This window comes from Mesorhizobium sp. Root102, from assembly GCF_001425625.1.
Classification (GTDB): Bacteria; Pseudomonadota; Alphaproteobacteria; order Rhizobiales; family Rhizobiaceae; genus Mesorhizobium.
In genome coordinates this window covers 624,977-682,647 of record NZ_LMCP01000001.1, presented here as the reverse complement: position 1 = coordinate 682,647, position 57,671 = coordinate 624,977, and the positions used below count along the sequence as shown (strand labels likewise).

Below are 57,671 nucleotides of genomic sequence, written 5' to 3'. Positions count from 1 at the left end.
CAGCTCTCCGGCGGCCAGCGGCAGCGCGTGGCGCTGGCGCGCGCCATGGCCATCGAACCCAAGGTGCTGCTGCTCGACGAGCCGTTCGGCGCGCTTGACGCGCAGGTGCGCCGGGAATTGCGCCGCTGGCTGCGCGAAATCCATGACGCCACCGGCCACACCACCGTCTTCGTCACCCACGACCAGGAAGAGGCGCTGGAGCTTGCTGACCGCGTCGTTGTCATGAGCCAGGGCCGCATCGAGCAGGTCGGCACCGCCGACGACATCTACGACACGCCGAACTCGCCCTTCGTCTACGGTTTCATCGGTGAATCGAGCTCACTTTCCGTCAAGGTCGAGAATGGCGAGATCTGGCTCGCCGACCGTCCGATCGGGCTTGCCGCGCCTAACGAGCCCGCGGGCGATGCGACGCTCTACTTCCGCCCGCACCATGTCGAATTGCTGGACGGCTGCAGCGGCTGCATCGCCGGCACGGTCGCCGCCAGCCGCCGCGTCGCCGGCACGCGCCGGGTCGAGCTTGAGATCGGCGGCGAGCGCCAGCGGGTCGAAATCGAACTGCCGGTCGACCACCCCGCGGCCCAGAAAAGCCGGGTGGCGTTCCGCCCCGGACGCTGGAAGCTGTTTCCGGCGTNAGCGCCAGCGGGTCGAAATCGAACTGCCGGTCGACCACCCCGCGGCCCAGAAAAGCCGGGTGGCGTTCCGCCCCGGACGCTGGAAGCTGTTTCCGGCGTCGTCGATTGCAATCCAGAATCGCATGTTTGCGCTTGCGAACTGCAAGAAACGGGTTTCGGAAAAGCCTGAGCGGCTAAAGCCCACCACGCGCGCCGCCTGAATTGGGCCTATTATCTTGCGTCGGCTTCAAGGCCGACGCTTCTTCGTATCTGGAGCCGGGGCCAGCATCGTGAAAGCACGCCCAATTTCATGATCGCCTTCAGCCACGATAGTTGCCGAGATCAGTACGTGTTCTTTTTGCAGCAGGACTGAATGGGTCATTGTCCCAGCGGCCATCATTGTCGTCGAATAGCCCACGATGGACCAGCCTGAGGAAAGAAGGCGACTAAGCTTGTCGTCCTGTTGTTGTTCTCCAGCCATACGGTTTCTCCCGCGAGACCGAGAAGTTTGGAGGTGTGCAGACGCTGGCACTCTCTCGCTCTCGGTCCGGGGCCGATCCCACGTTATAATCGGGTCACCATTATGTTGATTCAGCCGACAGCACGGGCATCGGGGGGAGAAGCCATTTGGAAGATTCTCCTGTCCCCTTATTGAGGCTTGTAGATCTGGTCGAATATACCACCGTCGCCGAAATGATAAGGCTGGGCTTTCTTCCAGCCACCGAACTGCGGATCGTCGATGGTCACAAGCTTGATCGGTGGCAGCTTGGCGAGGTCTTCGGCCGGCACCAGATCGGGCTTGGCCGGACGATAATGGTTCCTGGCGATGATCGTCTGCGCTTCCTTGGAATAGAGCCAGCCCAGATAGGCTTCGGCGACCTTGCGTGTGCCCTTGGCGTCGACATTGGCGTCGACCACYGCCACCGGCGGCTCGGCCAGGATCGATGTCGGCGGGTAGACGATGTCGAAATTGTCGGCACCGAACTCGTCGAGCGCCAGATAGGCCTCGTTTTCCCAGCCAATCAGCACATCGCCGAGGCCCTTTTGCGCGAAGGTCACGGTCGAGCCGCGCGCGCCGGTGTCGAGCACCGGGGCATTGGCGTAGAGCTTGCCGACGAATTCCTTGGTCTTGGCCTCGTCGCCGCCATCGTTGGCGTTGGCGTAGGCCCAGGCGGCGAGATAGTTCCAGCGTGCACCGCCGGAGGTCTTCGGGTTCGGCGTGATCACCTGGACGCCGTCCTTGACGAGGTCGCTCCAGTCATGAATCCCCTTGGGATTACCCTTGCGGACGAGGAAGATGATGGTCGAGGTGTAAGGTGCTGAATTGTTTTCGAATTTGGTGCGCCAGTCGGGATTGATCTTTTTCGATTTCGAGACAATGGCATTGATGTCGCCTTCGAGCGCCAGCGTCACCACATCGGCATCGAGGCCATCGATCACGGCGCGGGCCTGGGCGCCCGATCCGCCATGCGACTGCTGAACGGTGACCGTCTCGCCGGTCTCGGCCCTCCAATGGGCGACGAAAGCCTCGTCATAGGCCTTGTAGAGCTCGCGTGTTGGATCGTAGGACACGTTGAGGATGGTGGTGTCGGCAAACGCGAAACCGAGCGTGCCGAACTGGACAGATGTGGCGACCAGTGCGCCGAGCAGTTTCCTGAAATGAGGTTTGGTCATTTCTGCCTCCGTTGAACCCGCGCTAATCTACCGAATTGATAGAAATTAGATGCATTCAATGTTGCGTATCGTAGGACACGTTGAGAATGGTGGTGTGGCAAACGCGAAACCGAGCGTGCCGAACTGGACAGATGTGGCGACCAGTGCGCCGAGCAGTTTCCTGAAATGAGGTTTGGTCATTTCTGCCTCCGTTGAACTCGCGCTAAATCTACCGAATTGATAGAAATTAGATGCATTCATCCGAAAGGGCAGACGTGCCGCGTCAGGTAGTCCAAAGAAGAGTCTTGGCCTGAGACCTGCCAAAAGTGCTGCCGCACGCGACGTTGGGTGTCCGCTGGCGTGTGATGGAAGCAGCCCGGTGTCACAGGATATGAATACCGCCCATCGCCGTCAAAGGCCCGTCGCTCGGGCCGCAGGCTTTTGTCGGGAAGAACTGCGCCACTACAATCGTTGGCAGGGTTGATGGGAAACGGGGCTGGAGAAATGTCTTACAATGACGCGGACCTGTGCGCTCGGGCGCGCGCACGGGGCATCACGATCTACCAGCGTTCAAAGACGGTGTGGATTGCGGCAGGAAGCTATAGGGGGCAAGATTTTGAAGTGAAGGGGCGGTCTCCAGCAATGGCGCTCGCATACTGGATGGAAGCCGCCCGGTATAGAGGGCCAGGCATATAGGCAGAACCGGGCTCGGAAGCGCGCCGCACGGCAGCGGATCCGTCGATAGGCCGCGGCGCATTTGTCGATACGCATCGGTTGGACCGAAGTTGTACCGAAAGCTCAAGAACTGATCCGCACCATTTCCCGTTGGCGGATTGCGACTGTCGGGCAAAATAATGGTACGAGGTGTGTGACCAGTCCCGGATGAACACTGCCACGGTTATCCAGGATCAAGCGTCCCTTTCCGGTTCGAACCGTAAGCACCGCGCCGCCTCGGCTTTCTCGGTATGACGCCTGACGCGTCATCGATAATCGGCGGTCAAGCGTGGACGATACGGCAGCCTGCCATCTATTAGCTGATCGTGGTGGAGCTTTTGCAGAGGTACTGTTAGAGTTCCTGGTATGATGGGCGACATCGGCGCGGCGCAACTGCCAGGAAGATTCTTCCAGCAAAGCGGCGAAATATTCAGGAGCGGGTAGTCGCCCGTGCTGGGGCAAAAGGGACTGGGGCTCGAACATGGCTGAACGGAACTACACCCGTCAGCTGGCGACAATCATGTCTATCGATGCCGTGGGATTCTCGCGGCTGATGGGTCTTGACGATGAATCGGCTGTCGCTGCCTTCGAGGAACGGCGCGACATCATCGCCGAGAGTTGCAGCAGGTTCGGCGGCCGTACTTTCGGCGATGCCGGCGACAGCATCATGGCCGAATTCGGCAGTCCGATCGAGGCGCTGCGCGCGGCGTTCGATTTTCAGGGCCGCATTGTCGCGCTCAATTCATCGATCGACCACGCCATGCGCATGCCCTTTCGCGCCGGCATCAACACCGGTGACGTCATCGTCCGGGACGGCCGGCTCTACGGTGACGACGTCAACATCGCTGCCAGAATCCAGGAGTTCGCGCCGCACGATGGTCTCGCCGTCTCGGAAACGACCTGGCACCATGTGAAGGACCAGACGGCGGCCGAGTTCACCGATCTTGGCGAATTCAGGCTGAAGAACATCGCGCTGCCGGCGCGCGTTCTGATCGCGGGGCGCATTGGCAGCGGGTCGTCGCCCGCAACGTTGGTCTCGGCCATACCTCCCGTCAATGGTCAGCAGAAGCTGTCGTCCAAAGGTCCGCCCGCGATCGCCGTGCTACCGTTCCAGGCCGATGGAAGCGAGGCCGACGTCGGCTACATGGCCGACGGCATTGCCGAAGACATCATCTACGGTCTTTCCAACAGCAGATGGCTCTCGGTGATCGCCAAGAGCTCAAGCTTTCAGTTTCGCGATGACACCTTGGGAACGCGGGTGATCGGCAATGCACTTGGTGCGCGCTATATCGTCAGCGGCACACTGATGCGCAATGGCGGGCAGATCCGTCTGAGCACCTCGCTTGCCGACGTCTCAAATGGGCGACTGGTGTGGTCGCAGCGCTTCGATCGCAACCTCGTCGACATCTTCAGTCTGCGCGACCAGATCGGTGCCGAGATCGTTTCGATCCTCGACAAGGAGGTCGACCGCGCCGAACAAGCCCGGACCTTCCAAGTGCCGTGGGAAAGTCTGGAAACGTGGCAATTGGTGCGGCGCGGACGCTGGCATATGAACCGGCGCACCCGCGGCGACACGGAAATCGCGCTGGAGTTCTTCGAAAAGGCCTACCGGGACGATCCAAATTCGAGCGCGGTGCTGAACGAACTGGCATGGTGGTATTTCTGGCGGGCCTGGCTGCGGTTCGGTGACAGCGACGATCTGGACAAGGTCCAGCAATATGCGCGCAAGGCCTTGCTGATGGACAGCCTGGATGCTCGCCCGCACGCTCATCTCGGCGTTACCGACATCATGAGGGGACGGCCCGGATCGGCGGTCGACCATCTCGAGGAAGCGCTTCATATCAATCCAAGTTTCGCCTTTGCGCGCTCGGCGATGGGCAGTGCGCGCCTGCTGCTCGGCGAAGCCGCTGGTGCGATACCGTTCTTTGTCGATACTGAGCGACTGAGCCCCTTCGACCTCTATCGGTTCCACAATCTGGGGGAATTGGCCGCCGCCTACAGCTTCGTCGAGGATTGGCCATCCGCGATCTCCACTGCGGACCGATCGCTCGATCTGTCGCCCGGCTATTTCTATTCCCGGTTCCTGAAGATCGGCGCCTTGACGAGAAGCGGGCGCAAGGAAGAGGCCAAGCGGGAGCTGGCCATATTCATGACCAGACATCCGGATTTTTCGGAGCAAAGGGTGCGCTGGATACCGTTCGCCGACAAGGCGGCAAACGAATTTCTCATCGCCAATTTCGACCTGGCCAAATGACCCGCAGCGAGCGGTGCGTAATCGAGGTGGCGGAACACCGACAACTGTGAAAACATTCACATACGCGAGACGGCTGCAAACCTAGGCCTTGGGTAGCCGGCATCGCAATGACGTGGACAGCCGGGGGGCCAGACCGCGCATGATCAGGATAAAGTATTTCGATGCCATCCGGGCAGGACAGAAAAGCCAGCGTCCGCTGTCTGAAATGCCGCCATTCGACCTGGGACGCCTCCGCTCCAAGGGCGTCGCGTCGCGCATAGCTGCCTTTCTCTTCAATGATCCGCGCTGGGCGCTGGCGCTGCTACGCCGGTTCTGGCCCAATCTCGCCATAGGCAACTTCCTGCTCGTGACCAGGAACGCCGACGTTCGCGACATATTGGAGCGCGGGGATGAATTCGAGACGCCATACGGGCCGGAGATGACCGAACTGGCGCGCGGATCGAACTTCATTCTCGGCATGCAGGACGGCGCCGACTACCGGCGCATGAAATCGTCGGTGCTGAGCGCTTTCCCCCCGGCAGAAATCGAGGCCTTGGTCAGGCCGATCGCCGCGCGGCATTCACAAGAAATAATGACACGCGCCAGCCCCGGCTTCGACGCGGTCGCGGATCTTATGAAGATCGTTCCGGTGCGCATCTGCCGCGATTATTTCGGCCTTGAGATCGACGACGAATCCGAGTTTGCCGATTGGGCCATGGCGTTGAGCGCGCTGTTCTTTTCGGATCCAACGGCGAGCCCGGTCACGCGCCAGCTTGCGGTGGTGGCCGGCGATCGGCTGATCAAAGTCATCGACCGCTCGATCGACGCGATCCGGGAGAGGGGGGCCAAGGATGAGCAGCCGCTGGCGAGGCTGGTCCGCCTGCTGGATCAGGATCGCCTGTCGCAGCCCGACATTCATTCGATCATGCTTGGCATGATCGCCGGCTTTGTTCCAACCAATGTGCTCGCCGGCAGCAACTGCCTCGACGTGATCCTGTCCCGCGGTGATGCGCGGCAGGCTATCGATGCAGCCTTGGCCAGCAATGACACCGGCGGACTGGACAAAGCCATTCTGGAAGCCATGCGCTTCAAGCCGATCTGGATTGGCCCCTGGCGCTACACCGCGCGCGACGCAACCATCGCCAGGGGCACGCGCCGCGAGCGTCTGGTGAAGGCCGGAACGGTGGTCATGCCGGCAACGCTGTCGGCGATGTTCGACCCTGAGGCGGTGCAAAGGCCCAATCACTTCGACACGTCGCGCCCGCATCGCGATTACCTGGTCTTCGGCTACGGCATTCATCAATGCATTGGCGCCGAAATCGCCAGAATCCAGATTGGCGAGAGTCTTCGCGCCCTGTTTCAGAAGGACAATGTCCGACGTGCGCGCGGCAAAGCCGGCAGGATGACGCGTGTCGGCGCGTACCCGGACGGCCTCAAGGTAGATTTCGAGCGGCCCGCTCTTTGCCGCACGGTCACCCATTCTATGGTCACGGTGGTGTGCCCGATCACCCGGCCCGCGTCACTGGACGCCATCCGTGACAAGGTCGCCGGATTTGGCAACCCTGCCAGCGACGAGATCCGTGCCGCGCTCAATACCGCCGGAACCATCCATTTCGCGAGCCTGGCTGTTGTCCCAACTGGTGAGGCGAATAATGCCTCCGGTGATGAGCAAGGGGCGCTTGTTCTCGAAATCTCCGGTGACGGCAGCGCAGAGGACGTCATCAACGCCATTTCGCATGCCATCGGAGATAGGCTGCGGCCCATCTTCAAGGACGTGTGCGATCTTCGTGACGACCACACGCTGGACAATTTCCTGCGCAAGCACAATGTCGAGATATCACCGTCCTTCGGCAGCAACGCGGGACTGGTCTTTTCCGGTACGCCGGGCCACTCGGTGCAGCGCATCCTCGCAGAAGCCGAGCTTGCCGACGCAGTTCGGCCCGTGGTCGAGCAGCCGCGCGCCACCAATGGCGGGGCGGCCGGCGTGCTTGACGAAGCCCGCCGGCATGTCCGGTCCCTGGGAAAATTCGACTGGGCATTCGAGCCTGCCGAAAGCCTGCTCGAACGGCCGCCTGGAAAATGGTGGCAAGCCATAACGACGACGCTGCTGGCGCCGGCCGCGCTAGCTACTGTTGCCGTAGTGGTGCTTGCCTGCTGGCGGATGACCTACGTTCTGGTGTTCGGCGATCCGCCCGGTGTCACCTTTGGCAGCATTGTCATAGCCGGCACGGCGCTTCTGCTGACCGTGCTTGGAATTCTGGCGCTGGCCGCCCTGATCCTCGGCCTGTGCTTTCTCGTCTTGCGGCGCCTCGAAGACATTGATCGCCCGCACAGCACGCCGGTCGACCTCGGCGCTCTCGACAAGATTCTGGTCCACGAAGACCAGCCTGGACAAGCCCAAAACCATCTGACGGCGATCTCGACGATGAAGGTTGGAACGTTGCGCAGGCTGGCGCTTAGGCTGTCGTTCTACCTGATCTCGATCTCGGCACAAAAGGTCTTCAAGCCGGGTTTCCTTGCCACCATCAACACCATCCACTTCGCCCGCTGGGTGCTGTTGCCCGGCACCAACAGGCTGATGTTCTTCTCCAACTATGGTGGCAGCTGGGAAAGCTATCTCGAGGATTTCATCGCCAAGGCCGCTGCCGGTCTGACAGGCGTGTGGAGCAACACCGAAGGTTATCCGCGCACACGCTGGCTCTTCCTCGATGGCGCGCGCGACGGCGACCGTTTCAAGCGCTGGGCCCGCCGGCAGCAGGTACCGACCCTGTTCTGGTATTCGGCCTACCCTGGCCTCAACACGACGCGCATCCGCGCCAATTCCAGGATCAGGCGCGGCATCGCCGCTGCAACGAGCAGTGAGGCCCGTGACTGGCTGAGCCTGTTCGGCTCCCTGCCGCGCCCGCAAACAAGGAAGGCAGAGGCCGGCGGCCCCGCTGCGTCCGCCCCCTTGCCCATCGAACAATTGGAAACGGGCGAGATACAGTCCTTGTTCTTCGGCCCGTTCGGATCGCTGGGTCATGCCCATATGCTGGCGATTGCCGTGCCCGAGAATCTTTCCAGGGCCAGGCGCAAGGCCTGGCTTGAGTTCATCGTCGAGAAGACCAGCTTCGGCGACGGCGTGCCGCCGGCGCGGGCGATGACTGTTGCGTTCGGTCCCGATGGTCTTCGCCGTCTCGGACTGGATGGCGGCGTCGACGACAAGCCGCTGGACACATTCCCTGTCGCCTTTCGCCACGGCATGGGCAATCCCGAGCGCAGCCGCATTCTGGACGATGTCGGCGAAAGCGTGCCCGACAAGTGGCAGTGGGGTTCGCCGCAAAAGCCCGTTGACGTGGTGGTGGTTTGCTATGCCGAAAGTTCGGAGAAGCTGAAGACGGAGATCGGTGCCGCAAAGAGAAAGATGACGGCCGCAGGCATGAACCTCGTTTCGGACCTGCCGCTCGTGGTAAAGCGCGACGGCAAACGCGCGATCGAGCATTTTGGCTTCGTCGACGGTGTCTCACAACCGATCGTCAGGGGAACCGCCCGCGCCAAAATCAGTGCGGCACCCATGCATCTTGTCGCGCCGGGTGAGTTTCTGTTCGGCTATCGCGACGAGCACGGTTTCTATCCGGCGTCCCCCTCTGTCGAGGCGTCGCAAGATCGGACGGGCATCCTGTCGGCGGTTCGCCGCAACCGGCAGATACCCGGCCTGCCGCCGCCGCGGCGCGACTTCGGCCGCAACGGCACCTTCCTCGTCATGCGCCAGTTCGAGCAGCACGTCGACACCTTCAACGACTATTGCAAGGCTGCGGCTATTCAGGCGGCCAGCGAAACCGACAACCCGGCGATTACCCCGCGCTGGGTCGCCGCCAAGATGCTCGGCCGCTGGCCCGACGGCACCTCGCTGGTGCGCAATCCGGACGGCCGCCCGGGTCGCAGTGCCGATAATGATTTTGCCTTTGGCGTCGAGGATCCCCAGGGGCACCGCTGCCCGCTTGGCGCTCATGTCCGGCGGTCTAATCCCCGCGATTCGCTGGGCGAGGACCGTGAAACACAGATCAGGATCGGCAAGCGCCATCGGATCATCCGGGTGGGCCGCAGCTACGAGAAGCAGGACAAGAAGGGCGGCAAGGTCGAAAAGGGGCTGCTCTTCATGTGCCTCAACGCCGATATCGAGCGGCAGTACGAATTCATCCAGCAGACCTGGGTGTCGTCGACTTCATTCCAGGGGCTTGTTGCCGAAAAAGACCCCACGATTGGGTCGCGCGACAATGCCGGCAGGTTCACTATACCATCCTGGGAAAAGGTCACGGTGCTGAAAGGCGTCCCTCAATTCGTTACCACCCGGGGAGGCGGATATTTCTTCATGCCGAGCCGGTCGGCACTACGCTTTCTGATTTCGCGTCTCTGAGTCTTAGGCGCCTCAACTGCTGGCGCCGTCAGTCGTCGTCCTGCGATTCGGCGATATGGCGAAGTGCGCCGGCGTCGACTATGCGCAGGCCGCCGCGCTTGATGGCGATGATCTGCCGGCTGCGCCAGTCGTTGAGCGTCTTGTTGACCGACTCGCGCGTGGCGCCGAGGAACTCACCCAGTTCAGACTGCGAGATCGGTATCCAGCCTGCGCCGTCGGCCAGGACGCTGCCTAGAAAGACCAGTCGTTTTGCCAGCCTCGCTTCGATGCCGAAAAAGGCCTGATCTCCGAGCTCACCGCTGACCCAACGCAGCCGCGCGCACAAAAGTTCGATCATGGCGCGCGCCAGGGATAGGTTTTTCTCAATTCGATCAAACAGTTGTGTTCGGCTGAGCGAAACCAGCTCGCATGCAGTAAGACAGATCGCGGTGGCCGTGCGTGGGTGTCCGTCAAGTGCTCCGATCTCTCCGACCAAGCTGCGCGACAGCTCAATATTGGCCACCAGCTTCTGGCCGCCAGGCGAATAGATCGAGATCTCCACCGTGCCGCTCATCACACCATAGATGCGGTCGGCGGCATCTTCCTGGACGAACAAATGCTGGCCGGCGGCGTAGCGCTCGAGTTTGCAACCAGTGAAAAGGAGGTCAAACTGTCGAGGATCGATCCGCGCCAGCCGTGGCAGATCATGTCTGGTGTTCGCGCTGGCGGTTGGCATGACGGCTTTTCCGATGTTGTCGTGACAGGATGACTGTACGGCAACAGCGGGATCGATCAAAGCTAATGTGATTTTGAGCGCTGCCGCTTGTCAAAAGAGAGGGGTGGCCGGAAAAACCGATCCCACCATTCGGTCTCGGCGGAAAAGCAGAACGGGCAAAGCTGTCGTGGGTGCCAGTGCGCCCGGCCACAACTGCTGCAATGCTTGATCAGGAAGCGGCCTTCGCGCGCGGCCTGCCAGAAGGGCAGCGTGTCAGGTGCCGTTCTATGTCATCGCCGACGTTCGGCAGTTTCGAGGGCTTGAACTGATACTGGGACACGGCAGGGAGATTACGCGCATTTCGTCGATGATCAGGGAGGCGGCGATCGAGCAATTGCCAGTCGCCCATCCCGAGTATCCCGGCGTCGGCATCGCGGTCTTGCAGCTTTCCGGGCCAACGGAGGATCCGAACGCCGACTGGAAAAAGTGGTGACCATGTCCTCGGGTACGTTCTCCTGGACAATCCGGCCACATGGACCGGGTCGATCAATCGTTGCCCCTGCGGCACTGGCACCTACTCCAAGATGGCCGTCCTGCATGCAAAAGGCGAATTGCCGCTCAATCAGGATTTCCGCCATCAGGGAATCGTTGGCACCATATATACAGGCCGCCTCATCGGAGAGGCGCATATCGGAGACAGGCCCGCCGTTGTTCCCACCCTCTCAGGGACCAGTTGGATCTTTGGGCTGAATACGATCGTGTTGGACAACGATGGTCCTTTCCCAGAAGGTTTCACCGTGGGCGACATCTGGGCCTGAATTTCGGATTTTCGCTGCTCGTTTCGCCGCGAAAGCTTGCAATCGACAAGGAACAACAATGCGTACGAAAGCCTCTATTCGTGTCGTCGGCTGTCATGCCGAAGGTGAAGTCGGTGATGTCATCGTCGGAGGCGTCCTGCCGCCGGCGGGCCACACGATGATGGAAAAGATGATCACGATGGAACGTGATCACGATCATATTAGGCGGATGCTGATCTGCGAGCCACGCGGCAGCGTTGCGCGGCACGTCAATCTGCTGGTTCCATCGACGCGCGAGGATTGCGTCGCCGGCGCCATCATCATGGAGCCGACGGAATATCCTCCGATGTCCGGTTCCAACACGATCTGCGTTGCCACCGTGCTGCTCGAGACCGGCATGGTGCCGATGCAGGAGCCCGAGACACGCTTCAAGCTCGACATGCCGGGTGGCGTCATCGAGGTGCGCGCCGAATGCCGCGACGGCAGATGCCTGTCGATCACCTTCCGCAACGCGCCCGCGTTTGTCGATCGCCTGGATGCCAATATAGACGTCGAAGGGCTCGGCACGCTTACGGTCGATATCGCCTATGGCGGCATGTTCTATGCGATCGTCGACGCCAAGGCGCTCGGCTTTTCGGTCGTTCCCGACGAGGCTCGCGAACTGGCTGTGGTCGGCGAGAAGGTCCGCCGGGCGGCGCGCGAACAGCTCGATGTCGTCCATCCGGAATTCGACCATGTGCGCGGCGTTTCGATCGTGCAGTTCGCCATGCCATTCCAGGGCCCCGGCAACGTCACCCGCAACACCTGCATCGTCTCGCCGGGCCGCTCGGACCGCAGCCCTACCGGAACCGGCACATCGGCTCGCATGGCTGTGTTAAAAGCACGCGGCTTGATGGAAGTGGGCGACGTGTTGATCCATGAATCGATCATCGGCTCGCGCTTCACCGGCAGGATCGTGGAGCTGACGGAAATCGGCGATCGCAAGGCAATCGTTCCGGAGATTACCGGCCGGGCCTGGATCACAGGCGAGCATAGCTACTATCTCGATCCAACCGATCCATACCCGCAAGGCTATGTGCTGTCGGATACCTGGGGCACCTCCACCTCGGTGAAGCAGTAGGTGCGTCGACGGCAGGGCTGTGCGGCGTTCAAAATACCAAGGATTCCGGATTGACCGAGGCAGACGCGCGCCAAAAAGCTCGAGGCATTCCAGACTTGTCCGCGGGCCCCTCGCTCACGCCTGTCGCCTCTCATCCGCCAGACCTCGAAGTCGGGCATTTCCATGGTGAAGACAGGTGTATTCAGCGCACCCGTCGGCGGATTGAAGCCTGGCGGGTGCGTCGGATCCGGACAGCTGCGCCGGTACAGTATGACTCTCATTGCGGATGGTTCGGCTCTGGGGTAATTTAGACCTCGATCGGATGAGAAAGTGCCCGCTGTCGCGACGGCTTTCACTCTGTTCCTGTCTCGGCAGATTGTGAACTCTTTAACAGACCTTGATACCGCAAGCTGTGCTTGTGGTTGTCAGGTAGTTGACGGTTAAGGCAGTTGCCATGTTCCGACTTTGCGGATTGATCGCAGTGTTCCTCGTAGCGGCTTTTACGAGCTTCGATGCGTCGGCCGATCGAAGGGTCGCCTTGGTGATCGGCAATTCCGACTACCGGCAATTCCCGGCACTGAAGAACCCGGTCAAGGATGCGGAGGACGTCTCCAAAACGTTTCGACTGGCTGGGTTCGAGGTCTTCGTTGCAAGCAATCTCACCAAGCTGCAGTTCGAAGAGCAGTTCCGCAACTATCTTTCCGCCATCGACGGTGCCGACCTGGCCGTCGTCTACTATTCCGGTCACGGTTTCCAGATCGGCGGCGAAAATTTCCTGATTCCGGTCGATGCCTCGTTGAAGCAGGCGGCGGACATCGAGGTCCAGGCCATCAAGCTCAACGATGTGCTGGAGCAGATGCGTTCGAAATCGAAGATCCAGGTGATCGTCCTCGATGCCTGCCGCAACAATCCGTTCCCGCGCAAGAATTACTGGCTGAGAGACCAGCTTATCACCGCCGGCAATGCCGGGCTCGCGCAGGTCAGAAGCTCGCTGAACACCCTCATTGCCTTTGCGACCGAGCCTGGGGCGGCGGCCTATGACGGCAACGGCGACCTCAGCCCGTTTTCGGCGGCGTTTTCCCGTCGCGCGCTGGCCCCGAACCAGGAGATCCGCACGGTCATGGCGGCGGTGCGTCGGGATGTGGTGGAGGCAACAAACGGCCTGCAGGTTCCCTGGGAGAACTCGTCGCTGATCGACGAAGTCGTGCTGATGCGCCGCAGCAACCGCCCCTCGTTGCCGCCGGTGCTGGAGAAGGTCGTATTGTCGGGAGTGGGCCCAGTCGATCTCGGCCTGCCGGAACCGGTGGATGTCGACGGCGGAACGATCACCGTGAGCATCGAGAGAGCGCCTGCTCTCGGGCACCTGATGCTGGACGGGAAGCCTGTCGAGATTGGCGAACCGATCCAGGGCAAGGACCTGCCGCGTTTGCAGATGGATGTGCCCAAGGGGATCGCCGCGCAGGACGAGGTGGATATGCTGGCCTACGCCACGCATGACAATTGGGGCGGCCAAACCCAGGGCATCCTGGTGTTTCGTGTCAAGAGCGGCGAAGGCGCCCATGGCGAACAGATCATGGCTTCGCTCGAGGCCGAGCAGAAGCAACAGGTTCTGGAGCGCGGTATTCACATCACCGGCGCAGCCGAGGCGATCGAAAACCGCGACATCCGTGTTCCCATTGGGGTGGGACCGGTTGCGCTGAACCTGGATTTCCCGACTGACGATCCTGCGGTCAGCCTGAAGGTCTCGGGATATCCGGCGACGGGAACCCTCTCGTTGCCGGATCGAACCCTGTCGCCGGAATCGAGCCTGATGGCCGGCGAGGTCGACCGGTTGCGCTACGAACCCCAGATCGGAGTCGCCGCGCCGGTCGAGGTCGGCTTCGAAATCCGTGCGGACAGCAGTTCGTCCAAGCCCGCCACGATGAAACTGTCGCCAAGCGTCGATCCTTGCGACCAGGCTGCTGGCGAACCTCTCGATCTGCAAGGCGTGGTTCCCGGCCTGCTGCCCAATGAAATCGGCGCTGAGGCCGTGAAGGCCTGCGAGGCAGCGGTGAAGGCCTATCCCGATGTCCCGCGCTTCCGCTACGAACTGGGTCGCGCGCTGCTCGCAGCCGGCAAGGTCGAGGAAGCGAAGACAGCCATCGAGGAGGCCGCCAAGAAGGGACATGTGCGTGCGGTGTTCGAACTCGGCTACTTCTATTCAACTGGCACCGGAATGGTCATCGACCTCACGCAGGCCAACGCCCTTTACAAGGCTGCAGCAGACAAGGGCGATCCCTATGGGATGACGGCATGGGGCCGCGCCTTGTTCAATGGCTATGGCATCAAGCCCGATACCGCTAAGGGCCTGGATCTGCTGCTCAAGGCAGCGGCGATGGGGCACACCTATGCCATGAACGATCTTGCCGCGATTTTCACGGAAGGGCGCAACGGCGCGCCAGCCGACTCGGCCCGCGCCGTAGCCTTCCTCAAGGCCGGCGTGCAGCGGCAGGACATGTATTCGATGAACCTGCTCGGCCGCAATTATCTCAGCGGCCAGGGCGTGCAGAAAGACCCGAAGCAGGCGCAGGCGCTTTTCCAGAAGGCCATCGAGCTCGGCCAGCCCTACGCTCCGGCCAGTCTTGGGCGAATGTATCGAGATGGCGTTGGCGTGGAGCGGAACCTCGCAGAAGCACAAAGACTGTTTGAGCTGGGGACCGCCCGGGGCGATCAGTCCGGTGCCTATGATCGCGCCGCTCTCGAAATGGACAAGGGCGACAAGGCCGACCAGGCCGTCGCCGTGCGTTTCCTTGCATTCGCCGTCGCACTAGATCTTCGCAAGGAACTGCCAGGCGCGCCGACGAGCCTGGCACAATTCGGCGTGAAGGCGAAAACGGCGGCGTTGAAAGAGTTGCGGCAGGAGCTCAAGTCGAAGGTCCTCACGTCTGGTTCGCTGGACACTCAACTGGTCAAAGCTGCCAGGCAGGTGTGGGAAGAAGCCAATCCGCGTCGGGACTTGTTCTGATCAAATGTGGGAGGCAATGGTGGGCACGGCATTGAAACAAGCATTCATTGGAACAGTTCTGTCCGGCGTCCTGGCAGGGCTCATGGGCTGCACGTCCTTGGTGCCCCAGCTTGAACCGAAACCGCTTGTGGCGAAGCCCCAGCCCAAGGTTGTTCGGACGGTGCCGCCGCCGAAGGTCGTCAGACAGAAGAAGGTAGCCGTCAAGAAAGTGGTCAAGCCGGTTGAAGTGGTCCAGCCGGCCGAGGGAGCTCCCGAAAAGCCGCCTGTCATTCCAGCTCTTGGCGGCGGTGGCGGAGGCACAGGCGGCAGTAGCGGGGGTTCAGCCGGAGGCAACAGCGGCTGGTGATGACGTTGAGGCGGGCCGGGCACTGTTCGGCAAGCGGCGTTTCCACCGGAGACAGTGAGATCCAAACCCCAACAACGGCTAACCCCGAAGGCAGCCTTCGCGTCCCTATACCTGCCTTTGTGCGCCATCCCGCAACTTGAGCACGAGCGACATTTTCACGCCTTCGCGACGAGTGGCGTGCCTGCTCGCCAACCAGTCGCAAGTGCTCTATGCTCCCGCCAGGTGTCGTGTCGATACGGTTGTGCTGGGCAGGGGCGTTCCATGTACGAAGTCGTCGCATTCTGGTGGAAGACAACGTCGAAGGGCGCTGCTGCAAGGGCTCTAGGCCTGATCGTCGCGCTTTCCGGCTTGCTGCTGCTCGGATCGCAAGCCGCCAACGCCGCGCCGAACTGGACGCTTGATCCCACAGCTTCGGTGATCACCTATCAGTCGGTGAAGAAGAACACGATCGTCGAGACAAACAAGATCAGGAACATCACCGGCACGCTCAGCTCGGCGGGTGATGCCAAGGTCACCTTCGACCTCAATTCGGTCGATACCGGCGTCGACCTGCGCAATGTCCGCATGCGCTTCCTGTTCTTTGAGACATTCAAGTACCCGACGGCCGAGCTGACGGCCAAGGTGGACCCCGCCGCATTCGCCGATCTCGCGACAAAGCGCAGGGTGAAGTCGACGCTGCCTTTCCGTCTCAATCTGCACGGCGTCGACAAGGACCTCGAGGCCAGCATCGTCGTCACCATGATCAGCGACACCATGGTGTCGGTCGCTTCGGAGGCTCCGGTCGCTGTCCATGTGGAGGATTTTGGCTTGCTGCCGAACGTCGACAAACTCCAGCAGGCGGCCAATGTGACCAACATCGTGCCCACCGCCTCGGTGTCGTTCGATTTCGTCTTCACCGCCGACGGCAGCAAGCCAGCCGCCACCCAAACCGCCGCGGCGAGTTCCGCCGATGTAGGGCCTGTCGCCACCGACGCCGCCAAGGCGAACTTCAGCGATGAGGAATGCCTGAACAGGTTTGCCGTGCTCTCACGCACCGGCGCCATCTACTTCCGGCCGGCCAGCGCGCGGCTCGATGCGAAGAGCCGCCCGTTGCTGACGGAGGTCGAAGGTGTCGTCGGTAAATGCCCAAGCCTGAAGGTCGAGGTCTCCGGCTATACCGATTCCGATGGATCGCCGGAGGCGAACAAGCAGCTGTCGGAGCGGCGGGCCCAGGCGGTTGCCGACGCGCTGATTGCCGCGGGTATTCCGCGCAACCAGATCAGTGCCGCCGGCTATGGCGAGGAGCGGCCGGTTGCCGCCAACGATACGCCCAAGAACAAGGCGCTCAACCGGCGGATCGAGTTTTCCGCCACCAAGCTCTGAGGTTCCGGTGGGGTGCGATCTGATTGCCCGTTGCGGTGGCCTCTTTCGCGCTGCTGGGTTTGCGGTGCTCGCCTTGCTTTTGACGTTGACGGCCGCCAGTGCCGAGCGCCGCGTCGCGCTGGTTCTCGGCAACTCCCAGTACCAGCACGCGGCGCCGCTCGCCAATCCGGTGCGCGACGCCCGAGCCATGGCCGAACGCTTGAAGAAGCTCGACTTCGAGGTGGTTTCCGGCTTCGACCTGACCAAGCCGCAGACGCAGGCGACGATCGCCCAGTTCGCAAAACAGGTGCGCGGTGCCGACATCGCGCTGTTCTTCTACGCCGGCCACGGCTTGCAGGTTTCGGGCAAGAACTATCTGCTTCCGGTCGACGCGGCGCTTGAGGACGAGACCTCCCTCGACTTCGAGGCCGTGTCGGTTGATTTCGTTTTGCGCCAGATGTCGCGCGAGACCAGCATCAGGCTGGTGTTTCTCGACGCTTGCCGCGACAATCCACTCGCCGAGGTGCTGGCCAAGACCGCGGGTGTCAACGGCGCAGGCAGCGGCCTTGCCGAGATCCCGATAGAGAATGGTGGCGCCGGCACGCTCGTCGCTTTTGCCGCCAGTCCCAATCAACTCGCCTATGACGGGTCGGGCGAACATTCGCCTTTCACCTCGGCGCTCCTCACGCGTATCGGCGAATCCAACGTCTCCATCACCGAGGCCATGAACAAGGTCACCAGCGACGTCTTCAAGGCAACCGCCGGCAAGCAGCGTCCCTGGATCAACGTTTCGCTGACCACGGAGGTCGTTCTGCACAAGGTCGATCTCAACGCGCCATTGATCGTGGGCGAGACCAGCGCACCTCAGATCGAAGGCGGTTCAGACGCGCGCAACACCGGGGTTGCAAGCGCATCGGGCCAAAGTGACGATCAGCTTGCGCTCGATGTGCTGCGCCAGAAGATCCCCAGGCTGGCCTCGGACGCTCCGATTTTTTTCGACCATCCGATCGATTTCGGCGATCCGGCAATCGACGGCAAGAGCATCGCCCAGCTGATCAAGGGCAAGCCCCTGTTCAGCCCTGTGGAGGGATTGGACAAGTCGGTGTGGGAGGGCAAGCACTGCGACGGCTGCCATGAATGGGATGAGGCACGGCTGTGCGAACAGGCGAAAAATTTCGCGGCCAACGATGTCTCTGTTTTGCGCCTGCAACATCCGCTTGGAACCCGCTTCAAGGTGGCGCTAGCCAAATGGGCTCAAGGTGGCTGCAAGTAAGGCAGGACGATAATGGCATACGCACGGTTTCTGTCGGGGTGGATGCTCTAGTAAGTATCCGCCGATTGGCGCGGCGCCTCGATCTCGGCCATCTGGATGCCCATTTCGACAAACGCGGAAAGAACGGCAAAGCGGTCCGCGAGTGCGACGCGCGCCAGCCCGGCCAGGATCCCGGCATTGACTGCATGGGCGGCAGGATACGGCTGCAAGGCCGATCGTGCTTCTGTGCCGGCAACAGATCCGCCAGCAACAGAACCATTGTCACGCCATCCCGCCGCCAGGGCAATCCAGGCGCCCGGCGTTGTCGGCAACGCTGCCTCCGCCTGGCCCACCGCGGCGCGATGGTGAGGGCTGTCCGGTTCACCGACCCAGTCGCGAACATAGGCGAGCAACTCGTGATCCGTCCCATCGAGCAGCTCGCTCAGATGGCTCAGGCATTCATGCGCCCACCAGACCGCGGCCCGATCGGGAAGCAGGTAGGCACAGAACGTGATCGCCTCCTCGGGAACGCGCCCGGCGAGGAGGTCGCGGCAAAACTCGATCGACTGCTGTTCGGTTGGAGGGGTGCTCATGTCCCAGGCAATAGCGGGACAAGCCATGAAGAGATCCCGTGCCGTCTTGAATCGAAGCCCATTGGCCATGACCGCCACGCTTTCATCGAGGAGCCTTAACCACTCAAGCCCCAGGCGCGGCGCGGGTCAAGTCTCAACCGGTGACGCTGCAACAACTGCCGGCGCCACCGTATCCCCTGGTGTTTATCGACAGACAATTGCCCCGGAGTTTGGTATGATCGCATTCATCGAAATCGGATGCTCAAGCAGGAGTAACCGCTATGCAGTGGGGCAGTTCAGCCTTTGTGTTGGCGGTCGTGTTTTTCTCGACCCACGCTTCCGCCGACCCTGTTCAGAAATCAGAAGACATCGTGAAGTTTTTTACCGGCGCGGCCGACCTCGGCAAGTCGCGAGGAATTTGTGTCGGGACCGAGGAGGAGTGCAAAAGCAAGAGCAAGGCGAAAGACGCGCCGGGCGAAAAATCCAGCCTCGATATGCTGATCAATTTCGGGTTGGATTCGGCCGAACTCGACACCACCGCGCGCGCTGAACTCGGCGAGTTCGCCAAGGCGCTGAAGGACAGCCGGCTGAGCACGTTCAACTTCGTCGTCGAAGGTTTCACCGACGCCACCGGCACGGTGCACTACAACGAAGGCCTGTCGCAACGGCGGGCGCAATCGGTGGCAGCCTTCCTGACGGCCAGCGGTGTCGAGCCTGCGCGCATCAACGCGATCGGCATGGGCGAAAAGAACCCGCGCAGCCCCAACCCTTACGATCCCGTCAACCGCCGGGTCGAAATGCGGGTAAAGACGCAATAGCGCGCTGCTGCGTGCTATTGCTCCAGGAACGCCGGCGGTCAGTTCTTGAGCACGCCGCCTACTGCCACACCGGTGCCGAAGATCAGCGCCTTGGTGAGGAAGTCGTTATTGTCCCGGGGCGGCGGAAGATCATCATCCCGCAGCACCACGGTCTCCCGGTTGCGCCGCTTCTGAACGACCTGTTTTTGTTTGCGGGGTTTCTGCGCCACCGGTCTCTGCGTGCGGACCTTCTCTACCACTTGCTTTTTCGGCTGCGTCGCACGGGCCTGATCGGCAGCATATCTGGCGCGCACGGCTTCCATCATCGGATCTGTCTGGATCACGAGGAATGCAAGTTGCTCGCGTGTCAGATAGGTGGTCTGCGGCAGGCCGTTCTTCGCTTGCCAGATGCCGATCGCCTGACGGGTCTGTGGGCCGATGTTTCCGTCGACGCGGCCAAGCTCGTTGCCCAACGCTTCGATGCGCAATTGTAGGTCGATGCGACCCTGGCGGTCGAGGCCAATGGCACTTTCGGTCAATTCGGTGCCCGGTGTCTGCTTGACCTGGTCCGGGACGCCGACCGAGGTGCGCACCGCGGAGCCGGAACTGGCATTCGCCTGGTCCGTATCGAGTGCCGCGACCTGCCGGTTTTGGGCTTTCGGGTCGTTCAATTCATCAATGTTCAGCCGCGCCACTGTGGCGAAGCGGCCGTTTGGGAACTGCTCGAGATAAGCCTCGTAGAACGGCACCGAGTTGCGTTTGGATGCTTCATCCCAGAGCCGCTGCTCGACTTCCCAGGAAGGCGCGTCACCAGCAACTGGGGCAGGAGCGGTGGCCGCGGCGGCATCGGCAGGCTTTGCCGCAGGCGCGGCCATCGCCACGGGTCCCATGAAGACCTCGCGCCCCAGCGACGCGTTGTGCCAGGGCCTCTGGCGACCTTGTGTCGTCTCGGTCACTTCGCCGCGCACGCGCGTCAGCGCGCTTTGGATCTCAATGCCGGGTTCGGTCAGGTGCCTGGCGAGCGCCGTGGAGTACGGGCTGTTGACGCCGTTGCCGTCGAAAGCGATGGCGCCCGGATCGGTTGCATAGGCGATCAGGATGCCGCCTGTGCCTACGCCTTCCGATTTTGCTTCGATCGGCGCCAGACCGGAGCCCAACGAGCGCGACTTCGGCAGCGAGGCGGCCAGCGTCCTGGCCAGTGGATTGTCGCGGCAGGCATCGAGGATGATGACGCCGACCGCCGGATCGGGCGGCAGCGCCGCCAGGAAGTCGTCGACCTGAATGGTGCGGGTCTTGAGATAGGCCGGCGACGTCAGCTCGGCATCGACCGGTATCAGAAAATTCTTGCCATCGACCTGCATGCCGTGCCCGGCATAAAAGATGACGGCGAGGTCGGCGTCGTAGGATTGCTCTGTGAACCGGCTGATGAGGCTGTGCATGCCGGCATTGTCCTGATCCATCCCCTCGATCACCTCGAAGCCGGCATTGCGCAGCGTAGATGCGATAAGGTGCGCGTCGTTGGCGGGGTTGGGCAAGGCGACAGCATGAACATATTTGCTGTTGCCGATGACCAGTGCGACGCGCTTGGCGACGGGCGCGGCTGCCCCAGCGCTGAACGCGGCAAGGATAAAAAGGAGAAATCCGCTCAGAAATACGGTGAACGCTTTCATGGACCAGCCCTCCGCCCATCAGGGCGCACTGTTGATGTCTGCGCATGCTAAATTTCGTCAGCGACACGGTCGCTTATGCCAAAAATGGCTCTTGGACGTATGTGATCTCGACCACAGTCTTGGTTCACAAAGGGCCCGAAAAAAGTCGCATATAATAACACTTTGCAGCGGGAGCACCAATGGTCCGATGGCAGCTCATAAACCACAAGGGCAGGTTCAAAGCGTATTCTGAATCGAGCTTATGACGGCCGTGACGGCTTGCTTGTATTTTTCGAACTCCGGCGATGTCTGGCGGATTTCCGTCGTGCTGGTTGTCTGCTGGCCGGCGTCGGTCGCCACCCGAGCAACCTTCTGACCCATTTTCCTTTCTGCCCAATCCACGACATAGCCAGCCGTCTTGCCCGTGAGAAAGGGATTGGCTTGAATGACGGCGGACCCGAGCACGGCGCTCAGTTGCGCCGAACTCGACGCAGACAGCACCTGATGCGCGCCTTCCATGCCCAGGAAATGGCAGAGATAGAGCCGGCCGGCTGTGATTTGATGGCCGCGTGCCCGAAGATAGGCTTCGCCTTCCCGCGCCAGATTTCGCACCATCTCGCGCGAGATCGTGGCGTCGTAGCGCAGAGCGAGCAGATCGGCGGTCGACAGCGTTCGTGCTAGCTCAGGGCGGTAGGTGTTCATCATCCGGATCCAGGTCTTCGTTATGAACTGGCCTGCGCCGGTTGCTGAAGAATTTGGGTTCTTGGCGCGAGCGCTGCCACCACTTTCGACATGAACGATACGGTCGGTCAGCGTCTCGACAGCAGGATCATTCGTTGCCACCGCGGCGGTCACCGTGCCCAGCGGATCGATCGCCTCGCCATTCTGATAGAGTTCGAAATGCAGATGCGGTCCGGTAGACAGGCCGGTGGTGCCGATATAGCCAATGATGTCGCCGGCCTTCACCTTTGTGCCGACACCGCTTGCTATTGCGAATTTCTGCATATGCGCGTAGCGCGTCTCGCTTCCATTGGCATCCGCAATTTTCACCAGGTTGCCGTAACCGCCGCCGTCGCCCTGGAAGGTGATCTCGCCGTCGAAGGCTGCCGCGATCGGCGTACCCACCGGGGCCGCCCAATCGACGCCCTTGTGGATGCGAACCACGCCCAGAATTGGGTGCTTGCGTGGACCGAAGGTGGACGTCATGACCCCGTTGACCGGCGTGACCATGCCGTTGGTGACCGTCAGCGAGCGAACCTGATCATCGCCGGTAACGCATGCAAACTGACCGTCACCTTGCTGGAAGACGAAGCATTCGAGGCTCTTTTCACTACCCTGCACACCGACATACAACACGCGCCCGTCCGTCTCGCCCTTGCCGCGCGGCGTTTGCGAATAGATCAGGACAAGGCGCTGGTCCTCGCTGGCGAAGGCGTCCAGATCCTGTCCTCTCGACAGGTACATGATCGCTTCGCCGATCACGCCGGTCGGAACTTTGTTGCGCGCCGCCGTTGAATAGATCGCGTCGAGCAGGCGATACTGCCGCTTGTGCGTGCCTTCCTCCGGTGCGCCCGAATAGTTGAACAGATCTTCGCGGACCCAGGGATCGACACCCGATACGAATGCGCCCGCGGCGTTGCGCGTCAGCGTGCCGACAAATACGTTCTTGGCGTAGATCGACACCTGCATGAGCGACATTGTTGTCGTCTCGCGAGTCGGCCTGAAACCGCGCATGGCGACGACATAACCCGGTTCCAGGCCTTCCCGGTTGAAAAGCGCCTTTAGAGCTTCGCCCGCCAGCTTGGCGTCCTCGGCGGAGAAATGAGCATCGAGCGCAACGCTGTCCAGGCTGCGGTCGTTGAGGATTTTCACGAAAGTGTCTTCGGTCGCCTCGAACCGCTGATACTCATTCGTGACGGTTGCGACACTCGTGTTGTTTTCGATCTGCGTCTTCTGGAATGCGGGCAGGGCTGCCTCGCCTGCATCGATTGTTTCACCCCAGCCGGCTTCGGGATCATCGGTGCCCACCTGCTGTCCCGCAGCCGCCGGAGCCTCGTTGGGAGCAGGCGAGGGCTGAAGATCGTTCTGCAGGTCCCCCGCCGGTGGCTGAAGATCGTCCTGCAGATCGTTGGACGGCGGCGGGGCTGTCTGCCGTTGCGCCTGGAAGAATGCGAAATCCTCCTGCGTCGACGGTATCGTCGTCATGAATTTTTCGCTGGCGCTGAGCATCACATCCGACAGGATTTCGATCTGCGGAGAAACCCCGGCCTGATCGAGATCCGACGGCCTTGCGATCGAATGCCCCTTCGACGAGGTGTCGGCGTCGGGGGCAAGGGTAATCCACATCGGATCCCCGGCAAGGTCGATGATGGCAGGCACATAGACCGATGCATCGGCCGGCACGTCGTCCACCCCTTCGACCGCGTGGAGTTCTTCGTCTTCGTCGCCGAACGACCAATAGTCCGCGGTGAGGTAGAAGCCCACGGCGATCGACAGCATGACAATCGCGGCAAGACCGGCAAGCAGCCGGCGCCAGAGCTTGCGTCTGCGAAGCGCAAGGCGCGCCTGCTTTTTCTGCCTGAAGCTCATGTCTATACTGTGCGTCACTGGCTGCTTCCGGTCAGGAAGAACGTCCACCGCACCTGTTCGAGCGTATCGACTTCGAGAAATTGCGCCGCGATATGGCCGCGCTGCCAGCATTCTTCGATGCCGCGGATCGAGAAACGTCGTCGCTCGATACACATTTCGGTCGATCCGGTGAGGATCGCATGGCCAAACACGTCCGTGGCATAGATGTAGATATAGCGGTTCGTCAGTTCCTCGCGGATGACGTTCACGCATTGATTTGCGCCGATCGTCCACCAGCCGTCGGTCTGGTCCGCATTGTCGATCTTCTGGCCCACCGCGAGATTGACGACGTCGAGTGTCTGATTGCAGACCGTGAACTCGGCTCGCGCTTCGCCCGATGACAGCACGGCCAGCAGCGCCGCGCCCGAGATGACCGCAAGCTTCATGCGGCCCGTCAGCGCAAGCAGGGCTCGAACCGGATCACGCTGCTTTATGGGCAGGTCGGCGGACGAGTGAGGCAAACACGGGCAGCGTTCCATCGGGCGCGCCCATGCTATCCGCCGAGCCGGAAATACTTGGCAGTGGCTGAGAACTGAGATCCGTCGATCTCGATTTCCTCGAGAATCTTGGGGAGCAGCACCGAGGCTGGCGTGGGCGTGGAGAACGCAGCCGCCTGAATATCCTGCGGGCCCGTGATCACCATTATGATCTGCGGCACAGCCTTTCCGGCAGCCTTGTCGGCGGCGCCGAGGCCAATCGGAATGCTGAAGGTAGCCTTGTCCGATTGCGCGACGATGCGGTCGTCGAGATTGAACACCATGCCCTTATGATCGATCAGCAGCACGCTGGAAATGAGCCCGCCACGCGTCACCAGCGTGCCGCGGATTGGCGTACCGTTCGGCACCGATGTCCGGTCGAGAACAAGCTGCGGCTTGTCGGCCGCGGTCTGCCCCAGAAAGCGCAGAAAATTGGTGACTTCGCATTGGCTCGGCTCAATGAGGCGGACGCTGATGTCGGGCTCGACATGGAATTTTGCCTGGAAATCGCCCAGCATCCGTTCGAATGGCTGGACCGCCGTTCCAAATCCTTCGATCGCGGCGGCCGTGTCGGTTGATGAATTCATGGTCGCATAGAAACAGTCGCCGCCGCCGAAGTCGCGAACCCAGGCGACTCGTTGCGCGATGTCGTCGACGACCGGGGGAACCGCCGGTTTGGGTACGTTCAATGCGACGACAGGTTGGTCCGGCTGTTTGGCTGCCGGTGGTACGGTCTTTTGGCTCTCGGCGTTCGCGACATCTGTCTGGCTTGCGGTGGGTTTGGGCGCCGGCGCGGCCACCTTGGGCGCTGCCGGCTGGCTGGGCTGTGGTTCGGGTTCGGGCTTTGGGCTCTCCACAACCTCTGGCTGGGCCGGCGGGGTCTTTTCGGTCGGCTGCTGCGCGTCCGTTGCCGATGACTTCGGGGGTTCCTCGGTTTGCGCGGGGACAGCGGGCTTCGCCGGCTCCGGCGTTTGCACTGCCTTGGCATCTGCCTGGCTTCCAGCCGGCGGGGCGCTCGCCTCTGTTTGCGGTTGCGCTTCCATTGCCGGCGGCTTCGCGGATTCCTCGGTCTGCGAAGGGAGTTCGGCGGGCTTGGCCGGCTGCGGCTTTTGAGTTGCCGCGCCATCTGGATGGTTTTCAGCCGGCGGCAAGCTGGCCTCCGGCTGCGCGGGCGGAACTGGCTTTGCCGGTTCGGGCGCGTTCGCGACTTTGTCCGTCGAGGTCGGCTTTGACGTTTCCGGTGCAGGCTTTGATGGTTCGGGCGCGGAAAGCGATGTCTTGCCGGCAGTCGGCGTCGCCGGCGTCATGAAGCCGCTCAGATACAGGCCCGTGCCTGAGGCGACGGCCAGCGTCGCCAAGGCAGCGATCGCGATGGTTCGGGTCTTTGTGGGTCTTCCAGCCACATCCGCCGTGACCGCGCGCGGAGGGCCGGCGACCGGCGAAGGCTGCGGTTCGGACAAATGCGCGGGCCGGACATGCGGGACGAAGCGCTGCTCGCCCGGACCGGTTGCCGTCGGCGCGTTGTGTCCCGCTACATTGGATGGCTGGGGCTGGCCCTTGGGATCAGGAGCAAGGGTATACCCGGCCGGTGGCAAAGCCGGCCGGTTGCGGGGTGTGATGGACGTCGGCGGCGTTGTTCCTTCGTCTTCGCCACGCGTCATCCTGGCGATATCAGCCATGCTGACCGGCCGGTCTCGCGGATCCGGTTGCAGCATGGCTTCAACAATGCCCCGAATATCGTCGTCGATGTCGGAGAGATCGGGCACGGCACGGCGCTTTTCGATGATCTCGAACTGCGATCCGCTCATGTCGATCGGTTTCCCGCGCAGAGCGGCGGCCAGCACAAGCCCAAGGCTGTAGATGTCGGACTGTTCACTGACGTCGCCGCTGTAGAGCCCGAGCTGTTCGGGCGAAACGTAGTTGTACTTTCCCGCAAACTTTCCGCCGATCAGCGTCTCCCCGCCTACGGTCGCTGATCGCGCGATGCCGAAATCGATGATCTTTGCGCGGTCGACCCGGCCCCCTGGCAGGATGATATTGTCCGGCGAGAGGTCGCGATGGATTGCTCCCGCTTGATGCACGGCGCTCAGGCCGGATGCGAGGCGATGGCAGAGCTTGCGCACCTCTTCCGTCGGCATCGGGCCACGTCGCATGATGTCGTACAGCGACTCGCCGTCGACGAACTCCATGGCAAGGTAGGGACGGCCGATCCCGGGATCTATGGTGAAGACGTGGTATCGCACGACCGCATCATGCGACAGGTGGTTGAGGATCGAGGCCTCCTTGCGAAACAAGGACAGGATCGTCTGGTCACGGGCAAACTCGGGCAGGACGATCTTGATCGCGACGTGGTCTCCGGTCTGGATGTTGTGGCCACGGTAGACCTCGCCCATGCCGCCGAACGCGATCCGCTCATCAAGTTCGTAGATGCCGCTGAGTTGCGTGCCTACGGCGGTATTGGCCACCTGCGGCGATATTCGCGTCTTGTCGTCGGCGCTCATCAGCCTCGGCCCTCCGCTCCGGACAGATCAGGGTGGAGCGATTGTCCGTTGCGCCCATTTCGGATCTTCACCAGCACGATGGTGACATTGTCTGTTCCGCCCCGCATCAGCACCGTTTCCAGCAGATTTTCGCACGCCGCCTGAGGTGTCGCCGATACGACTGCGGCCTCGATCTCCGCGTCGGTGACATGCGCCGTCAGCCCATCGGTGCTCAACACAAAAATGTCCCCCGGCATCAGTTCGCCTTGTTGGAAATCGATGACGAATTCGTCGCTGACGCCGACCGCATGCGTGATGACATTGCGGCGTGGCCAGGTGAGCGCCTCGGCTGCACTGATCATGCCTCGATCGAGGAGTTCCTGCACTTCGGTGTGGTCTTTCGAAATCTGCGAGATCGAGGCGTTGCGGATCAGATAAATCCGGCTGTCGCCCGCCCACAGGCAGGCAAACCGTCCGTCCATCGCCAATAGGGCGGCGACAGTGGAACCGATGGTTATGCCGCGAGATTCCGATATGCCGCGGATCTCGGCATTGGCTCGGCTCAGCCTGTCCTCGAAGCGCGCCCGCAGATCCGGTGCGGAGCTTGCGATGCCGATCGTGGCCAGATGGTCGACGATGCTGGCCGAGGCGACCTCTCCGGCATCATGCCCGCCCATTCCGTCGGCCACCACCCAGAGGCCGGTTCGTGGCTCGAGCAGATAGCTGTCCTCATTGAGTTCGCGGACACAGCCTTTATGGCTCACGCCGAAGCTCTCGAAGAAAAGGGCGACATCGTTCAATTTGCCACCAAGCGCTTCTCAAGCGCCCTCTGCGGCACACCGCCAGGCGCCCGCTCGAGCCACTTTGCCACAGGCTCGAACATTAGAGTATCTAAATTAAGGCCCGGGCGCCGGAGGCTCATGCAAGGTGTCACCGCATTGAAAAGCTCGAAGTCCATCTCAAAACGCCTTCGGACAGTTGAATCCGGAAAGTGCGGAAAGGAAGAAGGGGCTGGGGCCTGAACCAGTCTGGATCGTATAGGTGACGTCGCGCCCGCCGATCACGAAGCGCGCTTCGACGTTGCTGCCGTTGCTGGTGACGGTCGCCTTGTCCAGCAGCCGCTTCAGCGCCCACGGCCCTTCGAACTTGATGGCGGATTCGCGGCCTGGCATTTCCGGCGTCAGGCTCAGGCTGGCGGAGCCGAAGGCCGTGCCGCTCGGCCAACTCACGGTGCTTGGCGCGTTGCTCGCCTGGTTGCTCTGGACGGTCTGGCCGTCGACATCGAGCACCGCCGCATCGGCATCGCCATGCAGGGAGAACGGCGTGAAGGTCACGCTGACCGAGGGCACCGAGCCGCCCTGGGGAAAAAAGGCGTTGCGGATTTCGGCCGCCAACTGGAAGTCTTTCAGCGTCGACTTCGACAGGTCGCGCCCGAAGCGCGCGTCCTGTTTCCAGCTCCAGTCCTGACCGGTCATGTCGATCAGCGATGCGAGGTTCTGTGCGAAGAACCGGTCCATCAGCCCGCCCGGAGCGAACAATTTCGCGAAATCCGCCATCGCGATGTCCTCGGTACCATTGCCGGCGAAAGGATAACGGCCGTTGACTGCCGCCTCGCAGGGCTGTGTGACCGTCTGGTCGAGCATCTGGTTCAAATTTGCCACCGAGGTCTCGGTGACGTTGCCTTCAAACTCGTCCGCCGTCGCATTGACCATCCGGCCGAGTTGCTTGGGCAGTCGCGAGACATTGGCGCGAAGGGTGGCGATCTGGAGCTGCAGGTTTGCGTTGACGCGTTCAGTCTGGGAAGGCACGTCGGCCGCCATTTGCAGGCTCTGGTAGATATCGCGAAAATTCTGGGTCAAGGCATCGATCGGGCGGTGTCCGGCAGGACCGCTCACCAGCGCCTGGAACGACCTGAATTGCGCTTCGATGTTGGCCCCGGGATTCTGGTTTTGCGCGCTTACGGATCCTGTGCCGGCACGGCTTTGCGATTTTCCGGTGGCGATTTGTATGCCGATGCGAGCCAGACCCTTGGCCATGCTTGCGGCGTCCTGTGACTGGCCCGTGCCGCCTTCAACCCCGGTGCCTGAGCCCTTGCCTGAAGCAGCGTCCCGCGCCAGAGCTGTTTCGTCGGCGATCGCCGTAAACAGCTGTTCGATCGGCGAGGTTGGCGAGGCGGCGGCGGAAAGCGCGATATAGTGCGGCTTGTCCTTCAGCATCGCTTTGAACTTCAAGCCGTCGAGAACACTGTTCCACGCCGTGGCGAACTCCTTCCCATAGCGATCGAGAAGTTCGGGGCCGAGCTTGGGCAACTCCTGATCGATACCGCCTTGCTCGCCGCCGCCACCGAGCACCCACTGGTCGTCGACGAGCGTCTGGGCAATGCGCGAGAGTTGCCCGAGATAGAAGGTGTTGAAGCCGGCATGGGTATAGAGGCCGGGAACACGAAGGCCTGACAGATCGCCGCCATCGACACGCTCGAACAGCAGCTGCGCTTCCGGGCCGCTTTTCAGGGAAACAGAAAAATCATCCAGCGCTGCCGCGTATACCGCGGATTTGACCAAAGCGGAGGCACGGTCGGCAAGGCTCATGCGCCCGAGCGACCGTTGAGCGGCTTCGACGAGCGGTTGGTTGAGATCGAAAACCGGATCATAGGCATCGTCCAACGCAAGCATGGCGTGCAGGTGCTTTTCGAGCTGCTCGCGTCCTTCGCGGTTGTTTTCACCTGGATACCGGTTCTGCTCCCAATCCTGCTTCATCCAGGAAAGGATCAACGCGTCGTCGACCTTCGGCGCCTTGCCGCCAAGCATCAGATAGATTTTCAACGGCTCGTAGAGCGCGGCGGGATCAGCCATCCTGGCCTGGATCGTCCGCTCGGCCTGGATCAGCAGGCGCGATCGGAACATTCGTTCCAGCGCTTGCCGGTAAGCGGTCTTGGACGCCGAAAGAAGTCTCTCCCGTTGGCTGAGGCCGAACGTCTCCTCGATCGGTGTCGGCACGTTACTGGTCTCGAATCCAGCCGGTAGATTGCGCAACTGGTCGAGCGGACCAATGACGTTTTCGAGGTCGACATCGGTGACCTCGGTGCTTTTGAGCAGCGCGTCCGCCGTCTGGCGATACTGGCTCATGGCCTGCGTGGTGGAAGCGATCAGTGACCTGTTGGCTGTGAAGCTCAGGGCCAGGGTGCCGAGGGCGGCCGCCGCGATCAACGCGATGGCGCCAAGGCCGGCGAATCTGGCGATCGCCGCACGTCTTACGGCTATTTTGTCATACGAAACCCATCCGGATTCGGCAAAAATGACGTCCGTCAGCAGATCGTGCAAGAAGAAGCTTTTGCCGGTTCCGGAAAGATGGGCGCGGGGGTTACTGCCGAAATTGCGGCCGATCGCGCCTAACACCTGATCGATTGGCGTTCCCTCTTGCGTGCCTGAAGAAAAATAGAGTCCACGCAGGCTGACATTCACCTGGCTGCGGGTCGGATCGAACAAGCTGGCGATGAAATTCGTAATTCGCTCCTTCAGCGCGCCAAACTGCGCCGGAAAGCCAAAGACGGATATGCGCGCGACCGGATCGGCCTCTTCCTGAAGGCGGTCAGGCATCTCCTCTGCCAGGCGTCTTGCCAGTGCATCGAATTCGGCCGGAGCCTCGGCGGCCATATTCTTGTTGCGATCCGTCGTCTGGAACGTCGCGCCCCAGACCTTGCGCCGGCGTGACTCGTCGAAGCCGCCGAAGTAATCCATGAACCCGGAAACCAGGTCGGCCTTGGTGAACAGCAGATACACCGGAAACTGGATTTTCAGCGTCTCATAGATTTCCCGCAGACGACTGCGTATCTCCACGACGTGAGCGTCAAGCTGCTGATCGTCGAGGCTGATGAGATCGGCAAGGCTGATGGCCAGGATAACGCCGTTTATCGGTTGCCGTGTGCGGGCTCTCTTGAGCAGCGACAAGAAGGCGAGCCAGCTCTTCTTGTCGCTCTCGGCATTGGAATCCTGCGTCGTGTAGCGTCCGGCGGTGTCGATCAGGACGGCCTGGTCGGTAAACCACCAGTCGCAGGAGCGTGTTCCGCCAACGCCCGCAACTGGCTGGGCATCACCTGAACCGGCCAGTGGAAAATTCAGACCCGAATTGACCAGCGCCGTTGTCTTGCCGGCGCCGGGCGGGCCTATGACCACGTACCAGGGGATCTCATAGAGGAAATTGCGCTTGCCGTTCGACCGCTTGAGCGCCGCCACGGCCTCATTCATGCGGGCTTCGAGCACCCGAGAGTCGTCATCGCGGTGGTCATTGTGTACGACCACGGTTTCGAGCTCTTTTTGCGCTTTTCTTGCTTGCCAGAAACGCAGGCCATAGAAAAGCGCGAGCGCTGCCACGATCGCACCGATGATAGTCGCGCGCAGCCAGGCAGGTCCAAGAGGACGGGTGTCGGCGAAGCGGATCAAGGGTCCGGCAAACCACACTGCCGCCGCAAAGCCGGCCAGCGCGATCATGCTGAATATCCGCAGCAGCCAACGCGTCATCGGCGCTTCCAACCAGCCGTGCTCACAATGTTTCCTCCTTGGCGATCATCACATCGACACGGCGGTTCTTGGCGCGGCCTTCCGGCGTCGCATTGTCGGCGATTGGCTCGTCCTCGCCCTTGCCGTCGACCGTCAGTCGCGAAGGATCGCTGAACTTCGGTGCCATCATTGTTTCGACAGCCTTCGCCCTGGCGACGGAAAGATCGAAGTTGGACTTGAACGGGCTCGATTTCCGCGGCTTCACATTGTCCGTATGGCCGACAATCCTGATTGGTCCGCGCTCGGGTTCCAGGGCCGCGGCGATATCGGCGGCAATGGGCTGGAACTCCGGCTTCGCCTCGGCCCTGCCGGACTGGAACAGCAGGAGATTGTTGATTTCGACCACGATGAAGTCGCCCTTCGTGCCGATGGTCAGCCCGCCGCCTTCGACTTCCTTGGCCAGTGCCGAACGGATGCGGTCGATCTGCGTGGTTGTGGCGGCGGGTGGGACGACTTTCGCCGGCTCCGCCAATGGGGCCACGCTGGCCCGTTCGATGGCGATCGGCGTCGATGGGTTGAGCGCCAGCAATTCACCGGCGGCGGCGTCTCCTTCGTTGGTGATGAAGACCCGAAGTGCGAAGAATGCAGCAGTCAGCAGCGCCGACGCGGCTGCCGCAACGACCCAGAGCGGCACGCGTGTCGACGACTGCGTCATGGTCGACGCCAGGCCCTGCCAGCGGGGCGAGATGTCCGCGTCCGCGCGTGCCCTGAAATAGCGAAGCGTTTCGTAGACGTCGCGCCGAACACGTTCGAGATTGGTATCTTCGCGTGTCAGGCCTCGATATTGGCCCTCGAACCCCAGCGACAGGCAGACATGCATCAGTTCGAGCAGATCGTAATGTGCCTCGGGACTGGCCAGGACCTTGTTCAGCGCTTCGAAGAAGCCTGTGCCGCTGGGCTCGACGTGAAAGAACTGCGACAGCATGCTGTGCCGCGCCCAAGCGTCTTTCCGTGGCCAAGGCAGGTTGCCGATCAGATCGTCAGCGGTTTCGCAGAGGACATATTTCGCAATCCGCGCATCCTCTTCGGCAACACCTGATTTCTCCAGGGCCCTGTCGAACCTATCAATCGCCTCGGCGACATGTTCGGCCAACGGCTCGGCCTGTCTCTCGACGGCGATAAGCCTGAGTTGGCCCAACAGCATCAGCAACGGTGCGGCCGCGGCAAGGATCGGGTTTGTCGCGGAATATCTGACACTGTCCGTGGCATTGAGCAGGGTCTGCTGCCGCAGAGCTGACGCCAGCGCCGCCTTGGAAGCGCCGCCTCCTACAGCAACGGAAGGAGCTCCTTGATAAATCACGGTCCCGGATGTCCAGCCCGGCGGTGTATGCCGGCCGACGCCGGGATCGAACACTGTCGAATCCTTGATCTGCGAGGTCTGCCCGCCATCCGCGACGGGCTCCTGAGCGACTGGCGCCGGTTTTCGCTCGCGCCGTGGAGGAGCGCGAATGACGGTCTTGCCCGCCGGGCCGAAAGGATCGTCTTTCGAGCTCATGGCCGATCGTCCGTGCAGGCGGTGTGCCCGCTACTGGGCGAGGCAGACGCAAAACGGTTTCTCGTCGGGTGGAGGAAATGCAATCTCTGCCGACCCTGGCAATGCCCGGAGGAAGGTCGGCTATATCTTACTATCCCGCCGAAAGATGACATTTGCCGCAGACCCCCAGGTCGATCAGCCTTACCCGCTTAGCGAAGTGTCGTATGTGATCGTAATCGCAGAAACTCTCGATTGGAACCGGATGCCGCGCACCGAAGAGGTTTTCTTCAGCACCGCATCCCCTTTGGACCGGTCTATTTTTGCTTGTCTGCCTTGGCATAGGCTTCGCTGAAATAGGCCAGGAATATGTCCAGCATGCCGTTCTCGTGGGCTTCCTCCATGGTTCGCCAAGTCGAAACAAAAGCGTCCCAGGCCTGACTTTTCTTCGACGAGAACGACGTCGGCGGGAGTTTCCTTCCGATCGCTTCGGGAGACAGGTCGTCAAGCAGCCGCGACAGCGCGGCTTGCATGGCGGCATAGGTGGCGAATTCGTGCGTCTTGAGATCGCGGAATGCATCTTCGATGCTGCGCCTGGCTCCAAGATAGCCGGCCCTGCGACGGGCGAACATGATTTCGAGGATGTCGTCGGTTCCCGGAACGAACTTCAGGGGATTGTTGTCGGCGGCGCTGATCATCGTTCGTTGTGTGCTCTTGGCCAGCATTTTCGCGGCCGCGCGCGCTTTCAAAAGCATGGCCAGCTCCTCGACCACTGTGCGCAGGACCGCGCCGATTTCGGCGGCAACTTCATGCAGGTCGCGCGATTGAAGCAATTCCGGCGAGATGCCGGCCGCGATCGCGATTTCCCGCAGCACCTCGTCTCTGGTCGAGGGGAGAGGCGGTTGCGACGAGAGCGCCCGAGCTGGAACCCGCTGCTCGGACTGTTGCTCCGATGGAGTGAAGAACGGCTCGGCGGCGAATTCCAGCGGTCGGCCTGTCGCGGCCGGCATTTCTCGTTGTGTCGAACCGTGGCTGGGACGACCTGTCGAGGCGCGCTCGTCGTCGATCGATACGAAGAGGACATAGCGGCCGATCAGGACGCGGTCGCCATGGCTCAACCGATGCGGGGCGGTCATGCGCTGGCTCGATCCGTTGATGTAGGTTCCGTTGCGCGAGACATCGTGCAACCAGAACGCGCCTGCCTCGTATCGAACCTCGCAGTGACGGCCGGAGATGAACTTGTCCGGGTCCGGCAAGGTCCAGTCACAAGCCTCGCGTCCGATTTCGAAGCCGCGATCTCGCGCCGAGTAGCCGGTCGGGACATCCGCGGGCAAGGCGTCGATATTGTTGATTTGCAGATTGATGTACATCCAGGATCGCCGTCGAGCGCTGACCGATACCTCACCATACTAGCAGTTTGCGGGTGCGACAGGACAGCAGCGTTTCGAGCTGATGCATTGACAGGACGAGGTTCGGTGACTGTGTGTCCTCTCTGGTCAGCAGGACAATATGTGGTAGGCTCAATATGATCCGGTGTGGCGCATCCGAAAAGCTCCCGAGCGTGATTTAGTTAATATAGCGGGAACTTCAAATCCACCACGCTGGCGGCCGCGTCCAGGAGGGGCACGACCCATGCCGAACGAACGTGCCACGATCGTGCAGACGCCGGTTGGCGCCGAGCTGTTGACCTTCACGCATCTTGTCGGTCGCGATGAGATCAGCCGTTGTTTGGCCTATACGGTCGGGTTCGTCAGCCCCAGCCCCGATATCGATCCGCTGAAGATGCTGGGGGGCGTCGTTTCGGTCGAAGGTGAATCCGATCCGAAACGTTGGTTCAGCGGCCTTGTGTCCGAGTTTCGCTTGACCCGCATCGAGGATCGACTGGCCTACTACGAGGCGGTCGTCAGGCCATGGCTCTGGTTTCTCGGCAACACCACCGATTGCCGTATTTTCCAGAACAAGAGCGTCGTCGACATCGTCAAGGACGTTTTCAAGAAATACAGCACGGCGGAATTCGATCTGCGTCTGCAGGGATCCTACCCTCCGCGCGAATACTGCGTGCAATATGACGAGACCGATCTGGATTTCGTACAGCGGCTGCTCGAGCATGAAGGCATCCTGTATTTTTTCGAGCATGACGAGGGCAAACACACGCTTGTCCTGACCGATGCGATGAGCAAGCTGAAGCCGGCGCCGGGCTACGAGAAAGTACCCTATCACTTTGAAGGGCAGGGCTCCCGGCGCGATGTCGAATACATCACCGAATGGATCCCAGGCAGTTCGGTGCGCCCGGGCGCCTATGCCCACACCGATTATGATTTCAAGAAGCCGGGCGCCGACCTTATGGCCAAGTCGGCGCAGCCTTTCGGTCACAAGCTGGCTGCAGGCGAGAACTACCGCCAGCCCGGCGCGCATCTCGAAGTCGGCCGGGGCGACAACCTTGCCGCGATCCGGCGCGAGGAAATCCAGGCTGTCCACCAGCGCATAGCTGCGGTCGGTACCGTGCGCGGGCTGTATTCGGGCTGCACGTTCAAGTTGGATGGCTTTCCGCGCGAAGACCAGAACCAGGAGTATCTGGTGGTCAGTGCCGAATACAGGCTGTTCGATCCGGGATACAGAAGCCATGCCGACGTCGACAGCGAGAACTTCAAGGTGATCCTCGGCGTGGCGCCGACCGCCTTGCCCTATCGTCCGCCGCGGATCACACCACGACCGATCATGCGTGGGCCCCAGACGGCAACGGTGGTCGGCCCAACCGGGCAGGAAATATTCACCGACAAATACGCACGGGTGAAGGTGCAGTTCCACTGGGACCGCCTGGGCAAGAAGGACGAGAACAGCTCCTGTTTCGTGCGGGTCTCACAGACCTGGGCCGGCAGCGGCTGGGGCTTCATCCAGATACCGCGCATCGGCCAGGAGGTGATCGTCGACTTCATTGAAGGCGACCCTGACCTGCCGATTATCACCGGCCGGGTCTACAATGCCTCGCAGATGCCGCCCTATGGGCTGCCGGCCAGTGCCACGCAATCCGGCTGGAAGTCGAACTCCTCGCTCGGTGGCGGCGGCTACAACGAGCTGATGTTCGAGGACAAGGCCGGCTCCGAACTGGTCAATTTCCAGGCGCAGAAGGATCACCACCTTCTGATCAAGCATGACCGCACCAAGCTGGTGCAGCACGATCAGTCGGATCGCATCGATCACGACGCCAAGCATTCCGTCGGCCACAACCTCGACGAGGACGTCGGCAACAACAAGACGGTCAAGGTCGGCGTCGACCAGACCACCAATATCGGCAACAACGACACCGAGACGGTGGGCGTCGATCGCTCGCTGACGGTGGGGTCGAACGAGACGATCAATATCGGGTCGAACTCCACCGAGACAATCGGCGCCAATCACACCCAGACCGTCGCGATCGTCCAGACGGTGAGCGTTGGCGCGGCCCGGGTCGATTCGGTCGGAGCATCCGAAACCCGAACCGTGGGTGCGGTGCAGACGAATACGATCGGCGCGTCGCGGAGCGTCACAGTGGGTGCAGGGCAGAGCCATAGCATTGGTGCGGACGACGCCTGGTCGGTGGGCGCGAACCAGAGCGTGCAAGTGGCGGCGGATCAAAGTTTCAATGTCGGCGGGGCCCATTCCTCGAAGGTCGGCAAAGGGCGAGACGCCAAAATAGCCGAGGACGACGCGACCGATGTCGGCGGCGCGCGCTCGCTGAAGATAGCCAAGGGAAGCCTTGTCGAGATTGGCGAGGACGGCGCCATCAAGATCGGCAAGGATTTGTTGATCGAGGCCGGCGACTCTATCGTAATCAAATGCGGCTCGGCGGCGATCTCGATGAAGAAGGACGGCACCATCAATATCGAAGGCAAGGACATTTCCGTCAAAGGCTCGGGCAAGATCAACGTGAAGGCTTCAGGCGACATCACGATGAAAGGTTCGGAGATCAAGCAGAATTGAGGGCGGCAGGATGACCAAGACCCGAAAGCGGATCGAAGGGGTGATAATCGGAGTTTTTCTCGGCTTCGATGACGAAGCACCGCTCGTCGTATTCCCGGGCAATACAAGGGAGACCGCAGTAAGAGCCCGAAGCCTTGCCGAGATGAGTTCGGATATGATCGGCTCCGAGGTCGCGCTCCTGTTTGAAGACGGAGATGTTGGTCGACCACTGATTGTGGGGCGCATAGTAGAGCCAAGCCGCAAGCCGCGGGCGCAAGTCATAAGCGATGGCGAACAGGTAAGGATAGTGGGTGAAGAACGAATAGAATTGCGCTGCGGCAAGGCCACCATCATCATGGAAAAAGACGGCCATATCATCATCCGCGGCACATACGTCACGAGCCACGCAAGCGCCACCAACCGTATCCGTGGCGGCTCGGTGAACCTGAACTGATGGCAGCGCCGGTCCTGCGCGAGATCGTCCGGCAGCATGCCGAAATGGCGGCGTTTCTATGGACGATCTACGACCACCACCTGCTCCACCCTGAGGAAAATCCGGAGATGGACGAAGTACGCCTTGCCCGCTTGATTGAAAGGCTGGAGGCCCATCTGGATGGTTTGCGGGTAGCCGGAGATCAGGGTCGAAAAATTGCGCAGGAGCGCTTTGAGGAGTTCGCGGACGCCGGTGAACTGTTCGTGTTGCGGATGCTGGCCGCACCAAAACCGATCCAGGTTGTGGATCTGGACCTTCCCAAGGTTAGAGAATATCTGGCGGTGACGCTGAAACAGAACCGATAATCCGCCATCCTACCGATAATCCGCCATCCTAAAGCGTGTCGCCCAAAAGTGGCCCCGGTTTTGGGGGAACGACATGCATGAAAACAAAGACCTAAAGCGCGGTGCCTGAATCCATTCAAGCGCGACGCGCTTTAGCGGTAGTTGTTGATGTCGACCGTTCGAAGGAAGATATTGCCGTCATAGCCCATTTCGAAACCGGACCAGTCGGTGCCGTCGAACAGAAAGAATTCGTGCCAGCCTGCAACAACAAGAAATTCCTCCGTCGCGGTCATGGTAAAACCCTGTTCCGTTTCGAGCAGAGGCACGAGCTCGCGTCCCTTCTGCACCGAAACGCCGTAGCTCATATCCGACCAGTAGCGTTTGCCGCGAAACTCGCAGATATCGTAATAGTCGACCTCGTCGGCCTTCAAGGCAATCAGCTCGCTGTCACGCAACTCGTAGGCTGCCCCGTTCGCGCCGCCGAGATAGACCTCACCCTGAGGTCCGGCCAGGACGGTGTTGAAATTCTCCTCGACACCCACCTCGATACGGTTCCAACGCCGCCCGTCGAGTTTCAGGAGAAGCCCGCGGTCGCCGGCGCAATAGATCGGACTTCCGTCACGGCCGTGGATATCGTTGAGCACGGCTTCGTCGAAGGTCTCCAACTGCCCCCATCGGCCTCGCTCACGCAGATAGCTTACGCCAAGATCTCCGATCGCAAAGATCTGGTCGTGCGACGGGGCCCACAGGCGCGTCAGCGCGCCTTCGGGCAGGTCCGTGCGTGATGCCGAGCCCGGCGGTAGGTCGTGGATGATCCCTCCAAGTTCAAGGGCGACATGGTCTTGCGGCCCGAAACTGACATGGGACCGGATCGCGTCCTCGATCTGAAGCCGTGCATTGAAACGAATGGTCGCCCCAAGCTCGATTTCTAGAAGATAGGACCGGCTGAATTCATCATCGGGATCGCTCAGTTCGAAACTGGCGCTGAAGCGATTGCCGCCGTGATGATATCCGTCCACGGCCTGGACATCGATTTCCTCCGGGTCAAAGTCGGCGATGGTTTCGGGCTCACGCATCACTTTTTCCTTATCGGTTTGGCCAGTATCTGGGCGGGGGTCGGTTTCGGGGCTCTGGCGCAATCAATGAGGTAGTCGATGAGCACAAGCTTCAGGCATTCGAGCGCGTCGTCCTTCTCCTTCTTGGTGCAGCTCTGCAGCTTCTCGTGATGGTCGCCGACAGCCTGCTGCACCTCCTTGATCGCATCGCCCAAAGTCGGACTGCGCTTCTTCTTCAGGAAATCGCGCACTTTCTTTGTCTTTTTGTTGTGCGGCGAGCCGCGTTTCGACCCGGAGCCGGATTTGCGGTATCCGGTCTTGGTTTTCTTGTAGGATTCCATGCAGATGCAAGGCGCGGTGTCGACGTCGTAACTTCCCCAGCCGGAATAGTTCTCGCCGCCGCGACTCTTCTGGAACATCTGATTTTCGAAGCAGTGTTCGGATTCCGTTGGGTGCACACAATCGGAATCCTTGTGTTGATGCACATATATCCCAACGTTATTTAAAATCGTTGCACAGTCCTGCCCGTTAACAGTTATGGCGGCCGTGTGCGGCCATGTAACCGTATTGCCAATCGGCGATGCATGGTTATTTGTGGCAAGATCTGTCATGCGTATGACAGGTTCGCCATCAAACTTCACGTCATTAGACCATGAGTTGAAATACCCCTTTCCGGTATTTTTCGATGTGATGACGCCTTTCTTCGCGGCACAGCCAGCCTCCGTCCCGGACGTTCTGGACAGGTCGGATTTGTTCTTGATGTTGACGGTCTTGCCGCCGATCTTGACGGTGCCGGTCCCTTGCTCGGTGTCGCTGCCCAATCCGAAACTAGGATAGGGGATGGGCACGCCAGGCGGCGTTGCCGGGTTTTCAGGAGGTGTGAAGCAAACATCCGGGAACGCGGCGATTGTCTGGGCGTTCACGGCTTTGCCGGAAATTTCCAGGCCGTTGGCAAACACCCCGCCCACTACGCCGCCCTCGATGCCACGATGGCTGCGCCGCAGGCTCCGGCATCGTTCGATACCTCGATCAAGACCGGATTTCCGGCAGCATAGCCTTTGCGTGCTGCGGTGAAAGCCATGCCAAGCATGAGCGGCACCACGGCGGCTCCGACATTGCCGAGAGATTCGCCTGGCGACCAGATGTCCTGAAACTCATGCCTTCCTCGCAGCAAGCGCAGGCTGGCAAGCGCGCTTTGCTTGAACCAGTACTGTTCTCCTACGAGATCAGCGATCCGGTACCCGAGTCGGTTCATTTCGATACCGGTTTCTTCTAATGCCGCCCGATAGGCCGCCGTCATGCCGTCACCGCGCAAAGGCAAATCTTCCGTGTTGTAGATCGATGCATTTTCGCGAGAGAGCCCAACCCCAAATAGTCGAAGTCCGCCCTGTCGACCTTGGGTGCAAATGACCGCCGCCGCCGCCTCCCCAGGTATGAACCCGTTCGGATTTTGAGGCGTGAGGAGGCGATTGCACGAGAGATAGTACGTGATTGTCTGGCTTGTCAGATAACTATCGACGCCAGCAATCACCACAAAGGGCACGTCGCCCGACGCGAGCAGCCGGCGAGCATGTTCCAATGCGACAACGCCGGCAGGTCGTCCATGCGCTATTATCCTGGAGCGTGCATGCGGTTCGACCTCAACGATTTCGGCAACGCTTCTAAGCAAAGCGGAATTGTCGCCGACGGCTCGGCCGGGCCGCTCCTCCTCGGGAAGGCATAAAATCAGTGCCGTTTGGCCGCGTGCTTCCGGCACGCTTTCGAACGCTTCGCAAATAGCGCCAGCCGCCAGATGCGCCATGCGCCTGTCGCCAACCCAATTGCGCGGTAACGCGATGGGGGCACCGGTTAGCCACTCGCCGGCGGAGCCCCGAAATCGCGTTTGCTGGAAACCGTCGAGCCTTGCGCGCATCGCCGCGCAAGCTGACGGCGCGTCGAGGCCGACAGCCGTAACCATGCCTATCGAGACGATGTCGAGTTGCGCACTCATGCGTCTTCATTCTCTCGTGCGGGCGTGATGCGGCTGACACGAACGTATTGTTTTCCCTTGAGCCTGGCTCTCAGCATGGCCGGCGTTGGCGGACCTACCCAGCACTCCGAGAAATCGAGGATTGTCTTGTGAATGCGCTGCGAGAGGCGCCAGACCAGCGAGAAGCGGCGTCTTTCCGGGTCAAGCAGAACAGTGTCTGGAAATATATCGGCCTCATAGGCCTTCTGCCTGCCCTTGAACAATGTCATCGGCAATGCCGTCGACGGCAGGCGAAAACTTACCCGCCCCTCAGGTATCAGGTTCACCAGAACCACCTCTTCGCCGCCTCGCGGATGGTCGATCTGCTGGTCGGCCGGCGCCATCTGGAAATAGCGCTCGTCGAAGTCCGGCGGCAGGAACGGAAAGATGTTCTTGGTCCAGTTGTCGTCATAGGTGCCGCCATATTCGATCCGGCCCGGCCAGCCGCGACCCATCGGCCCGAAACTCATCGGCTTGTAATCGCCAAATGGCGAGCGGATCTCTTCGCCGACTGCCTGGGTGTTCGGCAGCCGCAGGCCTGGAATAAGGCGCTGGTTCCTGGTGCGCGACCAGCCGGTTCCGACCGGGTTGTATTTGTAGCTGGCCGGCAGCTTGTCCTCCGGATCCAGCCTGTCGACGCCACCCCAGGCGACGTCATAGGAGATGGGCAGTTTCAGGAAGGGTTGCGGCGCTGTAGCGGTAAACACCGGGCCGATGGAGCGCCATTCGCGGTGGCCGACGACCTCGAACAGTTTTGACCAATTGCCAACCTTGATACCAACCGGCACGCGCTCCGCCGGACGCCCGCCCGGTGCGAAGGCGCAGCCATTGGCGATGACGTCGCAGCGTGGTTTGCGGAAGGCGAAGTCAGTCTCCCACAGCGTGGCCGAGTAGCCAGGCACGCCGGTTTGTGTGTCGGCCATTACCAGCGGCATCTGGTCCGCCGATTTTTGCACCAATCCGCCTAGCTTGGCCGGGAAATCGAACGTGCCTTTGACGACCACGACTATCCACTCATGGCCGGCCTTGTCCATGCCCATGGTGAAGTGGTGCGGATAGCCCATCTGGTTCCAGATCTGCATCAGCTGGTCTCCCAACTGCCGGCGAGTATCTGTTCCAGCGTCGTTTGAGGCGATTGCGGATCGATGTCGAAAATGTCCGAACGGGCGGTCCACATCACCATGCCGCTGATGATCTCGCCGTCCGGCTCGACGGGCGGCACCGGCAGTGCGGCCAGCGCGGCATCGAATTCGTCGGGCGTCAGTTCGCCGTGCTGGGCGGCGATGGCCGCTTCTTCGATCCCGGCAAACCACGCCTCGGCGTCAGCCAGCCGAACCGGGGCTTCAGCAAGCTGTGCGACGACGCTCAAGGGGAATTGCCTGCCGACCCTGTCGGCGCTCTGCAGTATGATGCCCGCCGATGCGCCGAAGCAAGCCGGGCCAGCCAGAAAGCGCAGTGCGGTTGTGCCTGGCCAGAATTCCGAGCCGAACAGCGGGACGAGATGCTGCGCCAGCCAGCGGTCCCAGCCGCGAACAAAGTCACCCGACAGCCGCCGTGTCACGAAATCGCCGGTGGCGGGCATTTTTCCGTAAAAGCCGGGCAGGTTCATATCTGCGGTGGACATGAGAATTTCTTGAACATTTGCAGATTGTAGGGATTTTCGACGCTGGCGGCCTTGAGCTCGAAATCGGCGTACATGCCTTTCGTCCCCAGGCGCAGGCTGTAGACATCGGACAGCGAAGTCCCGGTGAATCGGCCGCTGCGCAGCATCCTCAGCCACGCCCAGCTGCCGGTCTCGTTCAGCATGATTTCGGGTGAGCCGTCGATGGGCTGGAAGGCGAGGGAGATGACCCCGGTGCCGTCCTTGCCGGGCCAGGTCATCGGTTGCGGCCGCGTCGCGTTGTTGAAATAGACGAGGGTCTGGCCATCGAGATTGAGCGTCACACGCGTGACGTTCGGAGACAGGTCTTTCGGTTCGAGCGTGAAGCTCATCACCGGTCCGGTACCACCGGGAAAGAGATCATCGCGTATCCGCCTGGCCTGCTCGAACGCCGCCAGCGCCGAAGGGTCGAGGCCAAAGTCGGCACGCCATTTCCACGGCTGGCTGGCGGTGTCTACATAGCTGATCAAATGGTCGTTGATGAAGGCATCGATCAGGCCCGCCGGTCCGAACAGGCGGGCGAAGTCGCGGACATTGACGTCCACCGCACTTTCCGGACTGAATGGATAGCGGTCGTTCAGCGCTGCCTGGCAGAAAGGCAGTATGTCCGCCCGCCAGATGGCGTTGAGCTCCGAAGTGACCGCCTTCTGAGTCAAATTGCTGGTGTCACCGGCAATTCCGCCCAGCCAACTGCTGATAGGGTCCGGCAGGATCTGTGCCTGCCTGGCCACCGCACCCGTCAGTTCGGCAAGGCCGCCTTGCTTCTTAATGGCATCCTGGGGGTCGGGATTGGCGGTGACCGTCTGCAACACGTTGGACAGCGCCGTCAGAGCCACCACCGCGGCGTCGAGTGCTGGCGGCTGGCCGTCGACCTCGGCAATAGCACCTTTGAGCGGCTTGAAGTGTTCGGCCACCAGGTTCCCGGTAAGATCCACCTCGTCAGCTGAGCCCGCGCGTGGAAGCAGCTTTGCCCCCGTTTTGACGATCTTGCCGAGCTTGCCGAGTTTGCCGAGCAGTTTCGAGCCGCCCTTGGCCGCCGCCTTGTCGTCGGCCGGCGCTTCATCGGACCGGGTAAGCTCGGTCTCCTGAACGACTGCCGTGAGCAGGCGTTTCAGCGCTGAATCGGCGCTGGAAAGATCCTTCAGATTCTCACTGGCGACATTGAGGTCGCTCAACGGCGCCAGCCTCATATCGCGCAGGAAGCTGTCCCACTGTGCGATATAGTCGTCGTAATAGAGCTTCAGGATATCCTCGGACAGCGCCGACACGGACGTTTCGGAGTTCTCGGAGCAGCCTCCGGCGAAGACCGCCCGATCCAGCGCCGCTTGTGCTGCCACATCCTCGATGCGGTCGAGAATGGCGTCGTGGAAGCCGGAATAGGTGAATGCTCCGGAAATGCCGACGCGAAGCGTCTTGTCGGAACGCCGCGCAAACACCTTGCCACCGTTGGGGCCGGCGAAATTGGCCGGGATCCAGTCCTTTAGACCGGCCACCGCCGGATCGGCCAGCAACTGCTTGTAGGCACGCGCCGGCAACGAGATCGTGCACACCGTTTTCAACGCTTCGGCAACCAGGGCCTGGTCGGGTGCGACATAGCTTTCGTCGACCGTCATGCGGCGGATGGCGGCAAGCTGATGCTCTTCGGCATCGGCGGTTGGAAATGGTGCCGCGGCCGCGAATTCGGGCAGGCTGTTCACCCACCAGTTCTGGGCGTAGTCGGGATCCATCTGCGACAGACCGGTCATCATGCGATACGTCTTGAGCGCGCCGAGCATGAAATCCGGATCGCGGATCTGCCGCCACATGGTGGCCTCGAGAAGGGCCACCATGTGCGGCTCAAGCACGTTGCGCAGGGCGTGATCGTAGGTGTCGGTCTGAGCCCGCACCAGTTCCGCCGAGGCCGATGGCCCCAGCAGATCCTGCGCTGCTGCTGGTGGAGCGGTGCGGGCATTCGCTACCGCGTCCATCGCCTCGAGCGCGCCGTCGATGGCAGGCTGCTGCACCGATGCCGAATTTGCGGCAGCCGAGGTCAGCGGCGTCTGCAGCGCTTCGAACTGGCTTGCCTGGGCCGAGATCGCATTGCGGTTGTCGTAGTAGGACCAGGCAAACACCGCACTGGCCAACAAGCCTGCAGCGGCACAGGCAGCCGCGGCACCGCGCCAAATCCAGGCGCGGCGGCGTTGAGCCAGCGGGTCGAACGTACCGAGGCCTGCTTCCTTGAAGATGACTTCGGTGAGCAGGTTCTTCAAGAAGAAGCTGCGTTTCTCGACCCTTGGTGCGGGCAGGGCCCGCCGTGGCGGAAGACCGAAGGACGACGACAGCGCCGCGGTCAGCCGGTCGATGGGTGCCCCTTCCTGGGTCGCCGATGTCAGATAGAGGCCGCGCAGCCATGCAGCCTCTTCATACCGGCTTTCGCCGAACATTGCCTCGACCAGCACCTGGATCGGTTCGGACAGGCTTGCCAGTTGGGCGGGAAACCGGAAGATCTCGGCGCGGGCGGCGAGTTTTTCCTCATCCTCCAAGCGCGGCACCAGCCGCCGCTCGAGTTCCGTCGCCAGCGTTGAAATCTCGCGTTCGATGATCTTGGCATCCACGCGCGCATCCAGCGCGAAGGTCGTTCCCCATACCTGCTCGCGCGAGGCGGTGGACAGACCGCCAAAGAAGGCCTCGAAACCCTTGATCAGATCGGCCTTGGTCAGCATCAGATAGACCGGAAGGCGGATTTCGAGCCGGTCGTTGAGCTCGGCCAACCGGCGGCGGATCTTGCGGCCATGCGCCTTGATGGCTTCGTCGCCCTCCGAAAGCACATCGATCGAAAGCGCGACGATCACGCCGTTGAGCGCGCGGCGGCCGCGATGCTTCTTCAAAAGGTCGAGGAAGCCCAGCCATTCCGCCGCGTCGACATCGGGCTGGCTCTCCTGCTGGACATAGCGGCCGGCGGTATCGATCAGAACCGCGTTTTCGGAAAAGAACCAGTCGCAGTTGCGCGTGCCGCCGACCCCTTGCAGGTCGTCCGTGAGGTCGATCGGAAAATTCAGTCCGGACTGCCTCAGAGCCGTGGTCTTGCCGGTGGCTGGCGGCCCGACGATCACATACCAGGGCATCTCGCGCAGAAACTTGCGTCCGCCCAGCTTGCGGCGCTTCAGTTCGGCCATCACCTCGGCGAACTTGGCACCCACGGCCGCGACGTTCTCTTCGCCGGGGCTCAGCGGCTTTTCCACCGCAGGCGCGGCGATCTCCGCGACGAACAGCCGGTTGGCGCGGATCGCCCGGCGCTGGGCGACGATCAGCCAGATCAGCCAGAAGATGACCAGCAGCGCGATGATGACGATGCGCACATTTTCAGAGGCGAACGGTTCGTAGGGACCGATCCTGACGATCGGACCGAACACCCAGATGACCAGGGAAAGCAGCGTGATGCCGATCAGCGTCCACAGCCAGCGCGATGTCAGAACCGCCCAGAGGAAGCGCAGGATAAACATCTCACAGCCTCTTTTCGACAAGCACCTCGACGCGGCGGTTCAACGCCCGCCCCTGGCGCGTGCTGTCGCTGGCCACTGGATCGGTGGCCGCGCGGCCCTCGGAATGGACGCGGTCCTGAGGCACGCCGTTCTGGACCAGCATGTCGGCAATCGTCTGGGCGCGAGCCTCGGACAGTCGTTGGTTGGTCGACAGCGGATTGGTCTTCTGCAGAGGAACGCTGTCCGTATGGCCGATCACCGTGATGTTCCCGATCAGCTCCTGATTGGCAAGGATCACCTTGGCGATCGAACCGATCAGGGGCTCGAAGCCTTCGGTCAGTTGTGGCCGCGACGACTGGAACAGTTCGGGGTTGGAGGCCTGGACGATCAGTTTGGCCAGCGAAACGCTCTCGGTGCCGCTGAGGGCGGATCGGAGGTCGGCCGGTGCCCCGGCCTGAAATTCCGGCAACAGCGCAAAATCCACTTTCTCTGGTGGCGGGGCCTCGACCTTGGGTGACGTCCGGCTGATGTCGCCGCGTGCAGGCGGCGGCAACGTGCGCACAAGTGCGGAAAGCTCGACCGCCTGGCTGCTCAGTCCCATCGAGAGTCCGATATGGATGGCAGTGGCAACAACCGCCGCACCGAGCGCCATGACCCAGATCGGAACGATGAAGCGCTGCGGCTCGTCGGATGCGATCACGCCCTTCCAGTTTGGCGACAGCGGCGCGCCTTCGGCGTCGGCATCGCGCAGGAAGCGTGCCGCCGCCACGCGAACGGCATTGAGCGAGCGGTCGCCTGACCGCCCAGGCACGCGATATTTGCCGCGAAAGCCGAGCGCCATGCAGTCATACTGCAGTTCCAGCAATTCGCGATCGCGGTTGGGATGGCGTTCCAGTTCGTCCAGACGCGTGAAGAACTGCGTTCCGGCATCCACATCGCCGCGCAGCATGACCACAAGCGGCTGCCGCGGCCAGGCGCTGGCCCCGCCCCATGGCGTGTTCAAAGCCAGATCGTCGAGCAACGCAGCCACGACCCAGGCTGCCTGGTCGGCCCTCTCCATCGAGGACCCTGTCGACATTGCCAGGTCGCGTGCCCGAACCAGTTCTTCGAGCAATCGGGTGCGCAACGCTTCCGGATTCTCCGGCGGCAACGCACTTTCAAGCTCGGGAGCGAACTCGAGCAAGGGCGCGAACGCGTTGACAAGCGCGTTCGGGTGGGTCCGAGACCGCTTTGCCGCCGCGCCCGGCAAGAGTGGCGCCATGGGCCGCGGCATCGGAGCGCCGGTCAATCGTATGCGAGTGCGTTCGCGATCCTCCGACAGTCCGAAAGGATCATCGCGGCTCATGATCTCACCTGTTCACCGAATAGCAGTCCACCTGCGGCTCGCTTGGCAACACACCCGAAACGCCAATGACGAAGCCTGGGGCATCGAGCAGCGACGCCCAGTGCTCGCTTTTCTGGTCAAGCTCGAGACACAGTCGATCGCCATCGTAAGGGATTTCGCGCGGCTGGGAATGAAGCGGTTTCAAAGGAATGCCGGGCAACCGCGATTTCCACAGGCCCTCGAACTGGTCGGCCGAGCCGACCGTCGCCTGATTGACGAATATCTTGCGCAGCGCGTCCTCCGACAGCTCCGAACCGACCCGGATGACGATCCGGCTGGCCACCAGCAGCTTCGGGTTGTCGATGCGGATTTTCCAGACATTGGTCGAATGCCGCATGACAGGCAGCGCACGCGATTTCGGCTCGATGTAACGCAGGCTGAGGATGAGCGAGCGCAGCGCATCCGCCAGCGCCGAATAAGCGAGGCCTGGCGCCATGTGATCATAAGCGGGCAACTCGCCCAGCCGCCGCGCGCTCGATCCGTAGGTAGCCATCGAACCGGCGAGCCCGGCAAGTTCCAGGTAGAGCTCGGCCGGATGGAAGACATCCTGCGCCAGCATGTGGGCCAGCCGCGGGCGCGCCGCATTGGCGAGATTGAGCATCAGCAGATCTTCGACGCTGCGCCCAGGCCCGCCCATGACCATCTTGCCATGCGCCTCCGCGATCTGGTCGAGGCCCGTGACAACCTCCAGAAGCAATTGTCGATACCAGGCCACCGCGCCGGTAACCAGTGTCGGCGGCAGGAAGGTCTCGTCCACGGAGACGCCGCCATCGGCTCGAACCCCCTTGAGGTCGGCTATCGGCAAGGCTGTGTAGCCACCGACCGACTTGCCGGGTGCAAGCAACAGCGCCTGCGGACGGGCGATCTCGATTTCTTCAGGATCTGAACCGCCCTGGACGGCGTCACGCACCGAAACGATCCGTCCGTGATAGCGTGCTCCCGAGGCGGCGGCGTGTGCCGGATCGAAGCCGACACCGCCGGGAGGCTCCAGCGGCAAGGCGACCAGCACCGGCCCGGCGCCCGTGTCTGGGGTGACCAGCAATGGTCGCGGTGCGTCCATCATGTCTGGAATGGAGAAAGGTGTCCCGTCCGGAAAGATGCCCCGTGCGGACAGGATCGAGATCTGGCCGGCATCGAGCAATGCCTGATCCAACGTCAGCTGCTGAAAGCCGAACGTGTGCAGTTGCCCGGCCTGCAACGCGCCGCGCACTGTCGCCTCGAAAAACCGATCCTGCTGCTGGAAATGCTGAGTCCGGAGAAACAGACCTTCGGACCACAACACCCTGTTTGCATCGCTCATGCCGCTACTCTCTGCATTGAGCTCCCCTTGCCTTGGCCGCTAGGCGGAAATGCCGCCGCTGCCAAGCGTGACGTTGACCGTAAATTGTGATCCCGCCGACACTGACTTGGTCGTCCGCCAGTTCCTGCCAGTAGGCTCGCGGATCAGTGCAACGAAGCCCAGCGCCGTCGCATCCGGCTCGACGGTGATGGTTTTGGACGCGGATTTTCCCGGCCCGACGGCGATCTGGTCGGATCCGATGAGGTCGCCTGCGAGTGCAGAGCCGGCATCTCCCTGCAGGGCAAAGTAGTCGGCGGAATTGAACTTGCCGGTGCTGCGCAGCCGCATCACGAGGACCGTCACCGGCCGGTCACCGCCACCTGGTCCCGGATTCATGCCAGCCCCCCCGGTCACATTGATGGTGATCACCGAAGGTTTTGGCGGACCGCTCTGGCAAGCCGCAAGCAGCCCGGTTGCGCCCAGGGCGACGATAAATTCGCGTCGATCGATCATGTCTCACTCCTCCTCATATGCGTCCCGAAAATCAGCGCCGATTTCACCCAGGAAGCTTTTTTCCGCGCTCTCGGCGATTTCACGATGGCGTTTCTGGTAAAGCTCCCACAGCTTGGCGCCGCGCCCGCCTGAAAGCAGCGTGCCGATCGCGGAATTCGATTTCAGCTCTTCCTCGATCGCCGCCGGGTCAAAACGGTCAATCATCCGCCGCAAGGCGCCCTGTACGCCTCGCCAGGCGCGCACGTGATGTTGAGCGAGGTCGCGAACCGCGTCGGCGATTGCCGCTTCGCCGGCGAGAAATCCCGGGCTGCGCTCGGCGAGAAGCGTGACGATGGCGTCGTCGACCGTCGGCAGAAACTTGAGCGGATTGACTTCGGAAGCCCCGACCATGGTCTGGGCGACGCGAGCGTTTCCCTTTTCCTCGGCCCGCTTGCGCAGAAGCTGCATCAGGCCTTCCATCATCAGCCGATATTCGCGGCCAAACTTCTCCATTTCCGCAAGGCTGTCGCGTCCGGGGAAGTCGGCTTCCTCGACACCCATACCGTGCAGGAATGCGGAGCGAAGCGCCATGTCGCCCAGTTGCGGCGCTGCCGGCAGGCGGGCGGGTTTGGCAGCGGCACCTGTCCGCGCTGGAGGTGGGACATCAGCCGCTCGCACGGGCAAATCCCAGGGATTGGCGGATTGTGGCCGTTGGGCGATGTGCTCGCGCTTTCCGGCCGAGCCGGTGCCGTTTGCCGAACCGGGCGCCGTGGCTGATCCGAAACCAAAATCATCATTGAAATCGGACGGCTTTCCATGAGCGCGTTCGACTTCGCGGCTTGGGGACGGCTCGGGGTCGAGGCTGAATGGGTCCGCCCGGTTCGCCGCGCCGCTCGGTTCGAGATAAGGGGCGGCATTTTTCGACACAGGCGTTGAAACCGGATCGAGGCTGAACGGGTCATCGAAAGCAGGCGAGCTGCGCTGGCCGGAGGTGGCACGCTCGAACGCGCCCGGAACCGGCTGTTCGAACGGGTTCGGCAGATCCGCCGGACGTGGCCGTCGCGGCTCTTCTTCGACCGTGGCGGAAAAGAAGTCGTCGCGGCCGATGCTCACAGGCGCTCGGGATACCGGCGGCAGGCGTTCCGGAGCCGGCTGGCCGGCTGTGGATGCTTGGGCGGTTGGCGTCTGCAGATCGACATAGACGACGTAGTCGCCCAGTCTTAGCCGCATGCCGCTTTGAAGGCGCGTCGACTTGCCGGCGCCGAGCGGGCTGTCGGAGTCGTTTATGAACAATCCGCTGCTTGACGTATCGGTGACGAAATATCCATCCCGCCCGCCCGAGATCCTGCAATGAGCCCGCGAAACGAACATGTCGGGATCATCGATCTGCCAGCCAGCGTCCGCGCTGCGGCCGATCACCAACTCGCCCTCGTCCAGCCGGGTCTGCCGCACCGCCTGGGTGCGTGGCCCTTGCTCCAGCGTCAGCAGCAGGCTCATGCCGCGACCCCCGCCATTTCCGGCCGCCATCCGACGATCGTCCGCAGCCGCATGTCGTCAGCATCGCCCCTTTCAACGGGCCGCGCAAGCCAGGCGGTCCGGCCGAGCTGTACCGCTCCGATACGGGGCGGCGGCACTGCTTCGCGCGCAAGCACGATGCGCAGATCGACGTCGAGCGATTCCCCGACCATGTCGCGAACGGCTTGCTTGAACAGTTTGAGCCGCTGGCCGCCAGGCAGGAACGCCTTGAAGTCCTCGTACCCCAGCGGGCCGACACGGAGTTCGATCCTGCTTTGGCGGTTGAAAACGCGCGGGCCGATCGTCGCCCCCCGGCCGAGCCCAGCATAGGCTTTTGCAAGGCGGGTCTGGAGCCCGGCCGGGATGTTTATCCAGGCGGCGATGAACTCTTTGATCTGAACCGGCACCTTGAAGGCTTCCGCCAGGAACAGCGTCAGCCGTTCCGGGCCATCGACCTGGCTGGCGAGCGAAGCTGCCTGGCGAAGCTTCACCGTATCGAGATCAGTGCTCTGGGTGCCCGGAAGTCCGATTCCCGCCATGGCTTCAAGCATGGCGCGGACGCGCCCCCCAACCGCACGTTCGACCTGTACCGCGGGGTGCGCATCCGCCCATGCCCGATAATACAGGGCGATCATGCGGTGCTGCAGAATGTTGACGAAGTCCATGAATGTCGTGTCGCTGGTTTGCCGGGCATCGGCGCCGGTGAACCAGCGCTGCGACAGCCGATCGAGCACCCAGCGCGTCAGATGCAGCGGCAGCGGACCTTCGGGTCCCATCAGGCCAAGATTTGCGACCGTGACCCTGGCCGGAGCCTTGTCGTTCGCTTCGCGGAATTCAACCACGTCCCTGGCCGAAAAGCTGAGACGCATATGCTGTCCGAGCCTCGCCGGCTCGCGCTCCGGCGAGCTGGAATAGCCGAACAGCCCGCCCCTCCGTTCGAGCCGGCGCAACAGCTCGAAGAAGTCGAACGTCCCGGACAGCCCCTCGGTCTGGCTCGAGTCGACTGTGTCTAGATCAGGTAGCGATTGCCGGGCGTCATCGGCCATGGCACATCCTCCTGCTTCTGCAGCAGCCGCGTACGGGTTCGCACAAAGCCGTTTATACCGGCATGACGGGCAAACAGCCGTGCCAGCAAGGCCGAAAGCAGCAATGTGCTTTGCCCCGCCAGGACCGACTGGTCGACATGCAATGTCACTTCCGTGCCGCGTCCGAAGCACATCGGCCCGTCGATCTGCAGCCGTTCGATGACCGGCCGCGAGTCTATGCGAACGATCGAATGCACGTTGCGGGCAAGGCTCGGATCTCCCCGGTCGGCGTACAGATCAAGCAGCGCATGCAGCGGATCGACGCCGCGGCCTTCCTTGGCAAGGCTGAGAAAGTTGAGCGCCAGTTGGGCCACCAGCCGCCAGGCGAGATTGTCGGCGCGGGATTCGCCCGCCGCGCCCACCGGAAGCGCGGCGGGGATGGCCGGGCGAGGCGGACGCAACGCGCCGAGAAGCCGCACCGTTTCGACCGGGTCGCCTGCCTCCAGCGTCAAAGTGGGATTGTCATCGAGGATCGGCAGATCGCGGTTGGTACAAAGCGCCACGATGTCGACACGCTTCAGCGGCCGGTTCGCCGGGCTTTCCACCGGGCGTGAAATTGCCAGGAAAACATCGTCCCCTGCGTAGGAGGTGCGGGTCAGCCCGTCGCGCCGCTCGTCTTCCGTCGCGCGACGGGGGCGCCGCTCGGTGGAGTAGACCCAGCCACTGCCGCGATTCTGACCCAGGCTGAAGAGCTCTGGAATTTCGGCATCGTTACCCCCGGTGTCGGCGTCCTCCACGCGGATGACCCGATAGATTTCGAAGTCGCGCGCCCGCGTCCGATCGGCATGCAGCACCTGGCGCGTCTTGCGCGGATCAAGCTCGATGACGTTGCACTCACGCTCGAAGAGATTGATGATCGGCGTTGCGAAAAGTTCGAAATCGGCCGGTGTCAAGTCGGCAAGCTCGGGCACCGGGCGCCTGAACATGAAGATGATCTCGAGCCCGGCCGCGCATCGACGCACGACGGGCTGCAGCCCGGAAACCCGCGCATAGTGAAAGCGCTCGGGCATCATGAAATATTCGCGCAGCAGGCGGTACCCCTCGAATGTCGGACGGGTACGAGGCATCAGGGACTCGTCGTCGCTGATGCCGATCATTTCGGGTTCCGGCAAAGGCGATAGGGGATTGGTCTTGCCTTCCGCGCGTGCGCCAACGGCCGAGCAAGCACCGAAAATCGCGTCGAAAAGCAGGGGGGCCTTGGTGCGTCCCGCAAAGTAGAGATCAAGCCGATCGAGCGACAGTTCGTCGAGCCTGCCTTTTCCGGTTCGGGCCAGCACGATGCGGAGCGCCGCCTCGCCGGCCACACCGCCGATCGGTGCTATGCCGGCCGCTGCCAGCGCGCTGCGATCTTGAAAATAGCTTACGGAAGTCAGCGCTATCGGCCACAGCGTGATGTCCTGGGCGGTGGTGAAGGTGCAACGCGTCGAAAGGCCGGGCTGCAGGCCGGAGACCAGCCGGGTGTTGCGCTTGACGACATGGCCGGCAACCATCGTCTGGACCTGCTGGCCGGGTTTCAGCACCACCATCGCCGTTGCCGGCGCCGGCGTGACCAGATCGGGATACAGAACGTCGAGAACGCTGCGTGAAAACCGCGAGCGCTCGGCGTCGACTTTCAGCCGGGTGCGCGCCGCGAGGAAAGCGACGCCGTCAAGCAATCGCTCGACATACGGATCCGGACACGGCACCGTGTCGAGCGAGAGATTGCGCGCCACCGCCGGATGCAGGTCGGCAAATTCCGCCGCCAGCGCACGGATATGGGTCAGTTCCTCCTCGTAATATTCTACGAAGACCCGATCCATCTCAGGCCTCCCTAAATTCGGTCCGCGCCAAGCCGTTGTCGAGATTGATCGTGGTGCGCAGGCGCATGCGTTCCGGCGTCGGCGTCATGATCAGCACCGCGTCAATCTCGATCTTCAAACCCACGCTCTTGTCGCCAAGCGTCACCGTGACCTTCGTCGTATTTTCCTTGAGGCGGGGCTCGAACGTTGCAAGCACCGAGCGGATCTCGCGCGCCAGGGCTTCGCGATCAAAGTCGCGAGAGGAGCGGCCGGAGAAGGAGGGTACGCCGTAGTTGATCACGCTTCGGCGCACCTCCGGAAAATCGGCGAGCGACGGCGGGTTGTCCGCTGCCTGCTCGCTTTCGAGATCGGAGAGAAGCGGAACAGCCTCGAAACGCTCGGTGTTGAACAGAGCCTCGATGTCGCGCCGCACGGCCTCCCGGAGCACGCGGGGCGACACGACCACGCCGCGGCTTTCCATCTCTGCGCGGTGCTGGGTCTGAAAGGCCAGTCGGTGCAGACGCCGCTTCTGATCGGCCGTCAGCTCCGCATCGGCATCGATGAGCCGCGCGCTGCCCGCAGCCAGACCCTCCAGCCGATCCACGCCGAGTTCGTCCTGCAAGGCTTGGCGTAGCCCGTCTATCTCGGAGGTCATGCCCGGCAGGTCGTTTACGAGGCGGTCCCAGAGAGAGGGCTGGACCGCTTCGCGTTTTGCTCGCGAACCAGCGGTAACCTGCAGCTTGTCCGCGTCGGGCCGCCGGCCCTCACTTGCCGACATAGACATCCATTTCGATTTCGTCATTGCCGTCATAGACGAACTTGATCTTCTTGTAGGCGAAGCTGACCTCTTCCTCGATCAGGTCTTCCTCATCCTCGGCCTGCGACATGTCGTATTCCATGATCGAGGCGTCGGTGAGGGTGACGACCAGGTAATCCTTGGTCTCGCCATCGATGGTCCGGCGTGCCGAGAACACCACTTCGTCCAGCGCCTTGTTCTCGAACAGTGCTTTCTTCAGATAGGGCGACGACTTGTCATAGTGCTTGGTGAACTTGATCATGCCCAAGGAAACGCGACCGCGGCGCGAGAGCGAATTCGGATCGTATGGCGCGACTATCTTGTAATCGACCCCGTGGACTTCAATTTCGTCCTCGTGGCCGTCTCGAGCGCTTGGGCCTTTGATATCCGGAACTTTCAGAAAACCATCAATCTTCGTACCTGTGGGCATTGTCTTTCTCCACCGCTTTCAAAAAACCAAGATCGTGTTGCTGTAAATCAAGTCTTCACGGACGGCAGTTCCGAGACCAGTCGGAGCGAGGCATTGATGCCCTCGAGCTGGTAGTGCGGGCGCAGATAGAAGCGGGCGTTGTAATAGCCCGGCCGCCCCTCAACGCTGTCCACCTGAACCTCGGCCGCGGCAAGTGGGCGCTTGGCGCGCGCCTTGTCGTCGGCAAAGGCCGGGTTGGCCAGCACGTATCGGTTGATCCATTCGGTCAGCCAGATCTGCATATCGGAGCGCTCCTTGAACGAGCCGACCTTGTCGCGCGCAATGGCCTTGAGGTAATGCGCAAAGCGCGAGACCGGGAAGAGATAGGGCAGGTTGGCGCTGAGCCGCTCATTGGACTGCGCGTCGGGGTCGACCAGCCGTCCCGCCCGCGTCTCGTCGTCCTGCAGTGAGTGTGCGCCGATGAAGGCCGCGAGATCGGTATTCTTTCGATGCAGGATCGGCATCAGACCAAGCTTGGCCAGTTCCGCTTCGCGTCGGTCGTCGATGGCGACTTCCGTCGGACATTTCATCGCGATCGACCCGTCATCGGTCGGGAAACTGTGCACCGGCAGGTTGAGGACCGTGCCGCCATTCTCGACGCCGCGGATCTGCGTGCCCCAGCCATAGAGCTTGTGACTGCGGTTTATGTTCACGCCCATCGGGAAGGCGGCGTTCATCCAGACATATTTGTTGTGATCGCCCTGCACCTCTTCCTCGAAGGTGAAACCCTTAACCGGAACGGTATCCGTGCCATATGGCAGCCGCGCCAGAACGCGCGGCATGGTCAGGCCGATGTAGCGAGCGTCCTCGCTCTCGCGCAGCGATTGCCACGAGGCATAGGCCGGGTTGGAGACGATCTGCTGCAAATCTTGCGGGTTCGGCAATTCCTGCCAGCTGTCCATGCGGAACAGGCGCGGCGAGGCGGCTGCGATAAACGGCGTGTGCGCCGAAGCACAGATGCCGGAGATGTTGCGCAGCAAACCAACGTCGCGCGGGTGGTTCGAGAATTCGTAAGCGCCAATCACACAGCCAATCGGCTCGCCGCCAAGCATCGAATACTCGTCCGTATAGACTTTCTTGAAGATCGGGCTCTGGTCCCACATTTGGCCTTCATAGTCTTCGAGCGTGTCGGCCAGTTGCTCCTTGGAGATGTTCATCACCCGGATCTTCAGCTTCTGATCAGTCTCGGTGTTGTTGATGAGATACCAGAGGCCGCGCCATGTGCCTTCCATTTCGCGCACTTCGGGCGCGTGCAGGATCTCGTTGACCTGTGTCGTCAGCATCTTGTCGATGCCCGCGATCAGCGACTTGATCGACTTGATCGCATTGGACGAGATGGTGGTTGTATCGGAACGGGACTGTGCCGCGAGGGCGAGATTGCGCACGAGTTGCTGCAGTTTCTCGCTGTCGTCCTTCTTGACCTTGAAATCTTTCTCGAGGAGTCCGCTGAATTCTCCAAGGTCTATGGCTTCGGCCTCGGCGGCGACGGCGGCGGTCTTTTGCTGTTCGGCCATGATTTACTCCCCAACCTTGTCGTCGTCAGCCAGCGCCTGGCTGGCGATCTTGCCAAGAAGCGGTTCGTTGTTCAGAAGTTGCGCGATGCGTTTTTCGGCGTCGACGCGGCCATCCATGAAGCCAAGCAGTTCCTCGAGTTGGCGACGCATCTTGAGGATCTCGGCCAGTTGCGGAACTTGCTCTGCAATCTTGTCCGGGGCGAAATCGCCCATTCTGGAAAACGTAAGATCGAGCGCCAGTTCCTCGTCCCGCTCGGCGCCCTCAGCCTGCGGCAGCGTATTCTTCACGCGGGCCTTTACCCGCGGTCCGAGCGCCTCCATGAACTTGGGGAAGCGGTTCGCGTCGGTCTCGACAAAGGAGCGGTCCAGCACCGACTTTGACGCTTCCTTGGTCTGCGAAGCACCGGAAAGGTCGGCCATCACGCCCATGACGAACGGCAGTTCGATCGTCGTTGGACTACCGTAGGTCTCCACATCGTAGGCGATCTGCACCCGCGGCGCGCGATTTCGTTCGATGACCTTCGCTTTGCTTTCGGCTGGCATGTGTTGTTACCTTTCATCCTTCTGAGCCGTCTTCTTGACATCGGGAACGCCGGCAAGGAGCCGGAACTCCTTCAACCCCGACGGGGCGAGATCTTCCATCAGTTCAACGAAATCCATATGCACCATTCGGCGCACACGCCGCGCCAGGTGCGGGATCGGGCTCGACGGTTCGGTGCGGTCATAGAAGGCGACGACGAGGTCGAGGCATTTCACCACGTCGTCGCGCGAGGAAATCCGGTCGGGAAGCCCCGTGCTCGAGTCCGTATAACTTGCCGCACTTGCCATAGTATCGGCTCCATGACCGTTTCGAGCAGGCGTTGCCGGTTCTGCCAGCGTGGGCGACTTGGCCGCGCCATTCGCCACGGCGCCGGCTGCCGAATTCCGTTCGAGGGTCGTCAGCAAACGCTGCAGAAACCGTTTCAATTCCGGAACAGGAGCGGTGCCGCCCTCGAGACGGGCGTTGAGAGCGGTCTCGACCGCGTCAAGGGCCGCGATCGCTGCCCGGGCGTCAGCGACGAGCAAGACCATCTCTGCGTTGGCTTGATCCATCTGTGCCGCACATCCGGCACGCACCCGGTTCAACAATTGTCCGTGCGCACTGACCAGTGCGGCCTTTTCTGCCGCATTCAACCCGGAGGCGGCCTCCTGGAGCATGACACGGTCGTCGAGCGCACCCTTTTCCAGATCCTTGCCCTGAATCGGGCCGATTGCACGCGGCGCAAAGAACGTCATTTGCCGCAGGTTCGCCAACAACCCCTCCTGACCATTCTGGAGGTCGAGCAGCGCGTTGATGCGGCGCAAGGCGGCATCGCGTGGCGAAGCGTTGGGCCGCAGTGCCGGATGCATGGTTTCCCAATGCTGATCGAAGGTCTGCGCAATGAGGGTCAGCCCCTGCGCAAGCCCGGCCAGTCCTTCTTCATTGGCCAGCGCGCGCGTGACGACGACGAGCAGGCGCAGGTCCCGGCCATGCGCGCGCAATTCCTCCGCCTTGGCGAGCACCGCAGGCCAGTCGACCGGAATGGTGCTTTGCGAGGCGGGTTTGTTTTGGCCGTTGTGGACGACCTTGATCTCAGGTTCCGTCAGGCGCTCCAGCTCATGAAAAGCCGGGTCGTTGCGCAAATCCTCCCCTGACGGATTTTCACCGTCG

General features: G+C 61.8%; 42 protein-coding genes and 2 pseudogenes (2 of these 44 running past the window's edge). 13 read left to right on the top strand and 31 right to left on the bottom strand.

Annotation, left to right across the window (positions count from 1 at the left end; all coding sequences use genetic code 11):
• Positions 1-631: pseudogene (locus ASD12_RS03100) on the top strand (sulfate/molybdate ABC transporter ATP-binding protein) (its annotated part extends 405 nt beyond the left edge of the window); the annotation flags it as partial.
• Positions 632-858: 227 nt separating this feature from the next.
• Here the strand turns inward: ASD12_RS03100 and ASD12_RS03095 are convergent.
• The 3 genes and pseudogenes from ASD12_RS03095 to ASD12_RS35130 all read right to left on the bottom strand — a co-directional run.
• Entirely contained in the window at positions 859-1,092 is a 234-nt protein-coding gene (locus tag ASD12_RS03095) for a hypothetical protein (protein ID WP_056581822.1), read from the bottom strand.
• A 167-nt stretch (positions 1,093-1,259) separates the two neighbouring features.
• Positions 1,260-2,285, bottom strand: coding sequence for a sulfate ABC transporter substrate-binding protein (locus ASD12_RS03090; protein WP_056581821.1), 1,026 nt, complete (start codon positions 2,283-2,285; stop codon positions 1,260-1,262).
• 809 nt (positions 2,286-3,094) lie between these two features.
• A pseudogene (locus ASD12_RS35130) lies at positions 3,095-3,206 on the bottom strand (transglutaminase-like cysteine peptidase); the annotation flags it as partial.
• A 253-nt stretch (positions 3,207-3,459) separates the two neighbouring features.
• Here ASD12_RS35130 and ASD12_RS03085 point away from each other — a divergent pair.
• Complete coding sequence (locus tag ASD12_RS03085; protein WP_056581820.1) at positions 3,460-5,232, top strand: adenylate/guanylate cyclase domain-containing protein; 1,773 nt, start codon at positions 3,460-3,462, stop codon at positions 5,230-5,232.
• A gap of 139 nt (positions 5,233-5,371) precedes the next feature.
• Positions 5,372-9,607, top strand: a complete 4,236-nt coding sequence (locus ASD12_RS03080) for a cytochrome P450 (protein ID WP_056581819.1) — start codon at positions 5,372-5,374, stop codon at positions 9,605-9,607.
• Positions 9,608-9,635: 28 nt separating this feature from the next.
• Here the strand turns inward: ASD12_RS03080 and ASD12_RS03075 are convergent, their stop codons facing one another.
• Complete coding sequence (locus ASD12_RS03075; protein WP_056581818.1) at positions 9,636-10,322, bottom strand: Crp/Fnr family transcriptional regulator; 687 nt, start codon at positions 10,320-10,322, stop codon at positions 9,636-9,638.
• A 62-nt stretch (positions 10,323-10,384) separates the two neighbouring features.
• Positions 10,385-10,570 (bottom strand): zinc ribbon domain-containing protein, encoded by a 186-nt coding sequence (locus ASD12_RS32665; RefSeq protein ID WP_082525235.1) that lies wholly within the window; start codon positions 10,568-10,570, stop codon positions 10,385-10,387.
• 8 nt (positions 10,571-10,578) lie between these two features.
• On the opposite strand from ASD12_RS32665, the gene ASD12_RS35125 reads away from it, so the two are divergent.
• The 6 genes from ASD12_RS35125 (at position 10,579) to ASD12_RS03045 (ending at position 18,161) form a co-directional block, all read left to right on the top strand.
• Positions 10,579-10,794: a hypothetical protein gene (locus ASD12_RS35125; protein WP_244482716.1), complete on the top strand. Its 216-nt coding sequence runs from the start codon at positions 10,579-10,581 to the stop codon at positions 10,792-10,794.
• A gap of 91 nt (positions 10,795-10,885) precedes the next feature.
• Positions 10,886-11,119 (top strand): proline racemase family protein, encoded by a 234-nt coding sequence (locus ASD12_RS35120; RefSeq protein ID WP_244482715.1) that lies wholly within the window; start codon positions 10,886-10,888, stop codon positions 11,117-11,119.
• A 58-nt stretch (positions 11,120-11,177) separates the two neighbouring features.
• Positions 11,178-12,218: a proline racemase family protein gene (locus tag ASD12_RS03065; protein ID WP_056581817.1), complete on the top strand. Its 1,041-nt coding sequence runs from the start codon at positions 11,178-11,180 to the stop codon at positions 12,216-12,218.
• Between the two features lie 433 nt (positions 12,219-12,651).
• Positions 12,652-15,201 carry a caspase family protein gene (locus ASD12_RS03060; RefSeq protein WP_056581816.1) on the top strand — a complete coding sequence of 850 codons (2,550 nt, stop codon included), beginning with the start codon at positions 12,652-12,654 and terminating at the stop codon, positions 15,199-15,201.
• A gap of 607 nt (positions 15,202-15,808) precedes the next feature.
• Positions 15,809-16,909 (top strand): OmpA family protein, encoded by a 1,101-nt coding sequence (locus ASD12_RS03050; RefSeq protein WP_056581815.1) that lies wholly within the window; start codon positions 15,809-15,811, stop codon positions 16,907-16,909.
• Between the two features lie 73 nt (positions 16,910-16,982).
• On the top strand, positions 16,983-18,161 hold the full coding sequence (locus ASD12_RS03045; protein WP_244482714.1) for a caspase domain-containing protein: 1,179 nt from the start codon (positions 16,983-16,985) through the stop codon (positions 18,159-18,161).
• 47 nt (positions 18,162-18,208) lie between these two features.
• Here the strand turns inward: ASD12_RS03045 and ASD12_RS03040 are convergent, their stop codons facing one another.
• Positions 18,209-18,802, bottom strand: a complete 594-nt coding sequence (locus ASD12_RS03040) for a hypothetical protein (RefSeq protein ID WP_200953678.1) — start codon at positions 18,800-18,802, stop codon at positions 18,209-18,211.
• Positions 18,803-18,993: 191 nt separating this feature from the next.
• On the opposite strand from ASD12_RS03040, the gene ASD12_RS03035 reads away from it, so the two are divergent.
• A complete protein-coding gene (locus ASD12_RS03035; protein ID WP_056581813.1) occupies positions 18,994-19,530 on the top strand; it encodes an OmpA family protein in 537 nt (178 codons plus the stop codon).
• A 38-nt stretch (positions 19,531-19,568) separates the two neighbouring features.
• Here ASD12_RS03035 and ASD12_RS03030 read toward each other — a convergent pair whose 3' ends face one another.
• From ASD12_RS03030 to tagH (ASD12_RS02995), 8 genes are all read right to left on the bottom strand, one after another.
• On the bottom strand, positions 19,569-21,179 hold the full coding sequence (locus ASD12_RS03030) for a caspase family protein (protein ID WP_056581812.1): 1,611 nt from the start codon (positions 21,177-21,179) through the stop codon (positions 19,569-19,571).
• 216 nt (positions 21,180-21,395) lie between these two features.
• On the bottom strand, positions 21,396-23,765 hold the full coding sequence (locus tag ASD12_RS03025) for a M23 family metallopeptidase (protein WP_056581811.1): 2,370 nt from the start codon (positions 23,763-23,765) through the stop codon (positions 21,396-21,398).
• Positions 23,762-24,172, bottom strand: coding sequence for a DUF1036 domain-containing protein (locus tag ASD12_RS03020; RefSeq protein ID WP_162252209.1), 411 nt, complete (start codon positions 24,170-24,172; stop codon positions 23,762-23,764). The genes ASD12_RS03025 and ASD12_RS03020 overlap by 4 nt, the downstream gene beginning before the upstream one ends.
• A gap of 107 nt (positions 24,173-24,279) precedes the next feature.
• Entirely contained in the window at positions 24,280-26,763 is a 2,484-nt protein-coding gene (locus tag ASD12_RS03015; protein ID WP_056581810.1) for a serine/threonine-protein kinase, read from the bottom strand.
• Positions 26,763-27,542: a protein phosphatase 2C domain-containing protein gene (locus tag ASD12_RS03010; protein ID WP_056581809.1), complete on the bottom strand. Its 780-nt coding sequence runs from the start codon at positions 27,540-27,542 to the stop codon at positions 26,763-26,765. The genes ASD12_RS03015 and ASD12_RS03010 overlap by 1 nt, the downstream gene beginning before the upstream one ends.
• Positions 27,543-27,701: 159 nt before the next feature.
• Positions 27,702-31,259, bottom strand: a complete 3,558-nt coding sequence (gene tssM / locus ASD12_RS03005) for a type VI secretion system membrane subunit TssM (RefSeq protein WP_056581808.1) — start codon at positions 31,257-31,259, stop codon at positions 27,702-27,704.
• 22 nt (positions 31,260-31,281) lie between these two features.
• Positions 31,282-32,793: a type VI secretion system protein TssL, long form gene (gene tssL / locus ASD12_RS03000; RefSeq protein WP_056581807.1), complete on the bottom strand. Its 1,512-nt coding sequence runs from the start codon at positions 32,791-32,793 to the stop codon at positions 31,282-31,284.
• 293 nt (positions 32,794-33,086) lie between these two features.
• A complete protein-coding gene (gene tagH, locus ASD12_RS02995) occupies positions 33,087-34,139 on the bottom strand; it encodes a type VI secretion system-associated FHA domain protein TagH (RefSeq protein WP_056581806.1) in 1,053 nt (350 codons plus the stop codon).
• Between the two features lie 262 nt (positions 34,140-34,401).
• Here tagH (ASD12_RS02995) and tssI point away from each other — a divergent pair, with 262 nt between their 5' ends.
• From tssI to ASD12_RS02980, 3 genes are read left to right on the top strand one after another with little or no spacing between them, the layout of a single operon-like run.
• A complete protein-coding gene (tssI, locus tag ASD12_RS02990; RefSeq protein ID WP_056581805.1) occupies positions 34,402-36,729 on the top strand; it encodes a type VI secretion system tip protein TssI/VgrG in 2,328 nt (775 codons plus the stop codon).
• Positions 36,730-36,739: 10 nt separating this feature from the next.
• Positions 36,740-37,162, top strand: coding sequence for a DUF6484 domain-containing protein (locus ASD12_RS35115; protein ID WP_056581804.1), 423 nt, complete (start codon positions 36,740-36,742; stop codon positions 37,160-37,162).
• Complete coding sequence (locus tag ASD12_RS02980) at positions 37,159-37,506, top strand: hypothetical protein (protein ID WP_156398526.1); 348 nt, start codon at positions 37,159-37,161, stop codon at positions 37,504-37,506. The genes ASD12_RS35115 and ASD12_RS02980 overlap by 4 nt, the downstream gene beginning before the upstream one ends.
• A gap of 131 nt (positions 37,507-37,637) precedes the next feature.
• Here the strand turns inward: ASD12_RS02980 and ASD12_RS02975 are convergent, their stop codons facing one another.
• The 17 genes in view from ASD12_RS02975 to tssA are tightly spaced (at most 47 nt apart) and all read right to left on the bottom strand, a layout consistent with a single transcriptional unit that may run on beyond the window.
• Positions 37,638-38,624 (bottom strand): hypothetical protein, encoded by a 987-nt coding sequence (locus ASD12_RS02975; RefSeq protein ID WP_162252197.1) that lies wholly within the window; start codon positions 38,622-38,624, stop codon positions 37,638-37,640.
• Positions 38,561-39,508 carry a DUF4150 domain-containing protein gene (locus ASD12_RS02970; RefSeq protein WP_056581801.1) on the bottom strand — a complete coding sequence of 316 codons (948 nt, stop codon included), beginning with the start codon at positions 39,506-39,508 and terminating at the stop codon, positions 38,561-38,563. The genes ASD12_RS02975 and ASD12_RS02970 overlap by 64 nt, the downstream gene beginning before the upstream one ends.
• Complete coding sequence (locus ASD12_RS02965) at positions 39,508-40,530, bottom strand: 3-oxoacyl-ACP synthase (protein WP_056581800.1); 1,023 nt, start codon at positions 40,528-40,530, stop codon at positions 39,508-39,510. The genes ASD12_RS02970 and ASD12_RS02965 overlap by 1 nt, the downstream gene beginning before the upstream one ends.
• Positions 40,527-41,630, bottom strand: coding sequence for a DUF2169 domain-containing protein (locus tag ASD12_RS02960; RefSeq protein ID WP_056581799.1), 1,104 nt, complete (start codon positions 41,628-41,630; stop codon positions 40,527-40,529). The genes ASD12_RS02965 and ASD12_RS02960 overlap by 4 nt, the downstream gene beginning before the upstream one ends.
• A complete protein-coding gene (gene tagF, locus ASD12_RS02955; RefSeq protein ID WP_244482712.1) occupies positions 41,630-42,172 on the bottom strand; it encodes a type VI secretion system-associated protein TagF in 543 nt (180 codons plus the stop codon). Before tagF ends, ASD12_RS02960 begins: the two co-directional genes overlap by 1 nt.
• Positions 42,154-45,690 (bottom strand): type VI secretion system membrane subunit TssM, encoded by a 3,537-nt coding sequence (gene tssM, locus ASD12_RS02950; RefSeq protein WP_056581797.1) that lies wholly within the window; start codon positions 45,688-45,690, stop codon positions 42,154-42,156. Before tssM (ASD12_RS02950) ends, tagF begins: the two co-directional genes overlap by 19 nt.
• 1 nt (position 45,691) lies before the next feature.
• The gene (gene icmH / locus ASD12_RS02945) at positions 45,692-47,014 is read right to left on the bottom strand and encodes a type IVB secretion system protein IcmH/DotU (RefSeq protein ID WP_056581796.1); all 1,323 of its coding nucleotides are present in this window, start codon (positions 47,012-47,014) and stop codon (positions 45,692-45,694) included.
• Between the two features lie 4 nt (positions 47,015-47,018).
• Positions 47,019-48,353 carry a type VI secretion system baseplate subunit TssK gene (tssK, locus tag ASD12_RS02940; RefSeq protein WP_056581795.1) on the bottom strand — a complete coding sequence of 445 codons (1,335 nt, stop codon included), beginning with the start codon at positions 48,351-48,353 and terminating at the stop codon, positions 47,019-47,021.
• 39 nt (positions 48,354-48,392) lie between these two features.
• Positions 48,393-48,845, bottom strand: coding sequence for a type VI secretion system lipoprotein TssJ (gene tssJ / locus ASD12_RS02935; protein WP_056581794.1), 453 nt, complete (start codon positions 48,843-48,845; stop codon positions 48,393-48,395).
• A 3-nt stretch (positions 48,846-48,848) separates the two neighbouring features.
• A complete protein-coding gene (tagH, locus tag ASD12_RS02930) occupies positions 48,849-50,321 on the bottom strand; it encodes a type VI secretion system-associated FHA domain protein TagH (protein WP_056581938.1) in 1,473 nt (490 codons plus the stop codon).
• On the bottom strand, positions 50,318-51,385 hold the full coding sequence (gene tssG / locus ASD12_RS02925; RefSeq protein ID WP_056581793.1) for a type VI secretion system baseplate subunit TssG: 1,068 nt from the start codon (positions 51,383-51,385) through the stop codon (positions 50,318-50,320). The genes tagH (ASD12_RS02930) and tssG overlap by 4 nt, the downstream gene beginning before the upstream one ends.
• Positions 51,349-53,223, bottom strand: a complete 1,875-nt coding sequence (gene tssF, locus ASD12_RS02920) for a type VI secretion system baseplate subunit TssF (RefSeq protein ID WP_056581792.1) — start codon at positions 53,221-53,223, stop codon at positions 51,349-51,351. The genes tssG and tssF overlap by 37 nt, the downstream gene beginning before the upstream one ends.
• A gap of 1 nt (position 53,224) precedes the next feature.
• A complete protein-coding gene (gene tssE, locus ASD12_RS02915; protein ID WP_056581791.1) occupies positions 53,225-53,980 on the bottom strand; it encodes a type VI secretion system baseplate subunit TssE in 756 nt (251 codons plus the stop codon).
• On the bottom strand, positions 53,967-54,428 hold the full coding sequence (gene tssD / locus ASD12_RS02910) for a type VI secretion system tube protein TssD (RefSeq protein WP_056581790.1): 462 nt from the start codon (positions 54,426-54,428) through the stop codon (positions 53,967-53,969). Before tssD ends, tssE begins: the two co-directional genes overlap by 14 nt.
• 47 nt (positions 54,429-54,475) lie before the next feature.
• Complete coding sequence (gene tssC, locus ASD12_RS02905; protein WP_027035515.1) at positions 54,476-55,981, bottom strand: type VI secretion system contractile sheath large subunit; 1,506 nt, start codon at positions 55,979-55,981, stop codon at positions 54,476-54,478.
• 3 nt (positions 55,982-55,984) lie between these two features.
• Positions 55,985-56,524, bottom strand: coding sequence for a type VI secretion system contractile sheath small subunit (tssB, locus tag ASD12_RS02900; RefSeq protein ID WP_027035514.1), 540 nt, complete (start codon positions 56,522-56,524; stop codon positions 55,985-55,987).
• Positions 56,525-56,530: 6 nt separating this feature from the next.
• Positions 56,531-57,671, bottom strand: the 3' portion of a protein-coding gene (tssA, locus tag ASD12_RS02895) for a type VI secretion system protein TssA (RefSeq protein ID WP_056581937.1). The gene runs 32 nt beyond the window's last position; 1,141 of the gene's 1,173 nt are visible here — the last part of the coding sequence; the start codon falls outside the window, past its right edge; its stop codon occupies positions 56,531-56,533.

Bases quoted from the DNA above. Each gene is read 5' to 3' on its own strand.
- ASD12_RS03095 (WP_056581822.1), bottom strand. From the start codon at position 1,092: ATGGCTGGAGAACAACAACAGGACGACAAGCTTAGTCGCCTTCTTTCC.
- ASD12_RS03085 (WP_056581820.1), top strand. From the start codon at position 3,460: ATGGCTGAACGGAACTACACCCGTCAGCTGGCGACAATCATGTCTATC.
- ASD12_RS03080 (WP_056581819.1), top strand. From the start codon at position 5,372: ATGATCAGGATAAAGTATTTCGATGCCATCCGGGCAGGACAGAAAAGC.
- ASD12_RS03075 (WP_056581818.1), bottom strand. From the start codon at position 10,322: ATGCCAACCGCCAGCGCGAACACCAGACATGATCTGCCACGGCTGGCG.
- ASD12_RS35120 (WP_244482715.1), top strand. From the start codon at position 10,886: ATGGCCGTCCTGCATGCAAAAGGCGAATTGCCGCTCAATCAGGATTTC.
- ASD12_RS03065 (WP_056581817.1), top strand. From the start codon at position 11,178: ATGCGTACGAAAGCCTCTATTCGTGTCGTCGGCTGTCATGCCGAAGGT.
- ASD12_RS03060 (WP_056581816.1), top strand. From the start codon at position 12,652: ATGTTCCGACTTTGCGGATTGATCGCAGTGTTCCTCGTAGCGGCTTTT.
- ASD12_RS03050 (WP_056581815.1), top strand. From the start codon at position 15,809: ATGTACGAAGTCGTCGCATTCTGGTGGAAGACAACGTCGAAGGGCGCT.
- ASD12_RS03040 (WP_200953678.1), bottom strand. From the start codon at position 18,802: ATGGCCAATGGGCTTCGATTCAAGACGGCACGGGATCTCTTCATGGCT.
- ASD12_RS03035 (WP_056581813.1), top strand. From the start codon at position 18,994: ATGCAGTGGGGCAGTTCAGCCTTTGTGTTGGCGGTCGTGTTTTTCTCG.
- ASD12_RS03030 (WP_056581812.1), bottom strand. From the start codon at position 21,179: ATGAAAGCGTTCACCGTATTTCTGAGCGGATTTCTCCTTTTTATCCTT.
- ASD12_RS03020 (WP_162252209.1), bottom strand. From the start codon at position 24,172: ATGAAGCTTGCGGTCATCTCGGGCGCGGCGCTGCTGGCCGTGCTGTCA.
- ASD12_RS03015 (WP_056581810.1), bottom strand. From the start codon at position 26,763: ATGAGCGCCGACGACAAGACGCGAATATCGCCGCAGGTGGCCAATACC.
- tssM (WP_056581808.1), bottom strand. From the start codon at position 31,259: ATGACGCGTTGGCTGCTGCGGATATTCAGCATGATCGCGCTGGCCGGC.
- tssL (WP_056581807.1), bottom strand. From the start codon at position 32,793: ATGAGCTCGAAAGACGATCCTTTCGGCCCGGCGGGCAAGACCGTCATT.
- tagH (WP_056581806.1), bottom strand. From the start codon at position 34,139: ATGTACATCAATCTGCAAATCAACAATATCGACGCCTTGCCCGCGGAT.
- tssI (WP_056581805.1), top strand. From the start codon at position 34,402: ATGCCGAACGAACGTGCCACGATCGTGCAGACGCCGGTTGGCGCCGAG.
- ASD12_RS35115 (WP_056581804.1), top strand. From the start codon at position 36,740: ATGACCAAGACCCGAAAGCGGATCGAAGGGGTGATAATCGGAGTTTTT.
- ASD12_RS02965 (WP_056581800.1), bottom strand. From the start codon at position 40,530: ATGAGTGCGCAACTCGACATCGTCTCGATAGGCATGGTTACGGCTGTC.
- ASD12_RS02960 (WP_056581799.1), bottom strand. From the start codon at position 41,630: ATGCAGATCTGGAACCAGATGGGCTATCCGCACCACTTCACCATGGGC.
- tagF (WP_244482712.1), bottom strand. From the start codon at position 42,172: ATGTCCACCGCAGATATGAACCTGCCCGGCTTTTACGGAAAAATGCCC.
- tssM (WP_056581797.1), bottom strand. From the start codon at position 45,690: ATGTTTATCCTGCGCTTCCTCTGGGCGGTTCTGACATCGCGCTGGCTG.
- icmH (WP_056581796.1), bottom strand. From the start codon at position 47,014: ATGAGCCGCGATGATCCTTTCGGACTGTCGGAGGATCGCGAACGCACT.
- tssK (WP_056581795.1), bottom strand. From the start codon at position 48,353: ATGAGCGATGCAAACAGGGTGTTGTGGTCCGAAGGTCTGTTTCTCCGG.
- tssJ (WP_056581794.1), bottom strand. From the start codon at position 48,845: ATGATCGATCGACGCGAATTTATCGTCGCCCTGGGCGCAACCGGGCTG.
- tagH (WP_056581938.1), bottom strand. From the start codon at position 50,321: ATGAGCCTGCTGCTGACGCTGGAGCAAGGGCCACGCACCCAGGCGGTG.
- tssG (WP_056581793.1), bottom strand. From the start codon at position 51,385: ATGGCCGATGACGCCCGGCAATCGCTACCTGATCTAGACACAGTCGAC.
- tssF (WP_056581792.1), bottom strand. From the start codon at position 53,223: ATGGATCGGGTCTTCGTAGAATATTACGAGGAGGAACTGACCCATATC.
- tssE (WP_056581791.1), bottom strand. From the start codon at position 53,980: ATGTCGGCAAGTGAGGGCCGGCGGCCCGACGCGGACAAGCTGCAGGTT.
- tssD (WP_056581790.1), bottom strand. From the start codon at position 54,428: ATGCCCACAGGTACGAAGATTGATGGTTTTCTGAAAGTTCCGGATATC.
- tssC (WP_027035515.1), bottom strand. From the start codon at position 55,981: ATGGCCGAACAGCAAAAGACCGCCGCCGTCGCCGCCGAGGCCGAAGCC.
- tssB (WP_027035514.1), bottom strand. From the start codon at position 56,524: ATGCCAGCCGAAAGCAAAGCGAAGGTCATCGAACGAAATCGCGCGCCG.